General features: G+C 70.2%; 48 protein-coding genes and 2 tRNA genes (1 of these 50 running past the window's edge). 19 read left to right on the forward strand and 31 right to left on the reverse strand.

What is annotated here, in order from left to right:
* The first annotated feature begins 488 nt into the window (after positions 1-488).
* The gene (locus AAH979_RS21460) at positions 489-713 is read left to right on the forward strand and encodes a hypothetical protein (RefSeq protein WP_318403361.1); all 225 of its coding nucleotides are present in this window, start codon (positions 489-491) and stop codon (positions 711-713) included.
* 117 nt (positions 714-830) lie between these two features.
* On the opposite strand, the gene AAH979_RS21465 is transcribed toward AAH979_RS21460, so the two are convergent.
* From AAH979_RS21465 to AAH979_RS21490, 6 genes are all read right to left on the reverse strand, one after another.
* Positions 831-1628, reverse strand: coding sequence for a carbon-nitrogen hydrolase family protein (locus AAH979_RS21465; protein WP_346259904.1), 798 nt, complete (start codon positions 1626-1628; stop codon positions 831-833).
* 62 nt (positions 1629-1690) lie between these two features.
* The gene (clpX, locus tag AAH979_RS21470; RefSeq protein ID WP_130462450.1) at positions 1691-2983 is read right to left on the reverse strand and encodes an ATP-dependent Clp protease ATP-binding subunit ClpX; all 1293 of its coding nucleotides are present in this window, start codon (positions 2981-2983) and stop codon (positions 1691-1693) included.
* A 217-nt stretch (positions 2984-3200) separates the two neighbouring features.
* Entirely contained in the window at positions 3201-3869 is a 669-nt protein-coding gene (locus AAH979_RS21475) for an ATP-dependent Clp protease proteolytic subunit (protein WP_101367584.1), read from the reverse strand.
* 11 nt (positions 3870-3880) lie between these two features.
* Positions 3881-4525 carry an ATP-dependent Clp protease proteolytic subunit gene (locus AAH979_RS21480; protein WP_318403364.1) on the reverse strand — a complete coding sequence of 215 codons (645 nt, stop codon included), beginning with the start codon at positions 4523-4525 and terminating at the stop codon, positions 3881-3883.
* A gap of 197 nt (positions 4526-4722) precedes the next feature.
* Complete coding sequence (tig, locus tag AAH979_RS21485) at positions 4723-6087, reverse strand: trigger factor (RefSeq protein WP_346259905.1); 1365 nt, start codon at positions 6085-6087, stop codon at positions 4723-4725.
* 128 nt (positions 6088-6215) lie between these two features.
* Positions 6216-6289, reverse strand: a tRNA-Pro gene (locus AAH979_RS21490).
* A 251-nt stretch (positions 6290-6540) separates the two neighbouring features.
* Here AAH979_RS21490 and AAH979_RS21495 point away from each other — a divergent pair.
* Positions 6541-6614 (forward strand) — tRNA-Gly (locus tag AAH979_RS21495).
* 53 nt (positions 6615-6667) lie between these two features.
* Here the strand turns inward: AAH979_RS21495 and AAH979_RS21500 are convergent.
* The 9 genes from AAH979_RS21500 to AAH979_RS21540 all read right to left on the reverse strand — a co-directional run bounded on the left by AAH979_RS21500 (position 6668) and on the right by AAH979_RS21540 (position 14307).
* Positions 6668-7801, reverse strand: coding sequence for a site-specific integrase (locus AAH979_RS21500; protein WP_346259906.1), 1134 nt, complete (start codon positions 7799-7801; stop codon positions 6668-6670).
* A gap of 151 nt (positions 7802-7952) precedes the next feature.
* Positions 7953-8171, reverse strand: a complete 219-nt coding sequence (locus tag AAH979_RS21505) for a helix-turn-helix domain-containing protein (protein WP_318403369.1) — start codon at positions 8169-8171, stop codon at positions 7953-7955.
* Between the two features lie 19 nt (positions 8172-8190).
* Positions 8191-9930 (reverse strand): replication initiator, encoded by a 1740-nt coding sequence (locus AAH979_RS21510; RefSeq protein ID WP_346259907.1) that lies wholly within the window; start codon positions 9928-9930, stop codon positions 8191-8193.
* A gap of 74 nt (positions 9931-10004) precedes the next feature.
* The gene (locus AAH979_RS21515; RefSeq protein WP_346259908.1) at positions 10005-10646 is read right to left on the reverse strand and encodes a DUF2637 domain-containing protein; all 642 of its coding nucleotides are present in this window, start codon (positions 10644-10646) and stop codon (positions 10005-10007) included.
* Positions 10643-12073: an FtsK/SpoIIIE domain-containing protein gene (locus tag AAH979_RS21520; protein WP_346259909.1), complete on the reverse strand. Its 1431-nt coding sequence runs from the start codon at positions 12071-12073 to the stop codon at positions 10643-10645. The genes AAH979_RS21515 and AAH979_RS21520 overlap by 4 nt, the downstream gene beginning before the upstream one ends.
* A gap of 444 nt (positions 12074-12517) precedes the next feature.
* Positions 12518-12943, reverse strand: coding sequence for a hypothetical protein (locus AAH979_RS21525; RefSeq protein WP_346260028.1), 426 nt, complete (start codon positions 12941-12943; stop codon positions 12518-12520).
* A gap of 123 nt (positions 12944-13066) precedes the next feature.
* On the reverse strand, positions 13067-13792 hold the full coding sequence (locus AAH979_RS21530; RefSeq protein WP_346259910.1) for a GntR family transcriptional regulator: 726 nt from the start codon (positions 13790-13792) through the stop codon (positions 13067-13069).
* A gap of 81 nt (positions 13793-13873) precedes the next feature.
* Positions 13874-14146: a hypothetical protein gene (locus tag AAH979_RS21535; protein ID WP_346259911.1), complete on the reverse strand. Its 273-nt coding sequence runs from the start codon at positions 14144-14146 to the stop codon at positions 13874-13876.
* On the reverse strand, positions 14143-14307 hold the full coding sequence (locus AAH979_RS21540) for a hypothetical protein (protein WP_346259912.1): 165 nt from the start codon (positions 14305-14307) through the stop codon (positions 14143-14145). Before AAH979_RS21540 ends, AAH979_RS21535 begins: the two co-directional genes overlap by 4 nt.
* An 846-nt stretch (positions 14308-15153) precedes the next feature.
* Between AAH979_RS21540 and AAH979_RS21545 the strand changes: the two genes are divergently transcribed.
* Together AAH979_RS21545 and AAH979_RS21550 are read left to right on the forward strand one after the other, a co-directional pair.
* Positions 15154-15912, forward strand: a complete 759-nt coding sequence (locus AAH979_RS21545) for an XRE family transcriptional regulator (RefSeq protein ID WP_346259913.1) — start codon at positions 15154-15156, stop codon at positions 15910-15912.
* A gap of 2 nt (positions 15913-15914) precedes the next feature.
* Positions 15915-16382, forward strand: coding sequence for an NUDIX domain-containing protein (locus AAH979_RS21550; protein WP_346259914.1), 468 nt, complete (start codon positions 15915-15917; stop codon positions 16380-16382).
* On the opposite strand, the gene AAH979_RS21555 is transcribed toward AAH979_RS21550, so the two are convergent.
* Positions 16370-16939, reverse strand: a complete 570-nt coding sequence (locus AAH979_RS21555; protein WP_318403383.1) for an HD domain-containing protein — start codon at positions 16937-16939, stop codon at positions 16370-16372. The two genes, AAH979_RS21550 and AAH979_RS21555, sit on opposite strands and share 13 nt — an antisense overlap.
* An 84-nt stretch (positions 16940-17023) precedes the next feature.
* Here AAH979_RS21555 and AAH979_RS21560 point away from each other — a divergent pair, with 84 nt between their 5' ends.
* Positions 17024-17497 (forward strand): NUDIX hydrolase, encoded by a 474-nt coding sequence (locus AAH979_RS21560; RefSeq protein WP_346259915.1) that lies wholly within the window; start codon positions 17024-17026, stop codon positions 17495-17497.
* Between the two features lie 572 nt (positions 17498-18069).
* Here AAH979_RS21560 and AAH979_RS21565 read toward each other — a convergent pair.
* Complete coding sequence (locus AAH979_RS21565; protein WP_346259916.1) at positions 18070-18501, reverse strand: hypothetical protein; 432 nt, start codon at positions 18499-18501, stop codon at positions 18070-18072.
* Between the two features lie 654 nt (positions 18502-19155).
* Here AAH979_RS21565 and AAH979_RS21570 point away from each other — a divergent pair.
* Positions 19156-19683: an SMI1/KNR4 family protein gene (locus AAH979_RS21570; protein ID WP_346259917.1), complete on the forward strand. Its 528-nt coding sequence runs from the start codon at positions 19156-19158 to the stop codon at positions 19681-19683.
* Positions 19684-20751: 1068 nt separating this feature from the next.
* On the opposite strand, the gene AAH979_RS21575 is transcribed toward AAH979_RS21570, so the two are convergent.
* On the reverse strand, positions 20752-21186 hold the full coding sequence (locus tag AAH979_RS21575; RefSeq protein WP_346259918.1) for a hypothetical protein: 435 nt from the start codon (positions 21184-21186) through the stop codon (positions 20752-20754).
* A gap of 688 nt (positions 21187-21874) precedes the next feature.
* Between AAH979_RS21575 and AAH979_RS21580 the strand changes: the two genes are divergently transcribed.
* Positions 21875-22990 (forward strand): MerR family transcriptional regulator, encoded by a 1116-nt coding sequence (locus AAH979_RS21580; protein WP_346259919.1) that lies wholly within the window; start codon positions 21875-21877, stop codon positions 22988-22990.
* A 527-nt stretch (positions 22991-23517) separates the two neighbouring features.
* On the opposite strand, the gene AAH979_RS21585 is transcribed toward AAH979_RS21580, so the two are convergent.
* The 6 genes from AAH979_RS21585 to AAH979_RS21610 are packed head-to-tail and all read right to left on the reverse strand — an operon-like array spanning position 23518 to position 31154.
* Positions 23518-24456 carry an acetylxylan esterase gene (locus tag AAH979_RS21585; protein WP_346259920.1) on the reverse strand — a complete coding sequence of 313 codons (939 nt, stop codon included), beginning with the start codon at positions 24454-24456 and terminating at the stop codon, positions 23518-23520.
* Positions 24457-24461: 5 nt separating this feature from the next.
* Complete coding sequence (locus AAH979_RS21590; protein ID WP_346259921.1) at positions 24462-26609, reverse strand: alpha-N-acetylglucosaminidase TIM-barrel domain-containing protein; 2148 nt, start codon at positions 26607-26609, stop codon at positions 24462-24464.
* 3 nt (positions 26610-26612) lie between these two features.
* Positions 26613-27947: a Gfo/Idh/MocA family oxidoreductase gene (locus tag AAH979_RS21595; RefSeq protein ID WP_346259922.1), complete on the reverse strand. Its 1335-nt coding sequence runs from the start codon at positions 27945-27947 to the stop codon at positions 26613-26615.
* A 20-nt stretch (positions 27948-27967) separates the two neighbouring features.
* Positions 27968-28828, reverse strand: coding sequence for a carbohydrate ABC transporter permease (locus AAH979_RS21600; RefSeq protein ID WP_346259923.1), 861 nt, complete (start codon positions 28826-28828; stop codon positions 27968-27970).
* Positions 28825-29781: a sugar ABC transporter permease gene (locus tag AAH979_RS21605; protein ID WP_346259924.1), complete on the reverse strand. Its 957-nt coding sequence runs from the start codon at positions 29779-29781 to the stop codon at positions 28825-28827. Before AAH979_RS21605 ends, AAH979_RS21600 begins: the two co-directional genes overlap by 4 nt.
* A complete protein-coding gene (locus tag AAH979_RS21610; RefSeq protein ID WP_346259925.1) occupies positions 29778-31154 on the reverse strand; it encodes an extracellular solute-binding protein in 1377 nt (458 codons plus the stop codon). The genes AAH979_RS21605 and AAH979_RS21610 overlap by 4 nt, the downstream gene beginning before the upstream one ends.
* A 567-nt stretch (positions 31155-31721) precedes the next feature.
* Here AAH979_RS21610 and AAH979_RS21615 point away from each other — a divergent pair.
* The gene (locus tag AAH979_RS21615) at positions 31722-32699 is read left to right on the forward strand and encodes an Lrp/AsnC family transcriptional regulator (protein WP_346259926.1); all 978 of its coding nucleotides are present in this window, start codon (positions 31722-31724) and stop codon (positions 32697-32699) included.
* A 291-nt stretch (positions 32700-32990) separates the two neighbouring features.
* On the opposite strand, the gene AAH979_RS21620 is transcribed toward AAH979_RS21615, so the two are convergent.
* The 3 genes from AAH979_RS21620 to AAH979_RS21630 form a co-directional block, all read right to left on the reverse strand.
* Positions 32991-35210 (reverse strand): PQQ-binding-like beta-propeller repeat protein, encoded by a 2220-nt coding sequence (locus tag AAH979_RS21620; RefSeq protein ID WP_346259927.1) that lies wholly within the window; start codon positions 35208-35210, stop codon positions 32991-32993.
* Positions 35211-35558: 348 nt separating this feature from the next.
* Complete coding sequence (locus tag AAH979_RS21625) at positions 35559-36236, reverse strand: response regulator transcription factor (RefSeq protein ID WP_346259928.1); 678 nt, start codon at positions 36234-36236, stop codon at positions 35559-35561.
* Positions 36233-37984, reverse strand: a complete 1752-nt coding sequence (locus AAH979_RS21630) for a histidine kinase (RefSeq protein WP_346259929.1) — start codon at positions 37982-37984, stop codon at positions 36233-36235. The genes AAH979_RS21625 and AAH979_RS21630 overlap by 4 nt, the downstream gene beginning before the upstream one ends.
* Positions 37985-38174: 190 nt before the next feature.
* Here AAH979_RS21630 and AAH979_RS21635 point away from each other — a divergent pair, with 190 nt between their 5' ends.
* The 7 genes from AAH979_RS21635 to AAH979_RS21665 all read left to right on the forward strand — a co-directional run bounded on the left by AAH979_RS21635 (position 38175) and on the right by AAH979_RS21665 (position 48667).
* Positions 38175-40100 (forward strand): trypsin-like serine protease, encoded by a 1926-nt coding sequence (locus tag AAH979_RS21635; protein WP_346259930.1) that lies wholly within the window; start codon positions 38175-38177, stop codon positions 40098-40100.
* A 391-nt stretch (positions 40101-40491) separates the two neighbouring features.
* Positions 40492-41079, forward strand: a complete 588-nt coding sequence (locus AAH979_RS21640; RefSeq protein ID WP_346259931.1) for a DUF4360 domain-containing protein — start codon at positions 40492-40494, stop codon at positions 41077-41079.
* Between the two features lie 838 nt (positions 41080-41917).
* Positions 41918-42433: a putative immunity protein gene (locus AAH979_RS21645; protein WP_346259932.1), complete on the forward strand. Its 516-nt coding sequence runs from the start codon at positions 41918-41920 to the stop codon at positions 42431-42433.
* Between the two features lie 307 nt (positions 42434-42740).
* Positions 42741-43526, forward strand: coding sequence for a peptidoglycan-binding protein (locus AAH979_RS21650; protein ID WP_346259933.1), 786 nt, complete (start codon positions 42741-42743; stop codon positions 43524-43526).
* An 88-nt stretch (positions 43527-43614) separates the two neighbouring features.
* Complete coding sequence (locus AAH979_RS21655; RefSeq protein WP_346259934.1) at positions 43615-44532, forward strand: NlpC/P60 family protein; 918 nt, start codon at positions 43615-43617, stop codon at positions 44530-44532.
* Between the two features lie 171 nt (positions 44533-44703).
* Entirely contained in the window at positions 44704-47973 is a 3270-nt protein-coding gene (locus AAH979_RS21660) for a BTAD domain-containing putative transcriptional regulator (RefSeq protein ID WP_346259935.1), read from the forward strand.
* Positions 47974-48136: 163 nt separating this feature from the next.
* Positions 48137-48667, forward strand: coding sequence for an RDD family protein (locus AAH979_RS21665; RefSeq protein ID WP_346259936.1), 531 nt, complete (start codon positions 48137-48139; stop codon positions 48665-48667).
* A gap of 68 nt (positions 48668-48735) precedes the next feature.
* Here AAH979_RS21665 and AAH979_RS21670 read toward each other — a convergent pair whose 3' ends face one another.
* Positions 48736-49287, reverse strand: coding sequence for a GNAT family protein (locus AAH979_RS21670; RefSeq protein WP_346259937.1), 552 nt, complete (start codon positions 49285-49287; stop codon positions 48736-48738).
* 181 nt (positions 49288-49468) lie between these two features.
* Between AAH979_RS21670 and AAH979_RS21675 the strand changes: the two genes are divergently transcribed.
* Both AAH979_RS21675 and AAH979_RS21680 read left to right on the forward strand, forming a co-directional pair.
* A complete protein-coding gene (locus tag AAH979_RS21675) occupies positions 49469-49690 on the forward strand; it encodes an Lrp/AsnC ligand binding domain-containing protein (protein ID WP_346260029.1) in 222 nt (73 codons plus the stop codon).
* Between the two features lie 460 nt (positions 49691-50150).
* Positions 50151-50591: a hypothetical protein gene (locus tag AAH979_RS21680; RefSeq protein ID WP_346259938.1), complete on the forward strand. Its 441-nt coding sequence runs from the start codon at positions 50151-50153 to the stop codon at positions 50589-50591.
* A 47-nt stretch (positions 50592-50638) separates the two neighbouring features.
* On the opposite strand, the gene AAH979_RS21685 is transcribed toward AAH979_RS21680, so the two are convergent.
* Together AAH979_RS21685 and AAH979_RS21690 are read right to left on the reverse strand one after the other, a co-directional pair.
* Entirely contained in the window at positions 50639-51517 is an 879-nt protein-coding gene (locus AAH979_RS21685; RefSeq protein ID WP_346259939.1) for a hypothetical protein, read from the reverse strand.
* A gap of 264 nt (positions 51518-51781) precedes the next feature.
* The gene (locus tag AAH979_RS21690) at positions 51782-52963 is read right to left on the reverse strand and encodes an alanine racemase (RefSeq protein WP_346259940.1); all 1182 of its coding nucleotides are present in this window, start codon (positions 52961-52963) and stop codon (positions 51782-51784) included.
* A 657-nt stretch (positions 52964-53620) separates the two neighbouring features.
* Between AAH979_RS21690 and AAH979_RS21695 the strand changes: the two genes are divergently transcribed.
* The gene (locus AAH979_RS21695; protein WP_346259941.1) at positions 53621-56638 is read left to right on the forward strand and encodes a BTAD domain-containing putative transcriptional regulator; all 3018 of its coding nucleotides are present in this window, start codon (positions 53621-53623) and stop codon (positions 56636-56638) included.
* Between the two features lie 140 nt (positions 56639-56778).
* The gene (locus AAH979_RS21700) at positions 56779-57339 is read left to right on the forward strand and encodes a GNAT family N-acetyltransferase (protein ID WP_346259942.1); all 561 of its coding nucleotides are present in this window, start codon (positions 56779-56781) and stop codon (positions 57337-57339) included.
* A gap of 86 nt (positions 57340-57425) precedes the next feature.
* Here AAH979_RS21700 and AAH979_RS21705 read toward each other — a convergent pair whose 3' ends face one another.
* On the reverse strand, positions 57426-57671 hold the 3' portion of the coding sequence (locus AAH979_RS21705) for a VOC family protein (RefSeq protein ID WP_346259943.1). The gene runs 144 nt beyond the window's last position; 246 of the gene's 390 nt are visible here — the last part of the coding sequence; its start codon lies off the right edge, out of view; it ends in the stop codon at positions 57426-57428.

Consider the following 57671-nt stretch of genomic DNA (forward strand, 5'->3'; position numbering starts at 1 on the left):
GAACGCAAGTCCTCGACTGAGGGCCGCCCTCGGGGCAACTTGCCTAACCTACCCGCTCGGCCTCGCAGTGTCAAGCCCCAACTTCTGGCTTGGTTGCATCGCCCGAGGGTCCCCGTACTCACGCACACCAAGACTGGTGGTCGCTTCTGTCGGGGGAAGACCCGCAGACCGGCCGATGGCCGCTCGCGGCACATCTGCCCGGCTCCTGCCGGCCCCAAACACTTTACCCGGTCGGTCTCGCAATCTCAACCTGAATGTCATCTGGTCGAGCGCACCACCCGGCCCCTGTCCCCATCGGGCGGATGCCCTGCGGGAGATCAAGGTGCTCGCGGCCCGGCCTTCCGTCCGGGGCGCCGCGCGCAAAGAGAAAGTTACGCCGCTCGCCCGCTGGGCGCAAATCGACGTACTCCTCCCTCCCGTACCGCTGTGACCGGACCGTGCCGCAGTTGTCCGTGTCAGGCGCGGCCAGGCGTGCCAGAGTGGCAACCATGGCCGCGTTTGCGAGCTCCACACAGATCACCGTCGCGCAGGACAGCCTCACCGCGCTCCTGCTGCCGTTCTGGCAGCTCGTGATCGGTGGTCTCGTACTGGTGGCGGTGGTCGTCTCGGTGCACCGGCTGGCGCGCCGTGGCCGATCCAGAATGACCACCGGGCTGCTGGTGACGGCCTCCGCGATCATCGGCCTGGCCGTCGTCGGCATGCTGCTGCAGTGAAGCCGCCGCGCGGTTCGGGTTGAACAAGTTCAGTGACCGCACGGCGCCCGGCGCGCCGCCGTACGCCGGTCAGCCCCACGATCCTCGCGGTCGCGAGCCTCGGCGTGATGCGCGCGGTCAGAGGCGGCGGTTCGCCAGGCTGGGTAGCTCGGTGCGGATCTCGTGCAGCCGGTCGAGGTCGAGGTCGGTGACCACGATCCCGACCGTGTCGGGCGCCTGGCCGAGTACTGTCCCCCACGGATCGACCACCATGCTGCGACCGAAGCAGGTACGCCCCGGATCGTGGTCGCCGATCTGCCCGGCCGCCGCGACGTAGCACTGGTTCTCGATCGCCCGGGCACGCAGCAGTACCTCCCAGTGGTCCCGACCTGTGTGCAGCATGAAGGCGGCCGGCACCACCAGCAGTTGCGCTCCTCCGGCAACCGCCAGTTGCCGGTACAGCTCCGGGAAGCGCAGGTCGTAGCAGATCGACAGGCCGACGCGTACCCCGTCGACATCGACGGTGACCGGCTCGGAGCCGGCGGCGACGGTCTTGGATTCGAGGTAGGAGACCCGGCCGGGGATCTCCACGTCGTACAGGTGGATCTTGCGGTACGTCGCGGCGAGCGCACCGGAGCGGTCGAAGACCAGCGAGGTGTTGTAGGTGTGCTCCGGATCCGGACCCGTCTCGTGGAACGAGCCGGCGTGCAACCACATTCCGTGCTGCCGGGCCGCCTCGGCGAAGAATTCGGCGAACTCGCCGTCCACCGGTTCGGGAGCGGGCATTCCACGCGACGGGCCGAGGTAGTCGACGTACTCCGGAAGGATCGCCAAGTCCGCCCCGGCGGCCGCGGCCCGGCCGAGCAGCTCGCCGGCGGCGGTCAGGTTGGCCTTCCGGTCGTCGCGGGCGTTGAGCTGGCAGACGGCAACGCGCATGCGGAGAGCCTACGGGGGACCCTCCCCCGGTGACCAGGCTTACCCGGGTGGTCGGCGGACCGTCAGGCCGAGCGCTCCTCACGCTCGCGCCGGGCGCGGCGGCCGGTGAACTCGCGCGGCACGATCGTCGGGTTGACGTTCTCCAGCACGACACCCCGGGTGATCAGGACGCGGGCCGCGTTCGGGTTGCTGGGCACCTCGTACATCACGGAGAGCAGGACCTCTTCGAGGATGGCGCGCAGCCCCCGGGCACCGGTGCCACGGAGCATGGCCTGGTCGGCGATCGCCTCCAGCGCCGCCGGCTCGAACTCCAGCTCCACGCCGTCGAGCTCGAAGAGGCGTTGGTATTGCCGGACGAGCGCGTTGCGGGGCTCGGTGAGGATCCGGACCAGCGCCTCGCGGTTGAGGCTCCGGACATTGGTAATCACCGGAAGCCGGCCGATGAACTCGGGGATCAGGCCGAACTTGAGCATGTCCTCCGGCATGACCCGGCCGAAGATGTCGTCGGTCGAGCGCTCGGAGACCGACCGGAGATGGGCGCCGAAGCCGAGGCCGCCCTGGCCGGTGCGGGCCTCGATGATCTGGTCCAGGCCGGCGAAGGCGCCACCGCAGATGAACAGCACGTTGGTGGTGTCGATCTGGATGAACTCCTGGTGCGGGTGCTTCCGGCCGCCCTGCGGTGGCACGTTCGCCACCGTGCCTTCCAGGATCTTGAGCAGCGCCTGCTGCACGCCCTCGCCGGAGACGTCCCGGGTGATCGACGGGTTCTCCGACTTACGGGCGATCTTGTCGACCTCGTCGATGTAGATGATCCCGGTCTCGGCCCGCTTGATGTCGTAGTCGGCGGCCTGGATCAGCTTGAGCAGGATGTTCTCGACGTCCTCGCCGACGTAGCCCGCCTCGGTCAACGCGGTCGCGTCGGCGATGGCGAACGGCACGTTCAGCATCCGGGCGAGGGTCTGGGCCAGGTGTGTCTTGCCACACCCGGTCGGACCGATCAGCAGGATGTTGGACTTCGACAGCTCCACCCCGTCGGCGGAGCCGGGTCCGCCGGCGCCCTCCGCCTGGATCCGCTTGTAGTGGTTGTAGACCGCTACCGCGAGGGCCTTCTTGGCCTGGTCCTGACCCACGACGTACTGGTCGAGGAACTGGCAGATCTCCATCGGCTTGGGAAGCTCTTCCCACTTCACCTCGCCGGACTCGGCCAGCTCCTCCTCGATGATCTCGTTGCAGAGGTCTATGCACTCGTCACAGATGTAGACCCCAGGGCCTGCGATGAGCTTCTTGACCTGCTTCTGCGACTTGCCGCAGAAGGAGCACTTCAGTAGGTCGCCACCGTCACCGATCCGTGCCACCTACGTTCTCCCTGCGCTCATCGGCCAGCCTGTCTGAGCAGAGGCGCTGGCCTGCGGACGGTACGCCCCGTCGGTTGTGTTCGCCGGCCGGTCCGACCGGCCGTGGGCGGTGCAGAACCGACGTTACCCGCTGCACGGGGTTTCTCCGACCCCCAAAACGGGTGTGTCAGAGGCCGGCCACCGGGCAGCGGGTCGGCCGGCCTCTGACCCAGAATGATCAGCTCGAGGCGTTCGCCGCGAGCAGGCCCTTCTTTCGGCTGGTCAGGATGGTGTCGACCAGGCCGTATTCACGAGACTCCTCGGCAGTCATGAACTTGTCACGGTCGATATCACGACGGACTCGTTCAATCGGCTGGTTGGAGTGTCGGGAGAGCATCTCCTCGAGCTGGGTACGCATCCGGAGGATCTCCCGGGCCTGGATCTCGATGTCCGAGCCCTGCCCGTAGCCGCCCTCGGTGGCCGGCTGGTGGATGATGATCCGGGAGTTCGGCAGCGCCATGCGCTTCCCGGGCGTACCGGCGGCGAGCAGTACGGCCGCGGCGCTGGCCGCCTGCCCGAGGCAGACGGTCTGGATGTCCGGCCGGACGTACTGCATCGTGTCGTAGATCGCCGTCATGGCCGTGAACGAGCCACCGGGCGAGTTGATGTACATGATGATGTCGCGGTCCGGGTCGGTGCCCTCCAGCGTCAGCAGCTGGGCCATCACGTCGTTGGCCGACGCGTCGTCCACCTGGACGCCGAGGAAGATGATCCGGTCCTCGAAGAGCTTGTTGTAGGGGTTCGACTCCTTGACGCCGTACGAGGTGCGCTCGACGAAGGAGGGCAGGACGTACCGGTTGTGCACGGGCTGGAAGCCGCCACCGGCAAGCAGGGTCGGGTCAGTCATCTTTCCGCTCCTCAGCTCAGGGTCCCGGCGCCTTCCGGAACCTGTGCGGCTCCGGTGATCACCTTGTCGATGAAGCCGTAGTCCTTGGCCTCGGTGGCGGTGAACCAGCGGTCCCGGTCCGAGTCGGCCTCGATCTGGGCCTGCTCCTGGCCGGTGTGGAAGGCCACCCGCTCCTGGAACATCCGCTTGGTGTAGAGCATCTGCTCGGCCTGGATGGCGATGTCGGACGCCGTACCGCCCATGCCGCCGGACGGCTGGTGCATCATGATCCGCGCGTGCGGCAGGGCGTAGCGCTTACCCTTGGTGCCGGCGCAGAGCAGAAGCTGACCCATCGAGGCGGCCATGCCCATGGCGACCGTGGAGACGTCGTTGTCGATGAATTGCATGGTGTCGTAGATCGCCATGCCGGAGTAGACCGAGCCACCCGGCGAGTTGATCCACAGGTTGATGTCGCGGCTGGGGTCCTCCGCGGCAAGTAGCAGCAGCTGTGCGCAGATGCGGTTGGCGACCTGGTCGGTCACCTCGCTGCCAAGGAAGATGATCCGCTCCTTGAGCAGCCGGTTGTAGACCGAGTCGTCGAGGTTGCCACCAAGTGCGTCCGCACCGCGGGCTTCGGTCACCCGCAGGGGCATAGCTGAGAAGTCTGAACCAGTCATGGCAGCCCTTCGCTCTCCGTGCGTCTTACGCCCGACATTAACCGCTGACCGGGGTCGTAACGTCCCGGTCCGGGCACTGTTCGCTAACAGCGCAGTTGCCGACGGCGCGCTGACCGCCCGGGGCGTACCCGATGGGGTTCTGGCCGGTCGGGCCCGGAGCGTGGCGTCCGGGCCCGGCGGTCACGACCCCGCGCGGCTCAGTGCTCGTGGTCGTGGTCGTGCTGGTGGTCGTGCTCCTCGCCACTCGCGGCGCGCAGCTCTTCCATGCTGATCGGGTTGCCGGCCGAGTCGGTGATCTTGATCCGCTCCATCACCATGGCCAGGGCCTTGCCGCGCCGGACGTCGCCGTAGACCGCGCCGGCCGCGCCCGAGCGGACGAGCTGGTCGTAGTACTGCTGCGGGGCCATCCCGGCGCGCTGCGCCCGGTGCACAATCTCGTGCCCGAACTCGTCGTCGGAGACCTGCACCTGCTCGGCGTCGGCCAGGGTGTCCAGCAGAAGCTGGATCTTGACCCCCTCGGTGGCCGCGTCCTTCAGCTCGGCGTCGATCTGCTCCTCGGTCTTCTCCTCGGAGGTGAGATATTCCTCCAGGGAGGCGCCGATCCGCTCCAGCTGGTCGACCATGGCCTGCTTGCGGTGCTCGACCTCCTCGCGCACGACCCCCTCCGGGGCCGGTACGTCGGCGGCCGCCACCATCTGCTCCAGGGCGCGGTCCCGGGCAGCGTAGATCTGCTCGATCTTCTTCGACCGGCTGACCCGCTCGCGGATGTCGCCGCGCAGCTCGTCTAGGGTGTCAAACTCGCTGGCGAGCTGGGCAAAATCGTCGTCGAGCGGGGGGAGTTCCTTCTCCTTGACGGTGCGGACCGTCACGGAGACGTCGGCATCCCGGCCGGCGAAGTCGCCGCCGACGAGCTGGGTCTGGAAGGTGGCCGCGGCACCGGCCGAGAGGCCGACCAGCACCTCGTCCAGCCCCGGCAGGAGCTGCTTGCTGCCGACCTCGTGTGAGATGTTGGTGGCCGAGCCGCCCGGCACCTCCTCGCCGTCGACGGTCGCCGCCAGGTCGATCTGCACGTAGTCGCCCTCCTGGGCGACCCGCTCGACCGTCTTGAGCGTGGCGAACCGCTCCCGCAGGCTGGCGACCTGGGCGTCGATCTCGCTCTCGTCGATCTGGAGCTCGTCGACGGTCACCTCGACGGTGGCGAGGTCGGGCAGCGTGATCTCGGGGCGGACGTCGACCTCGGCGGTGAACTTCAGCGCGTCACCGTCGTTGAACTCGGTAATCTCGACCTCGGGCCGGCCCAGCGTCTTCACGTCGTGCTCGCGGACCGCAGCGAGAATGTTCTCCGGAATGGCGTCCTGGACGGCCTCGTTGAGCACCGTGCCGCGGCCGACCCGCTGGTCGATCACGGCCGCCGGCACCTTGCCGCGCCGGAAGCCCGGGACGTTGACCTGCGAGGCGATCTCCCGGTACGCCTTCTTGAGGCTCGGCTCGAGCTCGACGAACGGCACCTCGATGGCGAGCCGCACGCGCGTCGGGCTCAGAGTCTCGACGGTGCTCTTCACAGGCGTACTCCTTGACGGATCTCGATCTTTATTCTGGGCCGGTCTTCAGCCCATCGAGTGTAGGCGAGCCGGCGGAGGCGTCTGACGGCGCGGGGTGGCCAGGCTCACCCCGCAGCCGCGGGCGACAGTCGGGGTGGCGGGATTTGAACCCACGGCCCCTCGCTCCCAAAGCGAGTGCGCTACCAAGCTGCGCCACACCCCGTGGCGGTGAAGAGTGTATGCCGTCCGGTCAGGGCCGCGCCCGCCCGGTCTCCGCACCCGGGCGCCGTGTCGTCCCGAACCAGCTTGATCTTGGGTACGTGCGGGGCCGGTGCTTCCGGTTTTGCACCTGCTGGACTGGCGGATGGAGGGGTGGTGGGTCCATGGCTGGCGGCGCCCGACGGGATGCCGGTATCCAGCGGGCGGGGCGACCCGTTAGGCTATCCGTCGCGTCCTGAGACGATCGGGGCGAGCGCGGGCGTAGCTCAATGGCAGAGCTTCAGTCTTCCAAACTGACGGTGCGGGTTCGATTCCCGTCGCCCGCTCCAGCCCCTCCGGCCCAGGTCAGCGGCATGATCGCCTCGCCTGGGCCGTTTCGTTTCTAGCATTTGTCGATCTTGCGTGCCATTCGCGTGCCAGTAGCGTGGGGCGTGCCGTCCGGGGTGGCCGTTGGGGTCGTCTTCTTCGTTGCCTGCTTCTGGGTGGCCTTGGTGGGCTTGGCCGGCGGGGTCGGGTTGGTGGTCTTGGTCGACTTCTTGGGCTTGGGTTGCGCCTTGGCGATCCGGCGGTCCATGCCGGCGGCGATCTCCCGGTCACGTTCGCTGGTGGCGTGCTGGTAGATGAGCGCGGCCCGCATGCTGGCGTGGCCCATCCGGTGCATCAGCTCCCGGGTGCTGGCCCCGGTCGCCGCCGCCAGGTTGTTGCCGGTGTGCCGCAGGTCGTGGAAGTGGAACCGCTCTGGCATGCCAGCCGTGCGCAGCGCCGTTGCCCAGTCGACCGCCCGCCGCCAGTTGCCGGAACGCAGCACCGCGCCCTTATCCCCGGTGAACACCAGCGCGTCCGGCCTCTCCCCCACGTAGTCGCGCAGGTGAGCGGCGAGCGCGGATCGGGCCGCCGCTGGGAGCGACACGGTCCGGTTGCTGGCTCCAGACTTGGGTGCGCCGAACTCCATCCGGTTGCGCAGCGCGGCGAGCTTGCGCGGCACCCGGACCGTCCCGGTTGTCTCGTCGACATCGGAGCGGCGCAGCGCCGCCAGTTCGCCCCAGCGGAGGCCGGAGAACGCGGCGACGATCACCAGCGCGGAGAACCGGGCGGGCATCGCGTCGGCGAGCGCGAAGACCTGGGCGACGGTTGCCACCGGCCGCTCCGGCGTGTGATAGCGGTCATAGCCGGGGATGCGGCACGGGTTCTGCCGAATGATCTCGTCTTCCTTGACGGCAGTGTTGAGGATCGCTCGCAGCAGGGCGTATGCCTTCACCGCTTGTGGCTCGGAGGTGCCGCCGTCGAGGAGCTTGCTGCGCCAGCTCCGGATCGTCGCGGGCTTGACGGCGCCCAGGGCGAGGCCGCCGAGGTGCGGCCGGATGTGCAGCCGGAACAGGTCTTCGTAGTTCTCCCGGGTACGCGGCTGGAGCTTGCGCTCGGCGATCCACCGCTGTCCGTACGGGCCGAGTTCGACCTCACCGGCCTCCGGTGCGACCCAGTCGCCCTTGATGATCTCCGACTCGACGACGGTCAACCACTTGGTCGCCAGCCGTTCCGTCTCGAAGGTGTGCGGGCCTTCCGCTCCAGACCGTCCGGCCCGATGTACCGAGCCTGGTACCGGCCCGACGGAAGCCGGCGCACGTTGCCGAAACGGCGCCGGCCGCTCTTACCGTTCTTGCCTGCCATCAGGCGACCTCCCCCAGGTAGCGACGCAGTTCCGCCCGGGTCATCGGGACGACCCGGTTGCTCTCGATGTACGCAGTGACGGCCGACGCCTCGAAGCGGACCAGGCGGCCGACCTTGACGAACGCGATCCGTCGCTCGGCGACCAGCCGGCGTACGAAGCGCGGTGTTGCTCGGAGGCGAGCGGCGACCTCATCGGCGGTCAACAGCTCGTCATCCATCCGGTTCCTCCCTCTTCAGTCAGGCAGCAGGGGTGAGCGTCTGTGGGGTTGCCGAAAGACCGTGGGCCGCGCGTTGACGGGCCGCGTCGAGATCTGTTCGCCAACGGATCCGGGCGGACACGGCGCGCAGGATTCGGTGTTCGAGCGGCAGCACGTCGGGGTCTTCGGGTCGGGCCAGCTCGAACCGGTACCGCTGCGGGTTGTCGCCGGCCGCCTGGTCCTGGCCGTGCTCGTCGTCGCCCTGGCCTTGGTCGGCAGGATCGGTGTCGGCCATCCCGCCAGCGAGGATCGCGCGGATCCAGGCCCGGTTGTCCGCCCGGTGGTCGGCCAGGGTCTTGCCGGACCATTGTCGGGAGACGAGGACGCGACGGCCGGTGAAGCCGAGCGTGGAGCGCTGGTGAACCTTGCCGGTGCAGCGGCCGGGGGTCAAGCCTGCCTTGACCCCGTCGGGTTGGACGCCGTAGAGGAGCCAGTTGGCGCAGGTGGGTGAGCAGGGCAGGACGGAGAGTTCGGCGTGGAGTCGGTCGAAGTGCGCCTTCTGCGCGTCCGACCGTGGTCGGGCCTGGTCGGTCAGGTCCTTGGTGACGTACTTCGTCACGTACCGGATCGACCGTTCCGCGTCGCGGGTGCCCTGCTCGATGCCGCGTGCGTCGATGCGGCCGAGCCGGGCCACGTATGCCGGTCGGGAGTCGGGTTCCTCCAGCTCGTCCAGGGCGTGTGACCACGGGGTCAGCGGTTCGCGGTTTTTGGGGTCGACGTACGCCTGTTGCTCGACATCCCACACGGGCGGCTTGTCGACCGTGTAGCGCGGCTCGTCGAAGGCCGGCCACCACACCTGGTGGTAGGTCGCGGCGGCGATCTGCTTCAACAGGCGCCGGGGCAGAGTGCCCCGGATCGCGAAGTGCGCGTGTGGCGCCAACCGGCGCTGTAACTCGACGGCTCCGGCGTACTGGACGTTCCAGCCGGCCGCCCGGCGGACGTTCTGCCACCACCGGTCCAGGACCCGCGCAAAGTGAATCGAGTCCAGCGCCGCCCGCCGGTAGTCGTAGCCGGCCGGATCAACCGGGGTACCGAGTACGTCATCGTGCGGCCCGTGTCGCTGGCCGCACTCACAGGGTGCGACGTAGGCACCCCGCCGTAAGTGGGAGTGGACCGCGCCATGTGAGCCGAGGGTGAGCGTGACGAGCATCGACGGTCGGTAGGTCTTGCCGTCCCGTGCGGCGTAGGCGCGGCCGACGGTGCGCGGGTCGACGGGCAGCCGGGGCAGGTCGGGCGAGTCCTGCCGCCGTTTCGTGGACCGCTTCCGGCGGGGCCGGTCGGTCCGCTCCCGGGGTGTGAGGTGCCCGCGTAGGTCCGTCTGTCCAAGCGCCTCATCCAGCTCGGCGATACCTGCGTCCAGGTCGGCCAGTTGCGCGGCCCGTTCGTCGGGGTGCATCGGCTGGTACTGGAGCGCTTCCCGCTCGAACTCCATGTGTGCCCGCACCCGGATCAGGGCGAGAACGTCCTCGCTCGGGTGTTCGGGCCGGATGGCGGGTTCGTCGGCGAGGTGCCAGCCCTCCCGGATCTGCTGGATCCGCAACCGCCGCCCGCGTTCGGCGCAGGGCTTGCACTTGGCCGCCAGGGTGGCGCCGCACGGGACTTCTACGACCTCGGTCACGCCCGTCTCGGTGTCGGTGCGCCGCAACGCGAGGGGGCGGACGCAGACGCCGTGTTGCTCGGCGAGCTGCCGCAGCGCGTCCTTGGCCAGAGGCTTGCGCATCCGATCGGCCCGCGACCCCGGCCGCGGCTTCTCTGGAGCGGCCGGGCCGGCGGCGGGTTGCAGTGGTACGAGAGTCAACGAGTCACCTCGGCGGGGATCTGGGGTGGGGTGCCGTTGCGGGTGGGGAAGGCCGTCGCGGGGACGGGAACCAGCGCGGGCCGATGCTCGGCGGGGTGGCGCCGAGCGAGCGGGATGAGGTCGCCAGTCGGCGCCTGGTCGTCGCCCTGCTGCTCCTCGACGCTGGCGTCCGGGCCGCCCTCGGTCTCGTCCTGGTCGGGCCGGTGGTCCTGCTCGGTCGTCTCGCTGGCCGAGCCGGCCGGGGACGCTGGTTTGGTGGAGAGAACGAGCTTCGACAGGCCGAGGAAGGCCAGAGCAGGCACGGCGGACAACAGCCACCCTGACGGGCCCGGCTTGGCCACCGCGAGCTGCGCCGACAGTGAGAGCGCCACGGCGGCGACGAGTAGGAACATCGGATAGCCGATCGGCCCGCCCGTGCGCCGCCGACGCCGGATGGTCAGCAGCGCGGCGAGCGGGATGAGTTCGGAGATCGCGGCGTTCGCCCAGCCGAACCAGTCCCCCGTGCCGGCAGGTGAGTTGGCCATGGTCCAGTCGTGGACGTGGGTAAACGACGCCGCCCCAGCCAGCCCGCCAACCGTGAGCAGGATGAGGACCAGGACCGCGCCCTCGACCCGCTCAACCCAAGTCTTGCCCGTCATCGAGTCACCTCCCCGCGCTCCTGGTCCTCGCAAAGGCGGCGGTAGGTCCGGCCCAGGTCGCGTATGTCGGTGTCGGTGAGATACGAGAAGCGGACCCGCACCGGCTCCCGCACGCCGTCCAGAGCCACGTAGCCCACCCCGGCCGCCGACTCCGGGATCTGGTCACACAGCGCGCCCCGGTCGCGGGCGCCGTCGCCGAGAACGAGGTCGCATTGCTCCGGTTCGGTCAGCCGCAGCCCGATCCGGGTCGGGAACAGGTCCCGGAACGGCAGCACCTCCTTACGCGGGTCCTGCAACGCGGCCACGACGTGCACCCCGACGGCCCGCCCCTGCGACAGCAGGAGGGACAGCGCGTCCTTGATCCGTTCCTTGACCTTGCGGTCCGAGATGTACGCGGTCAGCGACGCCAGCTCGTCGACCACCAGCACGATCAGCGGGTCATCCGGCGTCGGAGTGTGCTGCCGAGCCACGCCACGCAACCGGGCCGCGCGCTGGCGCATGCGCTTCACGGCCTCTTCCAGGACGCCGGCCATGCCGTCCGGATCGTCGTAGGCGAACCGGGCGAACAACGGCAGCCCCGCCGCCAACTCCATGCCGCCCTTCGGGTCGAACACCCACAGCTCCACCAACCCCGATCGCACACCGCCAGCAAGGGCGGAGATCAGCGACCAGAGCACCGAGCCCTTACCGGAGTTCGTCGCTCCCGCCACCAGGACGTGCGTGCCGGCCAGCCGAAGCCGGTACGTCTGCCCGTCCTCGCGGACGCCGAGGGGCAGGGCTGTCAGGTCCGGGACCTCCGGCACTGGCAGGGGCGCCACCGTCGCGGCAAGGGGATCGCGCCGCAGAAACCGCAGCACGACGCGATCCGGCCGAGCGGTGGTGCGCGCCTGGCCGTCGCGCAGCCGGAACGCGTAGGCGAGACGCTGCGCCGCCTGTGCCCATTCGTCGGGGAGCTGGCCGGGCAGCATCCGCACCGTCACCTCATCGACGTGACGGTCGCAGCGCACCCGCAGCAGTTGCGGCACGTACCGGTCACCGGCGAAGGCCGTCGCCAGGCCGCAGGTGGCCATGGTCGACGCCCAGCCCCGCCGGTACACCCACAACCGCCGCCACCGCGCCACCGCCGGGTACCAGCCGAACCGGAACCACGACGCCGGATGCCACCGCCACCAGCCCACACAGCAACCGGCCACGGCAGCGACGACGCCGGCCAGGACCAGGCCGCCATGCCGGACGTACACGTACGACACGGCGGCGGCCGGGCCGGTCAGCCACCAGTACCGCACCGCAAGGACGGTCAGGCGGACCAGGCCGCGCGCCAGCCACCAGAACACCAGCAGCCAGCCCGGGACCCGCCACGCCGGCAGCCGCACGTTCATCGGCGCAACCGGCACCTTCTCACCGGGAATGACGTTGATCAGCGGCATCAGCGGTCACCGCCCGTGGAAGCCGCAGGGACCACAGAACGGGGAGTCACCACAGCAGCCCCCGGTCGCGTGACGGCCGGGCGAGCGTGGCCAGGCAGGTCCGGCATGCCATACGGCTGAGATCGAACCGACGCGGCTTCACCCACCGGCGGCAGTGCGGGCAGCGGATTTCTGACACCAGCGCGGGCGCGGACGGCAGACCGAGCGCGCGGCGTAGTGCCGTTTCTAGAGCAAGGGCGGCGTGCCGCCACCAGGCGAGGCGGGTCCGGCTCATCACGACCACCGCCCGGTGTCGGGACGAGTGGCGGGGGCGGGTGTGCGGGCAGCAGGAATTACGGTGGGCACAAGGCCCTCCTTCACGCGTGAGGGGTGGGTTGGGGCGCGGGGCGGGCCGGGAATCTTGGCGGACGAACAGCCCGCCCCGCGTGCGGTGCGACGTGCAGGTCAGGCGGCGGCCGGGGTCAGGTCGGCAGCCGGGACCATGGCGGTAGCGCGCAGCGAGTACGCCATCCGGGCCTTGCACTGCCCGGACGCCTTGCACCGCTGCGAATCCACGTACGGCGTCAGGGTTAGGCCCTCGAACTGGATCGCCGGCGGATAACCGGGCACCCGCGACACCGGCGGAACCGGCTGCTGAGCGGCGACCACCTTCACCTTGACCTCAGTGGACCGACCGAACTTCCCCGCCTCCGGATCCAGGTCCAGCACCCGCACCAGCCAGACCCGCTCCCCGGTTTCCTTGTCCCGCGCCTGGTCGTCACCCTGCCCACGCCGGTCGAAGTCGACCTGCGGCGCGACGCCCAGGCAGAGCGCCCCGGACGGGAAGACGTACTCGAACGGCACCGGCACCTTCAACGTCAGCGGAACCACGACGTAGCCTCCTCGCTTCACCAGATGACGCCATGACATCCGGTTGAGCTTCCAAGTTACGTCAGCCTGTAAATACAAGCAAGAGATTGACGGTAGGAAGATCCGCGAAGGTGGGCGGGCTGATCAGGACAGCGGGTAGGTGTCCTCGATCTCGTGCCGGCTACCCGGCATAACCAGCACGGAGGTCAGGATTGGATCTCCCGACGCCTGGTGGACGGTCAGCACGACACTGAGAACCGGCTCGTCCGCCGGTACGTCCAGGGCCTTCGCTTCGTCGGCGCTAACCCGGCGGGCGGTCATCCGCTCGGTGGCATAGTCCGCCCGCAGGCCCTTGACCCGGGTGATGTGCTCCAACAGTCCACCCGGGATCGGGTCGGCCTTGATGACTCCGGTGCCGACGGCGATGTCAACGGGCACGAACGTCGCCACCAGATCCACCGGCCCCGACGGCGACAGGGTGCGGCGACGCCGCTCGTAGACCGGCGTCCCCTCCGGGATGTTCAGCTCGGCAGCGATGCGGGCCGAGGCGAGGACCGGACCGACGTGCAGGATCTCCACCTCGCCGGTCTCGTCCAGCTCCACCGCGTCCCGGGCGTACTCCGGCGACGTGCGACCCGACGGCGGGCGGCCCCGCACGAAGCTGCCCTTGCCCTGCTGGGACTCGATCCACCCGTCCTGCTTCAGGATCCCGAGCGCCTTGAGCACGGTCGGGCGGGACACTCCGAACTCGCTACAGAGCTGGCTCTCCGACGGCAGCGCCGCACCCGGCGCGTACGTGTCGTTCTCGATGCGCTCCCGCAGCGTGTTCAACACGCGCAGGTACTTCGGCGTCGGAATCTCGTACGCCATCGCGGGCCACCCCACCGTCAAAGATCACAGCATGTCAAGACAGGAGCGTAAAGCCTGCCAGCATGACGACACAAGCCAGGGTCAAACGCCCGACACACCATCACGGCCGGACGACAACCAGCCCGACCACGACGACGCATCATTGATCAGCTCCGGGCGGGACGCACCGGGCCACCGCCGAGGCAGACAGCCGTACCGGCCAAAGACACGCAGCGCCGCCCGGCGCAACGCGCACGGCCCCGGCTCGCCGCAGGCCGGACAGATGCCCTCGGCGCTCGACGGGGTGTGCTGGTCAAGCTGCATCTGCGCGGCCCGCAGCTCCTTCCGGGCACCGGCCGACAGGTAGAGGCTCACTGCGTGGACCGGTCGGTGGCCAGCCGGGAGGCACGGACGAGAATCTGCGCCTGGTCGGCGGAACGGCCGTCATAGCCGATCTTCACGCCCTCCAGCCACACCCACTCGTCCTGCTCCGGTCGATTTGCCACCAGCCGTACGCCGGTCACCCACAACACCACCGGACCCTCCGTCGGACGGAGCCGGTCAGCGGCGGACAGCCGGATCACCTCACCTAGCCGCACCCGTAGGTCAAACACGACGCCCCCTCGCTACCGGCGAGCGTCGCGGCGGAACCGGGCGCCGAGCCGGAGCGGCCAGACACAGGCCGGCGAGGCGGACGAAGACATCGCGCCGGTCGAGCGCCTGCCCGTGCTGGTCGAGGACGTAGCCGGTCAGCCAACACCAGCCGTGGTATGTCGGACGGCCACAGACCACGGTCACCCGCAGCAGGATCGAACGGCCCCCGGCGAACTGCACCGACGCTCGACCATCCACCAACAACACGTCACCCGGCTTTGGAACCACCCGCCACCCCTCCCACGCGTTGGACAGGCGTCGAGGCGGGCGGGCATTCAGACGGCCGTACGTCGACCGTGCGGCCTGGCGCCGGCACCCACCCCGACGCCCAGCTCACGAAACAGCCACCCGACCCGAGCCCGCACAGTCCAGACACGACCGCCGCGCCAACGACCGAGACGGTCCACACGTCACCGCCGCCGAGCGCAGTCCGGTACGACGAGTCACGTACTTCCAGCCAGCGCCGGCACAGTAGGAGCAGGTCGAGGCGACGGTGACGGCCAGCTCTTGCGTACTCGCCAGACCACCAGTAGCGCCCTGCCGACCGCTGATGGCTCCTGCGCCTTGTGACATCGACTCTCTCCCAGGTGACAACCGCTCGAAGGTCGGAAGACCGATACCAACAGGGTTGATCAGAAACGGAGACGGTCCGACCCCACGGCTGGACAACTTGGGACGTCTTAACTAACTTGAAGTCGTCCCCACTTGTCCAACGGGAGGCTCAGGGCATGCCGAACGACCGGCTACGTGACGCACTTCTGCGCAACGGGCTGACCCCCGCCGCCGTCGCCGAGAAGCTGGGCGTTGACCCGAAGAGCGTCGAACGGTGGATGACGCAGGACCGTACGCCGTATCCCCGTCACCGGCATGCGATCGCGGCCCTGGCCCGCGAGAGTGAGTCGTACCTGTGGCCGAACGCGGTTTCGTCGGAGAAGGCGACCCGGATAGCTCAGTCGGAGGTTGTGCAGGTCTACCCCCGGCGTGCCGCAGTACCGTCCGACCTGTGGGGCAGGCTCCTCCGCAACGCCGGCAGCCAGATCGGCATCCTGGTCTACGCCGGCCTGTTCCTCGTGGAGCAAGAGCCCAGGCTGATTCCGCTCCTGAAAGCCAAGGCGGCCGAGGGAGTGAAGGTCCGTGTCCTGCTCGGCGATCCTGACGCGGAGGCGATCGCGTTGAAGAGCGTCGAGGAGGGCACTGCCGGAGTTATGAAAGCGAAGATCGAGCAGGTCATGCAGTACTACCGACACCTACGAGACGTCGACAACGCGCAGGTACACCTGCACCACACCACGCTCTACAACTCGATCTACCGTTTCGATGACGAGATGCTGGTCAACACCCACGTCTACGGCTTCCCCGCTCCGCACGCCCCGGTCATGCACATCCGCAAGCTCTCCGGTGGTGACCTCTTCGACACGTACGCTGACAGCTTCGACCGGGTCGTGGCCGCAGCACGCCCCGCCTGGCCCGCAGAGGTGGCAGCCTAGTCATGGCCAGGATCGACCACTACCACGAGCCAGACGCGCCGAAGGCCAACAGCATCGTTGTCGCTGTCACCGTGTTCATCCAGGATCACCAGGACCGCGTGCTGCTCATCCAGCGGACCGACAACGGACGGTGGTCCATCCCAGGCGGCGGCCAGGAGATCGGCGAGTACATCGCCGACACGGCGGTCCGGGAGACGCGCGAGGAGACCGGCATCGACGTCGAGGTGACCGGGATCGTCGGCGTCTACTCCGACCCCAACCATGTCGTCGAGTACTCCGACGGCGAGGTACGCCAGCAGTTCTCCATCTGTTTCCGTGCCGAATACAGAGGCGGCAGCCCGACAACCAGCGACGAGTCAACCTCCGTTTGCTGGGTGGCACGCGACGAGCTGGACGATCTGGACATCCACCCATCGATTCGGCTACGGATCGCGCACGGCTACGACCGCCGCGACCCTTACATCGGTTGAGCTACCGACCTCGTAGCCAACCGCTGCTCCGTACGCCGCACCGCGGCTACGATCTCAGGCTCGGCACGCCGAATGAACCGGGTCACCAGGTGATCAGGCCCGTACCGAGACCGGATCTCCGCCAGCCGCTCCAGAACCTCGAAGCTCTGCCCGTCCGGCCCGGTCGTCATGTCGGCGTAGCAGAGAGCATCGGTCACCGGGCCTTCTTCTCGGTCAAACTCCTCGCGCAACGCCTGGCCGAGCCCGCGCTCCTCTGCCTCCAGCCAGGCACAGGAGTGATGGGCGACCAGTGCGGTGACGCGCTCGTCAACCTGTTGCCGCCGGAGCCACCGAGCACCGTCCAGCGAGTGGAAGCCGGTATCCACCAGTCCCGGGCTGTAGCCCACGTCGTGAAGCCACGCGGCAGCGATCAAGGTTTCCCGATCCGAGGGCGGTACCGCACCAGCAGCTTCCTCTGCTTTGGCTGCGACGGCTTGGACGTGTTGCCACCGGCGAGGCAGCGTCTCCTCTAGCCGCTGCCGGGCGAGGGAGCGAGCGGCATCGACAGCGGCGGTCATGTGAAGGAGCCTACGGAGCCGCTCCATGCCTCGCTACCCGCGCGGCGCGCGCTCGCAGCGGGAAGCACATCTACGCTGCCGGGAGTGACCGCCTCCCAGCAGCCACCCATGGCGACGCCACGCGTTGCCGCAGGCGCCCTCTTCTTCGACGCCGCAGGCCGCGTGCTCCTCGTGCGCCCCAGCTACAAGCAGGGCTGGGAGATCCCTGGTGGCTACGTCCAGCTCGGCGAGTCACCCCGCGCCGCTTGCATGCGGGAGGTTCAGGAGGAGCTTGGTCTCACAGTTGACGTGGGCGCTCTCCTCGTCATCGACTGGGCGCCCGCTGCCAATGAGGGTGACAAGCTCCTTTTCGTCTTCGACGCGGGCCCTCTCGATGGTGACCGCCAACGCCGCATCGCCTTCACCGATGGCGAAATCACCGAGTGGCGGTTTGTCGCCGTCGAGGACTTGGGCGACTACGGGCCAGACCGCCTGATCCGTCGCATCCGTACGGCGATCGCAGCCAGGACCCGAGGGCGCACGATCTATGCCGAACACGGAATGATGGCGGGTCCGTAGCCTGCGACCCTGCCCTGCCGGCTGCCGGCAAAGGTGGTTCAAACCTTCTGTACGTCTTCAAGGCGGCCCGCAACGGGCCGCACGCGCCGCCGCCTGGGCGCGCGTCCGTCGCTCCGCTGACGCTCCGACTCCGGCCACGCAACACGCCCGGCGGCTGGCGCGAAAGCGAGAAGCCCAAGGGGCCGCCGCGATCGACAGGCCATTGACGGGGTGGGAGGTGGCCGGCAGCCGGCCGAGTCGCGCGGCCCGAGCCCGCGCGGCGTAGGTAAGCGCATGCCGGCCACGTCGGCGAGCTGACGGTGGTCGCGGGTTGCGGTTACTGAGCCTCCGGCGGGGGCGCTCCGGCTCCAGGATGGCCGGGGCTCCGTCGGCGGGTCACGGTCCGTGGGTGGTTGCGGTAGGCGGTCCCGTCTGCCATCGACCCGGGCAAGTCGAGCAGACCAGCGCCCGACCCGCCAGCGTCCGAACGTGCGTCAAGGCGGTCTTGACGTGGCGGGCCGGGCGCTGGCCCGCTCCCCAGGCGGCGGGTCGACGGCAGACGGGATGGCGATAGTTACTTAGTGGCCTCCGCCTTAACTCTTCTCCGTCTTCTTGCTTGGACTGAATGTTGCGCCTATTGTGCCGATTATAATCAAAAGGACAACCAGGCCCGTTACGATTCCCGCGATTTTGAGTCCGATATTATCTTGAGACCATAACCACCAAGCAAGAATGCCAAGTGGTATAGAGAAAAAGACCCCAACAATTAGGGTCGACCAGTCGTATTTGCGCTCCACCTTCTTGCTCTGCATTTCGCCGAGTTTCAATAGCTGTCGGCTCGCTAGCGACTCTAGTGCAAGCGCTTCGTCTTTCATATGTGGAAAGTCGGATTCAAGTTGCTTTGCAAGCTCGATATTCTCCTTGATGTCGGCGCGGAGCCTTGATGCCCCTGATGCCCGAACCGCGAGGGTTGTTACGCCGCCGATGGCGGTCAGGCCTGCGGTGATGACTGCTCCCCAATCCACGTCGAACATTATGGGTGGTGAGGTCAAGGGTCAGTTTCTCGACCTGAGGTTGTCTGCGTTCATAGAGCGTGTGAGAAGGCGGGCAAGTGCGGCAACCGGGCGCGCACCGTACCGGGCCGGCGTGGTTGCGTGGCTGCCTGACATCGCGTCGAACCCGCAGTCGATCACTCTGCCGAATCTGGAGGCCAAGGAGCTGACCAGTTGCCGGGTGACGAACTGGGTGACGATGGGAGTGTGCGCCGACGGACGACTGTGGACGCCGGTGGACCCTTCTGGCAGCTCAGATGCCACTATCAAGCGCTGGGTCACCTCCGATCCTTCCTTCACACCGAAGCGGTCGCGTGCCCGTTCGGTCGGTCAGCACGGGTCAACAGCGGAGCGTCGACCGGACGGCCCGATACAGAGAGCTACGGCTCCCCCTGGTCAACCGCCGCAGGCGGGCCCCAAGGTGCGGATCAAGGCACCTTCTAAGCAGCTTGTCCACCGGATTAGCCGGTAGAACGGTGCCGCCTGCACTGCCGAGACGCTCTCTTTAGGATCAAGGGCGCCGCGCGAGCGCGGCGCCTGCCCGCCCGCGCTCGGCCTGCTGGCGGCCTCCGGCCGGCATCGGCCGGCTCGGGCGGGCCAAACCGGAGGTCGGCCTATCGTGCTTGCGTGACCGACTCCGCAAGTCCCGCCATCATCGTGCGGGAGCTGCTCCAGCGCATCAGACGCACGCCTGACTGTGTGGTCATGTCTTCGACCGGCAGCGCCAAGGTCGATCCCGGCCACCACATCCCGGCCGACCTCCGGGTGCTCTACCAGCAATGCGGTGGAGCCCATCTGTTTCGTGACGCCCCGTTCCCCTGGCGCCTCTGCGGACCGGCGGACTTGGTGCCAGCGAGCCCGCGACTGCTGACCGAAGACATCGCACGCGAGGTCTGCATGGAGATGCCGGACGACCTGACAAACTCTTGTTACGTCATCGCCGATGGCGGCGGCGCCTCCACCGACCCCCACGTCGTGATCGACCTCCACCCGGCCCGAAAAGGACGCTGCTACCTGGTCAGCTGGGAGACCTACGGTGTCATTGGGGAAATGCCAGTGGTCGCCACATCGGTTCCGGAGCTGCTCCGCTGGCTGCTTGACACTGGCGGCGAGGATCTCACATCCGCACCTTGGAAGGGCGACGCGTACGGCTGACGGTCAGCGGCGCTGAACCTCACCAGGTAGCGACCCGACCAAGACGGTCCGATCGCCATCGGGGTCGGCCACCGTCGAGGGTGGGGCGATCGCTGCCGCGCCGCTTCGCGGCTTGCCACCGCAGTACGTGGTCCAGGCGCGGTGACCCGGCGCCACGGCAAGCCGCCCCGGCCTTCGGGCCGGGGCGGGAAGCCGTACGACGCCGACCGGCCGCGCCCGAGGTCCGAGCGCGTGCCAGCCACGTGCCAGAAGCCCATGCCGTAGACGGTCACCAGCGGGCAAGATCGGACGCCACGACGCCGCCGCTGACCAGGCACTCCGGACAGAACCGGGCAGCCGGAAACGATCTTCCAAACTGACGGTGCGGGTTCGATTCCCGTCGCCCGCTCCACATGTTCCGGCCCAGGTCAACGGCATGATCGCCGAGCCTGGGCCGTTCTGTTTCCCGCTCCTTACGATCTTGCGGTGCCTCCGAGGGGCGCTGGTCGCGGAATAGACCGGCGCGAGCAAGGTCAGTCGTTCGGTCGAGCGTTCCGCGCGGGCGTGAACCAGCCCGACCACGAGGACGGGACGCTGATCAGATCCGGCTCGACGTTTAGGCAGTCGGTGGTACCGGCCGAAGAGCCACAGGGCCGCCCGCCGCCGAGCGCATGGGCCTGGCTCGTGGTAGCCGGTGCAGCGGCCGTCTCCACTCAGCAGGGGTGTGCTGGTCAAACTGCTTCTGCGCCGCCCACAGGTCCGCCTGCTCGGCAGGGGTCGGGTAGTCGGTCACGGCGTAGCCCGAGGCGGAGCAGGCGGGACGGCCGACAGTAGGGAGGCGCGGACGAGGATCTGCGCCCGGTCGCCGGACCGGCCGTCCTGACAGATCTTCACGCCCTGCCGCCACACCCACTCGTGCTGCTCGGGCCGGTTCGTCACCAGGCGTACACCGGTCACCGACAAGGCAACGGACCATCGGTTGGACGGAACCGATCCGGGTTCGGCTGGTGAGGCACTCCACCTTGTCCCCGTCCGGGAGGGGGTGGACGGTCTGGCGACTGCCCGACGAGGAGATCCTCCCAGCACCCGCTACAGCTCTCCCGCTGCGGCTACCAGAACCACCGGGCCATGGGTGTCCCACACACCGGCGCCGACACAGATGCTCCGATCTGCAAAGCGCCACACAGACACCTCCGACAGGATGCCAATAAGGAATCCGGGAAGTTCCGGAACCGTCTCGCCCCGCACCATGCGATCCATATACGGCCCTAGGTCAACGCTCTCGGCTGGTCCCCACAGCCGACTCAACGCCTCCTCGAGACCAGCGCAGTCCTGCTCGAAGCGCTCCAGGACCTCAAAGGCCCGCGCGTTGTCGTCGAACTCTTCGGTGGCACTCAAGTACAGGGCTAGGAAGTTGTATCCCACCACGCGTGAAGTAGCGGCGTCAGGACTGGGCAGAGGTTGCGCTGCAAGATCGAGCATTCGAAGTTCGAGCACACGCTCTAAGCAGTCAGCGAGATCCACAGCTCGGTACTGTAGGCGAGAAACCCCAGGGGCGGTTTCGTGCCATCCACGTGCCAGTAGCCGGTACCCCAGGCGGTCGCCAGAGGGCACGAGCGGTCACGCACTCGCTCCCTTGTCCTGGCCCGCCAGGGCCTTGTCGGTGATGATCTCCGTCCTTCCAAACTGACGGTGCGGGTTCGATTCCCGTCGCCCGCTCCACACCTTCCGGCCCAGGTCAGCGGCATGATCGCCGAGCCTGGGTCGTTCTGGTTCCGGCTCAAATTGATCTTGCGGCCATTCGCGGGGCATTGGCCGACGCGAGCCGGTACGCCGGTCGGCCCGTCGTCCGGGTCGGTGCCCTTCCGGCGCTTGCGAGTCGTCTTCTTCGGCTTCGGTTGCACCTTGGCGATCCGGCGGTCCACGCCGGCCCCAATCGGGATGCAGCACGAGGCCACGGACGTCGCCAGGGTTGGTCAGATCACATCCACTGCTCTCCATACAGCGGCGGGCGCACGGATCTGCCGCCGCCCGGGTGCGCTGCCCCGGCCGGAGCCACCACGCTCCGTCGCCGGTCTCGGTGTCAGGCGGCTTCCGGACCTGCCGATAGCGGAAACTCGATCCAGAGGGTCGTGATGCCGATGACCGCCGAGGGCATGCCAGGAACGAAGCGCTTGACCCTCACGTGGCGTCATGCCGCATTGTCGGTGGCGTGGAAGAGCACCTGACCGTGGGACGCGTGGCCGAGTTGGCAGACGTGAGCGTCCGCACCCTGCATCACTATGACGAGATTGGCCTCGTGCAGCCGTCCGCGCGGACCGCAGCCGGGTACCGGGCCTACTCCGCAGGTGACGTTGAGCGACTGCGGGAGGTGCTCGCCTACCGGCGGCTGGGTTTCGGATTGCGCGAGATTGCGGATCTGGTTGACGACCGGACCACCGACGCGGTCGCGCATCTGCACCGGCTGCGCGGCCTGCTGCTCGAACAGCGCGACCGCGCTGCTGCCATGGTGACGGCCATAGACAGGGAACTGGAGGCACGGGCAATGGGGATCAGGACGACGCCAGAGGAACAACTGAAGGTGTTCGGCGCGCAGTTGTACGAGGCCATCGGGTCCGCTTACCCAGCGACGCGGCGCACCGAGCCGCGGATCGCCGCGCGTATCTGGGATGCGCTAGGCGACGCACGGACGGTACTGAACGTCGGTGCTGGCACCGGCTCCTACGAGCCTCCCGACCGCGATGTCACGGCGGTGGAACCCTCGGCGGTCATGCGGGCACAGCGTCCCGCGAGCGCGGCGCCGTGCGTGGCCGCCGCTGCGGAGAGCCTCCCGTTCGAGGACCAGTCCTTCGACGCCGCGATGGCCTTCAGTACCGTTCATCACTGGCACGACCCGATCGCCGGGCTGCGCGAGATGCGGCGCGTGGCCCGGCGCGTGGTGGTGTTCACCCACGATGCCAGTGACACCGGTTGGCGTCACCGGTTCTGGCTCACCCGCGACTACCTACCCGAGGTCGCCGACCTGGTCGCCGGCCGGCCCTCGGTGGACCAACTGGCCCGCGCGATCGGGGCCCGCATGCAACCGGTGCTCATCCCGTGGGACTGCGCTGACGGCTTCTTCGAGGCCTACTGGCGCCGGCCCGAGGCGTACCTCGAGGAACATGTGCGCCGCGCGGTATCGGTATGGACCAGAGTCGGGCCGGATGCCGAGCAACGGGCAATAGGCACACTCCACGAAGACCTTTCCTCAGGCCGGTGGGCCGAGCGCAACCGCGAGCTCGCCGCCCTCGACGCGGCAGAGCTTGGCCTCCGTCTCCTCGTAGCCTGAACCACCGTGCGCGAGAACGCCGCCAAGGAGCTGACCCGCCGCGATCAGTAGACACCTCCCCGTGACGCTTGGCCTCCATGGCGCGCTCGACCTGGAGATCCTCGCCGTGCAGGCCGAACGTGGACCGGCCGGTCCGGCCCATCGGCCTCATTCGGATGCGGCGCGAAAATCCGGTGCACGCCCATGCCGCATTCCGCTCGCACCGCCGGTGCCGCGGTAACCGAGCGTGGCCAGCAACCTGGCCGTCCTCGCCGTCGACAACCCCGGGGTGTGGACCGACAAGGAAGCAGCCCGGCTGCTGCACCCTGACGACGCCGCCCGGATCCGCCGGGCGCCGGATGACCGCCTACACCCTCATTCCCGAAGAGCCGCTCTGGCGGCACTACGACGGCACCTGGGGCCATGCCCGGCCGCGGCTCGGCACGCACGACGGCACGCTGCTTCGCGGCCTGGCACCGGAGTACGTGCTTTGGGGCCGCCAGTTCCGGGTGAGTGAGACGTATCAGGGCCGTCCCGACCGGGAAGGGCTATCTGTCGTGTTCGGACGTCAGGAAGTCGTGCTGCGCGGCCAGCAGGGCTCGTGCCTCGTCGGCCTTGCCGGCGTACTCGGTGTGGCCGGCGGTCAGCAGAAACCGCTCGCGCGGACCGGCGAGTGCGTTGTAGACCGCGAACTGCCCCGGAGGCGGCACCGCCGGATCGGCGAGCGCCAGCCCCACGTGGGTGGGTACGCGCAGGAACGTCGCGGCGGTGGCCGCGTCGAAGTAGCTCAGCACACCCCGGACCTCCGGATGGTCGCGGGCGTACCTCCGGACCGCCTCGCCGCTTCCGGTGCAGGGCAGGGTCAGCCGCAACGGGTGGTTGCCGAAGCTCGGCACCACCAGGCACGCGCTGCGGATCCGTTCGTCCCAGGGCACGGCGAGCGCGCCGATCCCGCCGCCGAAGCTGCCAGCGAGGTAGTCGACCCGGGCCGCCGCCTGCGGTACGAGTCGGCACAGCGCGCTGACCGCGCACCAGACGTCGGCCGCGCAGCCGCCGTGCACGTAGGTGTCCCGCGCGGCGATGCCGTGCAGGACGTGTTCCCGGGCGGTGTCGGGGATGCCCGGTACGCGGCCGCGGGCCGGCATGCCGCGTGAGCACAGGTACAGCACCGCGGCCCGCTCGACCGGTATCGCGGCGTCGGGTGCCGCCCGGCCGCCGTACCCGTGTCCGACGACGAGTCCGCGTTCGACCCGCCCGTCGGCCGGCAGGCTGAGCCAGCCGCCGACCCGGATCCCGTCCAGCGAGGTGAACTCGACGTCGCGCAACGCACCGTCCGGCCCGCTCGGTCGTGCCACCGGTGCGGGATCGACGAGGCGTGCCCGCTCGTACAGTCCGGTCCAGAACTCCGCGAAGTCGTCGGGCGGCGGTGGAGCGCCGACCTGGCGCAACATCGGCAGCGTGTACCCGTACGTCGGATCCAGGGCCACGGCGGTCAGTATCCGAGCCGGTCGAGGATCCGCGCCGCCACGTCGAGGGTCCGGCCCTCCGGCACGGTGGAGTAGCCACCGGTGCAGCCCCGCCAGGACTCCTCGTGCGCGACGACGCGGGCACGCAGGACGCCGACGTCCGGCTCCCGCCCCGCCCGCGCCGCCTCGGCCAGCCAGCTGCCCCACAGCTCCCAGCGGGGCAGGTAGAAGTCCCGGACGAGGCCCGCCCAGTGCCGCCCGGAGTAGTCGTGCAGCCCGCTCGACTGATGTCCCCAGACGGAGACGAGGCTGCGGGCGTCCCGTTCCATGACATCGGCCTCGGACGGCGAGCCGCCCCAGGCGCGGGCGGCGGCGATCCAATGGCCGACCCGCGACTCCGTCCGCGTACCGGCGAGCTCGTCGAGGTCGAGCAGGTCCGTCCGGAACCGGGCGAGGTGATCCAGGATCCCGTCCGGGTCGCCGGCGGCGAAGGCGGCCACCATGCCGCGGATGTGCACCCGGCTGCCCTGCGCCACCACGTGGCCGACCAGATCGGCGACGTCCCGCTCGATCGGGTCCCGAACGGTGAGGCCCGCCGCCGCGCCCAGGAGCAGCCGTGCGGCGCGGGCCACCTGCGGCAGGGCGCCAAGCACCATCGGGTCGTTCTCGGCGTCGATGTTCGCCGACGGCCGTTGCGGCTCCTCGTCCGCCGCGACGAACTCGCCGGCGAGGCGCTGCGTCGCGAAGGGGGTGCCGGTGGACCACGGCCGGGCGATGACGGGTGACGGGATGGAGCGCGTACGTCCCGGCGCGTAGAGCGTGTCGGCCAGGATTCGCCACGCCTCGGCGACATCATCGTCCGGGCTCCCGTAGCGTTGCCAGGCGAACGAGCACAGCCAGTCGGATACCTGCGGCACACCCCAGGTGAGGTCTGTGGCGAGTTCGTAGAAGACGGTGTTGTTCTCGATTGCCTCGGGTGCCAGCCCGATCCCCAGCAGCCCGGACGGCCGCGCCTGCCGCAGCTCCTCGACGTCACGGCGCAGACCGCGCAGGTCGCCGAAGAGCGCGAACCGGCCGCCGAAGTTGTGGACCGCGCACCAGACCCAGCGCCGCCCGAACATCCCGTCACGGCGCCACATCGGTGCGTGCTCGCCCCACAGGTCGAGCAGGACGAGCCGCTCGGCGGGAACGTCGGAGAGGAAGGCGCGTACCCGGTCCGGCGTCCAGAACTCGCGGTGGTAGTGGAACGGCCACCCGGCGAGTACCCAGGTCGCCTCCGGATCGCTGCGTGCCATCGCCTGGTAGACCGCCCGGCCCATGGACGCCAGGTAGTCGGGCTCGCCGCTCGGGGGTACGGATTCGGTGAACGGATCGACGGCGTAGTGGTGGTCGGTGCCGAACAGCTCACGCTGGATGCTCATGAAGTCCGCGGTCAGCCGCGCGAACCGCTCGCTCTCCGGATCGAGAATCCGGGTACGCCAGCCCTGCCACTCGATCTCGCCGGCCGACGGGTCGGCGAGCTCCGGCGGTACGTGCCCGCCGAACATCGGGAAGACCGGCGTCATGCCCAGCGACCGCAGCCGCGCCAGGATCCGCTGGGCCAGCTCGACGTGCCGGCTGACCCACGCCGATGGCAGCGGCCCACCGAACGAGTTGGTGTTTCCCATCCACGTCCATGGAAAGTGCGCCGCGCTACCGATCCATTCGTCGATCCGCGCCTGGTCGAGGCCGGCGCGGCGGAACATCTCCGCCAACACCGCCTCGTGGCCGACCTGCATGAGCGGGTGGGTGACGCCGTGCAACGCCATCCAGTCGATTTCCTGCTCCCACCGATCCCAGTCCCAGTACGCCGCCGAGTACCCGTAGGTCACCGCGTTGAGGTAGTACCGGATCGGGAACGGGGTGGTCAGCCGGGTCGGCGGCGCCTCCGGCCAGGAGGCCGGCGGTGGCTCGAGCCGCGGCTGGTCCCACGTCACCTGACGGCCGGCATACGCCTTCAGGTACTGCGCGAAGGCGGACGCCGCGGCGACGGGGTCCGAGCCGCGCAGGGTCAGCACGCCGCTTCGACACTCGTACCCGCCGACCGCGGCGTCGTCGCCCGCGGGGACCTGCTCCACCCGTACCTCGCCGACGGTGCCGGCCAGCCGGGCCAGGAGGGCCAGGACTGCATCCACCGCTCACAGCTCCTCTACGGTACGGCTCAGCCGCGATCGCTCGGCGGCGAAGGCGACGAGGTGGCTCTCCAGGCTCTCCTCCAGGGAGCTCGGCGCCGCCCCCACGTCCTCACCGGCCATCCAGCGGCGGACCCGCTCGGTGAAGTCGCTCATCAGTCCGGAATCCCCGCCACCGTGTCCGGTGAAGGCCTCGGTGACCTCTTCCTCCACCGATGGCGAGCCGGTGCCGAGCCGCAGGGCCAGGTTGGTCCGGTGGGCGTCCAACTGAGGCGGCGCCTCGAGGAACGGCGTGACCGTGATCCGCCCCGCGCGCATGTCGGCGGTGATCTGCCCGTGGCTGCCCATCATCACGAGCGTCCGGGTGTTCTCGGCGGTGAACGCGGAGACCACCAGTGACGCCGTGACGCCGTTGCCGAACCGGAGTGCCGCCGTCTGATGGTCGACGACATCGTTGTCCATCCGGTAGACGCACCGCCCGTAGTCGGTCAGCCGCAGCGCACGCCGGCGGCCGGCCACGCTCGTGTCGTTCGTGACGACGGTGACCGGGGGCCCGTGCACGGTGGCGAGCTGGTCGACGTAGAGGCGTTCGGCGTTGTAGGGGCAGGTGTCGGCGACGGCGCAGCCGTCCACGCAGCGCTCCGTCGACCCCTTCGGCGCGTTCTCCTCGCGGAAGTGGCGGCGTTCGCCGAACGAGGCGACGGCCACGCACGGCGCCCCGACGAGCCAGCGCAGGATGTCGATGTCGTGGCACGCCTTCGCCAGCAGCATCGGGCTGGACTGGTCGGCGCGATGCCAGTTGCCGCGTACGTAGCTGTGCGCGAAGTGCCAGTACGCGACGTTCTCGATGTGGGAGATGCCCTGTAGCTGCCCGATGCGGCCCTCGTCGAGGAGGCGGCGCAGGGTACGGAAGAACGGGGTGTAGCGGAGCACATGGGCGACGGTGACCGTGCCCGGGCCCCTGCGGGCCGCAGCCGTCAGCCGGTGCAGCTCGTCCAGGGTCGGCGCGATGGGCTTTTCGAGCAGGACGTGGTGCCCCAGTTCGAGGGCGCGGAGGGTGGGATCGACATGCTCCCGGTCCGGGGTCGCGACGATGACCGCGTCCCACGGCCCGCGCGCCGACAGCGCCTCCCGCCAGTCGGTGAACCGCTGGGTGGCCGGGATGCCGTGGGCGTCACCAAGGTGGTCCCGCCGCTCCAGGTCGGGGTCGGCGACCGCGACGACCCGAGCCGCCTCGGGGTGCTCCAGACACCATTGGGCGTACGCGTGCGCGCCGCGCCCTCCCGCACCGAGTACGAGCAGTCGCAATGGACCCGTTCCCGGTGGCACAGGGCCTGTCACGTCGATCATCCTTTCCGGGTTCACCGGTCTGCTCCCGAGGTCAGGCCGGCGACGATGTAGCGCTGGGCGATGAAGAAGATGACGATGACCGGTACGGTCACCGCGATGGAGCCGGCCAGGAGCACGGTCACCGGCACCTGGAAGTCGGTGAGTTGGGAGAGGCCGAGCGGCGCGGTCCACAATGAACGGTCCTGGACGAGGAAGAGCAGCGCGTAGAAGTACTCGTTCCACGCGATCATGAAGACGTAGATGGCGGTCGCCACGACGCCGGGCAGCGCGATCGGCAGCACGACCTTCCGCAGCATCATCGGCAGCGAGCACCCGTCGAGCAGTGCCGCCTCCTCGACGCTCTCCGGCAGGGCGACGAAGTAGTTGCGCATCATGTACAGCGCGACCGGGACGGTGGCGGCGACGTAGATGATGAGCAGCCCGACGAGCGACCTGGTCAACCCCAACCGGCTCAGGATGACGAACTTCGGCACCGCGAGCACGATGCCCGGGAACAGGTAGACGGCGAGGATGATCGCGCTGGTGAGGCGGCGGCCCCGGTACCGCAGCCGCGCCACGGCGTACGCCCCGAAGACACACGCGATGACCGACAGTACGACGGTGGCGAGGGCGACCAGCAGCGAGTTGACCGCGAACCGGCCGAGCCCGAATCCCCCGGCCGACTCGTCCTTCATCGCCGTGACATAACTCGACAGGTCGATCTCGGTCAGACCGGGAACGACGTCCAGCGGGTCCAGCAGCGCCGCGGAGTACGGGCGGAGCGAGAGCAGCACGCCGTAGAGCACCGGTCCCACGCTGCAGACGAGCGCGACGGTGATGACCGTCCAGCGCAGGATGTTGGCCGGGCGCGAGGGCCGCATCGGTGAACTCACAACGTCTCCTTCCGCCGGGAGAGCAGTAGGTAGCCGGCGAGCAGGAGGCAGAGGATCAGTGACATCAGCAGCCCGTAGGCCGCGGCGCTGCCGATGTCGGCCCGGGTGATCAGCTCGGTGTATACCTTGATCGCCATGACCTGGGTGCCACCGGCACCTTCGGTCAGCAGGTAGACGTCGTTGAAGCTCTGGAACGACCAGATGAATCGCATCAACAACAACAGCAGGACCACCCCTCGCAACTGGGGAAGGATGATGTGGCGCAGGTTCTGCCAGCCGGAGGCCCCGTCCAGCGCCGCGGCCTCCTCGATCTCGCCCGGCACGTTCTGCAGTCGCGCGGTGATGAAGAGGAAGGCGAGCGGGGCCGACTTCCAGATCTCGAAGCAGACGACCACGAGCAACGACACCGGCACCGGCAGTCCCGCCAGCTCCGCCGACGTGGTGCTGAGGAAGCCGATGGGATTCTGCCAGCCGAGGTACTCCTGACCGAACGCGTTGACGATGCCGTACTGCGGATTGAGCATCGTGCGCCAGATCATCGCCGCCGCGATCACCGGCAGCACGTACGGGATCAGCAGCAGCGCGCGGACCAACCCCCGGCCACGGAAGGGGCGCCGCAGGGCGAGGGCGAGGACCAGGCCGACGCCGATCGACCCGATCGTGGTCAGGCCCGCGTAGGCCACCGTGGTCCAGAGCGCGCCCCAGAACGCGTCCGACCGCGCCGCGTCGACGAAGTTGTCGAGAGTCCATTCGATGGTGGACGGCGACAGTCGTGGGATGTCGATCAGCCTGGTGTCCGAGAACCCGAAGATGACGACCAGGACAAATGGGAGCAGGACGACCAGGGTGATCAGCACCAGCGACGGGCCGGTGAGGAGCTGGCCGTTCAGATTCTCCCGCTGGGAGCGGCTGAGCCGCTCCCAGCGGGAAATCCGCGTGGTCGGTGTGCTCACAGGTCGGCTTGGACTTTCTTGACCTGCTCAGCCATCGCCTTCGTCACCTGTGCGGGCGACTCCCCGCCGTAGAGGCGCTCAAGGAACTGCGCGAGCACTCCCTCCGAGGTGACCGCACCCGACAGCGGCGAGTCCTTCGTACCCATGCCCCAGAGCCGCACGGCGTTCACACCGTCGCGGATCGAGGTGACCATCTCCGGGCCGTACAGCTCGGCGACCGAGCCCTTCCGCTCCGGCCCGATCCCCAGCTTGCTCCACGCGTCGAGGTAGGCGTTCGGGTCGGCCGTGGTCCCGTTGCGCAGCGGGATCCGTCCCTCGGTCGCCGAGGCGAGCGTGTCCGCGTAGCCCTCTTCCAGCATGTACTTGATGTACATCTTCGCCTCGGCCGTGTGCGCGCCCCGGGGGATGCCGTAGCCGAGCGTCGCGCCGTACTGTGCCGGGTGGTTCCGGTCGAGCACCGTGATGAACCCCGAGTTCTTCGCGAGGAACGCCGGGTCGGTCTTGCACTGCGGGCAGGTCACCGGGTTCGCCTTGTCCAGGCCGGCCAGCTCGTCGAGGATGTGCGTCGAGAAGAGCAGCATCGCGGCCTTTCCGGCGAGGTAGGCCGCCCGCGCGCTGGTCACGTCGAAGTCTCCTTGCACGCTCGAGTCGCGCAGGACCTTGAAGAGTTCGGCCGCCCGGGTGCACTCCGCCGAGTCGATGGTGACCGCGCCGTCCTTCACGAGCTCGCAGCCCGCGCTCTGGAATATCGAGTAGACGCCTTCGGTCCCCGACGCGGTGCCGGCCTGGGTACCGAGGGCGATGCCGGTCACCCCGGTCGCCTTCATCGCGGTGGCGGCCTGCGCCAACTCCGCCAGGTTGGTGGGGACCTTGACCCCGGCGGCCTGGAAGAGGTCCTTGCGGAAGACGAGCAGGTGCACCCACCCGTCGCTCGGCACGGCACCGACCTCGCCGTCCAGGCTGAATGCGGTCACGGCGTTCTTGTTGAACGTGCCGGCGCCGAGGTCGTCGACGACCTCCTGGGCGGCCTCCGTGTCCAGCAGCCCCTGGGACCGCCAGGCGGCCGTCGTCGTGGCGCCGTGCAGCATGACATCGGGTACGTCCCCGGACGCGGCACCGGTCACCAGGGACTGCCGCTGATCGGCCTCGGCGAGCGGCACCACCTTCACCCCAATGCCGGTCTTCTCGGTGAACCTGGCCGCGACCTTCTCCTGCGCCGCGACCCGTTCCGGGGTCGTCTGCGGCGTCCAGAAGGTGATTTCCTTGGTCCCTTTCGACGCCGAATCGTCGGCCCCGCCGCAGGCGGCGAGCAGCGTGAGCGCGGCCACGGCGGCAACCGCCGCCGCATACCGGCGCTTGATCAGGTGGGCCATGTCTTCTCTCCTCGATATGCGTTGTGGCGATCAGGACCGCTCGACGGCCCCACTCATGACGTGCCCTTCTCCAGCCGGACGGCGGCCGCACCCCGACGAGGTCGCCGAGCTTGTCGCTGGCGTTCATCCGGGCGCTGGTCCCGCTCGTCGTAGGCCGCGGCGATTCGGGGAATACTCCGGATGATCCCGGCGACGCGGCGAACGTTCTCCGGCGTCTCGGCCCTGCCGTACGGGGTGATGTCGGTGGTACGCGATGCGGCCACGATTACGATCTCGCTGGCCGGGTCGGTACGCCTGCCCAGGATGCCGGCCTCGCGGGCGGCGTCGCGGACCCGGACACCGGCGCCGGGTTCGCCGACAGTGTCGCGGCGAGCGGCGCCACCATCCTCGCCGCAGCCAGCCTGCCGGCGTACCGCCGTCTGATCGGATGCGCCATTCTCGGTCTCCTCACCCCCTCAAGATCGTGTGCGAGAGTCTGCGGAGACGCGAGGTAGAGTGTCAACAATCCGGCCCGGGATGCAAGACTTCAGCAACCAAAGTCCCCCTGGTGATGGAAATGGGATCCCGTTGGATGAACTCGACCGCCGAATCATCGGTGCCCTGCTAGCTCATCCGCGAGCCACCCACGCGCAGATCGGCGAGGCGGTGTTCACCTCGGAGGCGACTGTCTCGCGCCGGGTCCCGCGACTTCTGCGCAGCGGCACGGTACGGGTCATCGGGGTCATAGACAGCGAGGCAACCCGCCGGGCCCGATCGCTCTTCGTCCGGCTACGCTGCCGGCCCGGTACGGCGCGGCGGTCGGCCGAGCACCTGGCCCGGTGGCAGGAAAGCGGTTCGGTCAAGCTGCTCACCGGCAGTGTCGAGTGCGTCGCCGAGGTCGCCTACACCTCCAACGAGCACCTGCTCCAGCTGATGCTCGACCAGCTCCCCGGCCTGGACGGCGTCCTCGCCGTCTGGAGCAACCAGGTGATCCGCCGGTTCTCCACCCCGCACGGCTGGAGCCCGAGCCTGCTGCCGGCGGACGTGGTCGACCGGCTACGGGCACAGCGGATGGACCAGTGGAGCGAGCAGCCGCCCGTCGGGTCGCCTCCCCCGCTGAGCCGGCTGGACGAGAGCATCGTCGCCAGCCTTGCCGTGGACGGCCGCCAGGGTTGGCAGCAACTGGCCGAGCGATGCGGCGCGAGCCCGGTCACCGTACGCCGGCGGACCGAGGCGATGATGACGGCCGGGTTCCTGCGCATGCGCACGGTCATCGAGCCCAGCGTGGTCGGGCTCCCGGTGAACGCGTTCATCGCGCTCAGCGTCAACCCGACCCACCTCGGGCAGGCCGGTGAGCTGCTCGCCGCGCACCACGCCGTCCTCATGATCGCCGCGACGACCGGAGACCGGAACCTGTGCGGCGAGGTTGCCCTGGAGAGCGACAGCGCGCTCTACGCGTTCCTGTCCGGCACCGTCGGCCAGCTACCCGGGCTCCAGCACGCCGATGTCGCCGTCGTGCTGCAGTCCGTCAAGCGGGCGGGCGTAACACCGACCGCGCCCTCGTGACGCGCCGCACCGACCCTGTGCGGCTCGCAGCTCCGGCTGTGGCGGTGACCCGCGGGTTTGTCCGATCCCACGGTAGGTCGCCACGATCCAGCCGTCCGGCCCGTCAGGAACGGCCACCGCACTCACCGGGAGCCGCGTAGTGCCGGGAGGCGGCCACGTCCGGACCCCGCGTCGCCGGTGCGGGCGTGCCGCCGTACCCGCCGTGCGGCAGCACGGCCCCGGGATGCCCTGCTCCGCGCCATCCTCGCCGACCGGCTGCGTCGGGGGTGGTGGTGGGAGGCAACCCTGCCGTCAGCCCACGTCGATGCCGTGCAGCCGGCCGTCCTGGTCGCCGACGATGAGCATGTCGCCGATGACGACCGGCGGGCTGTAGCAGTACGCGGCGGTGGTCAACTGCAGCCGGGTCCGGACCGACCCGGTGGTGAGGTCGAGCGCGATCAGCAGCCCGGTGGTGGTCGGGGTCCACGCGACGTCGCGATGGATCGCCGCCCCGGTGCTGACCGGGCGGGCGCCGAGGCTGGCGGTCCACCGCGCCTGGCCGGTGGCCGGGTCCACCCGGGCGGCGGTGCGCTTCCCGTCGTCGAACATCACCACATCACCGTCGTCGAGCAGCAGCTTGGGGGCGTAGATGTAGGAGCCGGTCACCGACCAGCGCGGCTGGCCGGTGGCCGGGTCCAGAGCGAATGCGTCGGCCACAGTGGACACCAGGACCAGACCGTTCGGGAGTATCTCCAGGGTGTCTGCCCAGGGGCCGTAGATGAGGCGGCTGTAGGCGGTGGTGCGGGCGTTGGTGGAGAACGACCACAGCACGGTGCCGGTGTGGGCGTCGTGGGCGTAGACGTTGCCGTCCCCAGCGCCGGCGTAGACGCGGGTGCCCTCGCTGGCCGCGCGCCCGGCGAACATGCCCTGCCCGGTCACGGCCCACACCACGGCGCCCGTGTGCGCGTCGATGGCCTGCCGGGTCGCACCAGCGGCGAAGACCACCAGGGTACGGCCGGCCACCGTGGTCACCAGCGGGCTGCCGAGCACCGGGGCACCGGCGTCGTAGCTGAACCGGGGCCGGCCGGTGGCCGGGTCGAGGGCGTAGAGCCGGTGGTCGTCGGAGGGCAGGTAGACGGTTTCGCCGTCGGGGGAAAACGCCGGCCGGCCATGCACCGGACCGATCCGGGTCCGCCAGCATTCGTTCAGTCCGCGTCCTGCGGGCCGGGCACCGATGACCGTGCCGTCGGTGGTCGCGGCGACCAGCAGATTGTCCCGGGCGGCCAGGCCGGCCTGTACCGGCGCGCCGAGTTGTTTCCGCCAGCGCAGCCGCCGGCCGGTATCGGGCAGGGCGAAGGTGCGGGTCTGCTCGTACCAGGCGCCGTCGGGGTCGGTGACCCGCACGGTCATCCGGTGCTCGCCGGGCGGCAGCGTGGCGATGTCCAGGGCGCCGGTGAAGCGGCGGCCGACGGCGTCGGCCGACATCTCTTGCCACTGGCCGGCGTCCTTGAGCCCGTACGTGTGCTGCGGGTAGAGCTGGGCCTGCACGCTGGCCGGCTGGGCGTGCCGGGACAGCCGTACCGACACTCCCAGCGCGGCGCCCGCCGGGGCGAGCGAGATCGCTCGCGGCCGCTGCTCGGCTGCCATCCGCGGGCCCGCGAGCGGGATGTCCAGCACCGGCCGGGACTGGGCGTTGCCGTCGGCACCCCGCTGCACAGCGCTGACCCGAAGCACCGGGCCGTCGGGCTCGGCGGTGCGCTCCACCCAGTAGTAGATGGGCGTGCCGCGGGTGTCATCGACCGCGAGCTGCGTCACCCCGTTGAACCGCTGTACCTGCTCGGCGTGCACGTGCCCGGCGAACACCGCCCGCACGTTGTAGCGGTCGAATTCCGCCAGCAGGCGTTCCTGGTCGCTGACGTAGTAGTTGTCGCCGCCGAACGGGAAGTGGCAGAACAGCACGATCGGCACCCCGGGCGCGACCCGATCCAGATCCCGCTTGAGCCATCGGATGCCGGGCTCGCCGAACCCGCCCGGCTCCTGCAGCAGGTGGCTGGGGTCCAGCGCGACGAAGTGCATTCCGGCGAAGTCGAACGAGTACCGGCTCGGCCCGAACAGCGACCCGTACCGTTCACCGGCGGTGCTGTCCCACCGCCAGTCGTGGTTGCCGGGCACATGCCGGATCCGGGACCGCAACGTCGCCGGGATGGTGCTCAGATAGGCGTCGTACTCCGCCACCGAACCATGCTCGACGATGTCCCCGACGTGGCAGACGACCGGCGGGTTCGCGGCCGCGATCTGCTCGTACACCCACCTCACCCGCTCGGTCCGATCGGGGATGTCCACATCGATCTGGGTGTCACCGAGCAGCGCGAACCCGGACGATTCAAACCGGCCCCGTCCGGGCGAGCCGGCCGCGGGCGAGCCGGCCGCAGCGCCGGTGGCCGCCGCGGCGACCGCACCGACACCCAGGCCGAGCAACCGGCGTCGGGCCACCGGGAAGTGGGCATGGTTGCGGGCGGGCAGCGATGGCATGGGCTCGTTCCTTCCGGCCGACTCCGTCTGAAGTGCCGGTGAGCCTGGCACGGGCCAAGCTTCGGCTCAACGGTTCTCCGGTGAATCGCCGGTTACCTCGCAGGAAATCGTCAAACCTGGCCGTACGGATGTCGACTCCTTGCATCCGCCCTGGTCACCGGCGTCACGCACCGTCTTCTTCCATGATCGGGGCGTGCATGAGCCAGCCGATCAGAGACGCCGCTGCCACGCGCAGGACCGACTCGCCCGGCGGTCCGGTAGCGGGTCAGGGTTGCGGCTTCCCCGCGGTGTCCGGCTCTCGGATCGCCACGGGATGAAGGGATTGCCACCGTGCACCAGAGCGCCGGCTTATCGCTGAGCGGTCCCGCGCAGGTATGTCAGGGTGGCCAGGACCCGTAGGTTGACGCTGCTCCGGTCGAGGTCGGTGGCGTCGGTCAGTCCGAGCTTTGCGGCGATGACGGTGAACTGCCGTTCTACCGTGCTGATTTTGGTGTTGAGTTCCTGGGCGATCCGGCGGTTGGATCGGCCCTCGGCGACCAGGCTGAGGATGCGCCGTTCGTGCGGGGTCAGGGTGTCCAGTGGGTCCGCGGTCCGGGGCCGGGCCATCAGCCGGCCGATGATGGACGGGTCGAGGACGACCTCGCCGCGGTCGACGGCCGTGAAGGCACGGACCAGTTCGTCCAGGTTGCCGAGCCGTTCCTTGCCGAGGTAGCCGATGGCACGGGGGATCGGTTCGATGGTCAGCAGCCGCTGGGCGTAGGCGGGTTCGAGGTATGCCGACAGCACCAGGAGGGCGATCTCGGGGTACCGCCGGCGGACGTGCTCGGCGACGCGCAGACCGTCGTCGTCGCGGGTCGGCGACAGCCGGATGTCCACCACGGCGATGTCGGGTGCGGTCTCGTCGATGACGGCGAGCGCCTCCGCCTCGGTGCGGGCCCGTCCGACGACGTCGATCCCGCGACCGTGCAGCGCGTCGGCGAGCAGGTCGAGGTAGAACCCCTGGTCCTCGACGATGACAGCCCTCATGCCGGTCCACCCCCGGTTTGCGTGAAGACGACCCGGACGGTGGTACCGCGCCCGGGTGGACTGTCGACAGTGAGAGTGCCGCCGACGCCCACGACCCGATGATGCAGGCCGACGAGGCCGCTGCCGTTGCCGACGATGGCGCCGCCCCGCCCGTCGTCGGCGACCTCGACCACGAGCGCGCCGGCATCGTCGCGGATCGCCACCCGCGCCGTGCTCGCGTCGGCGTGCCGGTACACGTTGGTGAGTGACTCACTGACGACGAAGTATGCGGTGATCTCCACGTGCTTGGCCCACCGCTGCGGGTCAACGACGACGGTGACCGGCAGCGGAATCCGGTCGACCAGGTGCTCGATGGCCGCAGCCAACCCGTGGTCGGTGAGAACTGCCGGGTAGATGCCCTGGACGAGGTCGCGCAGCGCGCCCAACGCGTCGGTGAGTTCGCGGTGAGCGTCGATCACCGCATCGACGGCCGCCGTCGTGTCGGGCCCGCCAACGAGCCGGCGGGCGGCGTCCAGCCGCATGAGGACGCCGAAGAAGCGCTGCTGCGCGCCGTCGTGCAGGTCGCGCTGGATCCGCTGGCGCTCGTCGAACGCGGTCTGGGCGAGTTGCAGTCTGGAGTGCACGGTTTGGTCGAGGTGGGCCTGGGTCATCGCGTACAGCCGGGCGTTGTCGATCGCGAGCCCGGCGGCGACGACGGCGGCGGAGACTACGTCCCGCTGTTCGTCGAGCACCGCGTCGTGTTCGATGAGGGCGACGAGTCGGCCCCGGCGGTGCACCTCGGTGACGGCGCGGTCGGGTCCTGGCGTGGGCCGGTCGACGTGGTGTCCGGTGGTGTCGATGATGGTGTCGTCGTCGCGGACGTAGGCGACCGTCAGCGTCGGGTCGCCGAGGGTACGGCGCAGGGCGGATTCCATGGTGGCCGGGCCGAGCGGGGTGCCCGGATCGGCGTCGAGTTCCTGCATCATGCCGACGACGCGTAGCCGGCCGATGCGCAGCCGGAGCCATCGGATCAGAGACATCGCGGGTACCAGGGCCAGGACGGTGGCCGGGAATACCAGGGCCAGGCCGATCTTCAACCGGTCGGGGCCGGGCAGGACGGTGGCGACGGCCTCGGCGATCTTGAGGGAGCTGACCGCTCCGATCCCGAGCCATACCCGCCCGGACGGCAGTCGCTGGGCCGCGCTGGCCTGTGACCAGCGGTACAGCACCAGCGAGACCGCGGCCACGCCCATCACGACGCCGGAGGCGCTGCCGATGGCCCCCCACGCCGTGGTGTGCTGCGGCAGATGCGGCGCCCACGGCGGCGCGGGGTCGTCCACGACGAATCGGATGGTCTGCGTGCCGATGGAAATCAGGTAGGCCGCGATCACGTAGACCCGGTCGACCAGACCGGGCAGTCGTCCGTTCGGCCAGCCGAGCAGGACGTGCCCGGCGATCGCCATCCAGGCGTACGCCAGGCAGAACCCGACCGCGAAGCGCCATCCGTCGACCGCCCGCAGGTACTGCAGGTAGTACACGGCACCGCCGAGCGTGATCAGGATCCCGATGCGGGGGCTCGGCAGCCGAATCCAGAGCACCACACCCGCGGCGATGATCACCGCCCCGACCCCGCGCGGCGAGACCTCCTCCCACCAGCGCGGGCTGCGTACCGACCACGACACGGCCATCGTCCAGGTGGCGACCCCGTAGGCGGCGGCCCCGCCGAGACCGGCGCCGATCCACCGGTGCCGCCACGGCGTGGTCTGCATTGATGTCCTCCGGATCATGGCCCTGCGGCCAACCTCACCGCCACCGCCCGCCGGGTGCAACCAAGGTTCCTGAGCTGGCTCGCCGGATGTTTCCGCACCGGGTACCGCAGATCGCCCGGACGACGCACCCACCACTGTCCACACACACTCGGTTATACGTCGAACACCCTAAGTCGAGGAGGGACCTATCATGCGTACACCCTTACGACGGGCGGCGCTGGCGGCGGCCGCGGCGGCGGCCGTCCTGCTGCCGGCCACGCCCGCCCAAGCGATCTTCAACGGACTACCGGCCGCCGAAGGCGAGTTTCCGTTCATGGCCGCCCTGCTGCGCGCGGACCAACCGGGAAACGCCTATGACACCAGATTCTGCGGCGGATCGCTGATCGAACGCGGCTGGATCCTCACCGCCGCGCACTGCCTCGAAGGCCTGACACCCCAGCAGATCACCGTGGTCATCGGGCGGACCCGCCTCACCAGCTCCGCCGGGGAGGTCCGCGCGGTCAGCAGCATCGTCCGCCACCCCCAGTACACCCAGACCTGGGACAACACCCCCGACCACGACGTCGCGCTACTCAAGCTGTCGACGCCGTCGACCATCACCCCGATCCGCATGGCGTTCACGAACAACCGCAACACCTGGCTCCCCGGCAGCGGCGTCACGACCCTCGGCTGGGGTGCGACCACCTGGATCGGCGGCCCGGTGTCCGGCTCACCCGGCGGCTACCCCGACGTCCTACAGGCCCGCGGACTACTGATCGCCGACGACGCGGCGGCCCGGAACACCTTCCCGACCTACCGCGCCGAGACGATGCTCACCGCCGGCGTCGCCGGGGCAGGGATCAGCGGCATCTGCTCCGGCGACTCCGGCGGGCCGCTGATCGCGTTCGGGCAGGGAACCTCCCGGCTGGTCGGGGTCACGAGCTTCAGCAGGCGTCATCAGTGCGGGCTGGCGATCACCGGCAGCGGGTTCGCCCGCGTCGGGGAGGGACCCCTGTCCCGCTGGATCATCGAGCAGGTCCCCACGCTGGCCAGCGACGGCTGGATGAGCCGCAGCGGCGACTTCAACGGCGACGGCAAGGACGACATCGTCGCCTTCGTCCGCGGCATGGTCAAACCCGGCGACACCGGCAACTACTCGGTCTGGGTGGCGCTGAGCAACCCGTCCGGGACCGGGCCGTTCGGCACGCCGACGAGATGGGCGTCGTCGTTCGCCGACACCGACCAGTTCCCGCTGGTCGGGGACTTCAACGGCGATCGACGCGACGACATCGTCGTATTCACCCGCAGCACCACGCACGCCGCCAGGGTCGCGCTGAGCACCGGAACCGAGTTCGCACCCTCGCAGGTCTGGCACACCTGGTTCACCCCGAACGACGAGATCCCGACCGTAGGCGACGTCAACGGCGACGGCAAGGACGACGTCGTCGCCTTCCCCCGCGGCTCTGCGGGCGACGCCTGGGTGGCGCTGAGCAACGGCTCGGCATTCGGCGCGGCCACGTTCTGGGGCAACGGCTACGCCAGGTACAACGAGATCCCGGCCCTCGCCGACGTCAACGGCGACGGCCGCGCCGACGCGATCACCTTCACCCGCGGCAACCAGGGTGACGTGTTCGTGGCGCTGAGCAACGCCACCCGCTTCGGGGCGCCGCAGCGCTGGCACGCCGATTTCTGCTTCGGGTCCGAGATCCCGGCCGTCGGCGACTTCAACGGCGACCGCAAGGCCGACATCGCCACCTTCACCCGCGGCGACCAGGCTGACGTGTTCGTGGCGTTGAGCAACGGCTCATCATTGAACCTTTTTCAACCTGAACCGCGCGGCGCTCGCGCACCGCGTCCGACCTTGCGGTCCACCGCACCGCAAGGGGAGGTTGAAACAGGTTCATTCATCGGCACCGCGGCGGTGTGGAACACCGACTTCGCCGCCTACAACGAAATCCCCGGCGTCGGCGACGTCAACGGCGACGGCATGGACGACATCACCACCTTCACCCGCGGCGACACTGCCGACGTGTACGTCTCCCGCAGCAACGGCCAGCGCTTCACCGACATCCACCTCAAGTGGCACGACTGGATGGTCGCCGGCGGCGAGGTGCCCGCGGGCGGCAGCACCTGGTAGACGCCCAGGCGAAGGTTACGTCTACTAGAGACGATCAAGAGTAAGGATGCCGAGAGTCCTCCCGGCCTGGGTACGACCCCGGCCGGGAGGACTACCCATGCGATCTTCTCCATTGAACCTATTTCAGCCTGAACCGCGCGGCGCTCACGCACCGCGTCCGACCTGGCGGTTCGTCCGACCGCAAGGGGAGGTTGGAAAAGGCTCATTGTCACCCCGCGGAGCCGAGCCGCCTGATCGTCACGCACGCGCAACCGCCCGCCACTGACGCTGTCGACTGCGCTACGCTCGCCATATCGACTAGCACCTATGGGCTGCGTGCTGTCGGACAGGGGGCGCCATGCGTACGAGAACCGCTGTCGCGACCTCATTGGCGCTTGTGATGGCGTCCGCGGTGCCCGCCCGAGCCGCCGCTCCCACTCCGTCGCCACCGCCGGCCGCCCCGATGGTCATCGACATCGACACCGTGAGCGGGTCAGGCTGTCCACCAGGAACGGTGCTGGTCACCGTGGCCCCGGACAACACCCGGTTCTCGCTGATCTACAACTCGTACTTCGTCCAGGTGGGCGTGGGTGCCGGACCCATCGATTTCCGGAAGAACTGCCAGGCCGTCCTCGCCGTGCGGCCGCCCGCCGGATTCACTCTGGCGATCTCCAGGGTCGACCACATGGGATACGCCTTCCTGGCCGACGGCGCGACCGGCATCCATCAGGCAAGCCACCATCTGAAGGGAGAACCACGGCCGGCGCTGATCTCCCACCCGCTCACCGGGCCGATGGACGACCTGTGGCAGGCGACCGACGAGGTGCTCATCGAACCGGTCTATTTCCCGTGCGGCACCACACCCAGCATCGTCCTCGACACCACGCTACGGGTCAGTGCCGGCACCTCAGACCCGCAGACCACCACGAGCTTCGTCTCCTTGGACGCGGTCGACATCAGCTATAGCAGCAGCTACCTCCTCGACTGGGCAACCTGCTGATCCGGCATCGACCGTGAAAGGCGACGTCGTCGTAGGCGGGCCGGTGAAGCCGATGTGCTGGCCGGTCGGCTGCGTGGAGGGGATCGCATGTGCCGTTCGCCGGACGGCGCGGCGGTGGACCAGTGAACCTTTTCAACCTGGACCGCGCGGCGCTTACGCACCGCGTCCGGCCTTGCGGTCCGTCGGACCGCAAGGGGAGGTTGAAAAACGCCACGAGGACGCCCCGCTCCGAGCGGGGGTCGGGGCCGGGGTCGAGATCGGCACCTACCGGTACGGTCAACCAGTAGGCTGGCCCGTGATCCTGCCGCCCCTATCCCGCCGCGGCAGGGCTCCGGCCGCTCACGCTAACCCGGTCGCACCGTCCGTCGAGGGTGACGTCGTCCGGATCCCCCCGACGCGCCGGTGATCCTGTCCGGCGGCATCGACGAGGCACTGGCGCCTATCGGACCACCATCGTCTGGGGCGGGGGGGCACCTTCGCGAGCGGCTGATCCGGCTGCTGGCGACACACGGGCGCCGGCAGGAGGCGGCTCAGGTCGCCCGGGAGATGCCCGCCGAGGCTGCGACACCTGCCAGGACACTGAGACGACCCGGTCGTACGCGGCGGCGGTCGTCGGGACCACTTGATCAGGTGCACGGCCATTGCCGTCGATCGTGCGCTCGGCCTCGGCGCGCCGGTCACCCGGTGTCGAGGTCAGCCTCGGCGTAGTTCCCTACGGACATGCCGGGTACAGGATGTGTGGGGTCCCGGGCTAGGGCGCACGACGCCCGGGGCCGCTTTGGTGCGCGACGAGCTAGGGTTTAAATGCGGCCATTCCCCTCAGAAGGAGCGCCCGACCATGATCCTCCCGAAGATTCGGGACCCTCGCTTCATCACCCTTCGCCGCGGTGGGAGCCTCACTGATTCGGATCATCATCTTCTCGCTCTTTGGGCGGCGTCGTGCGCGGAACACGTCCTACACCTGTTCGAGTCGGTTCAGCCTGCGGACCCACGGCCGCGTGAAGCGATCGAGCACGCCCGCGCCTGGGTGCGTGGTGAGGTCAAGATGATGCAGGCTCGCGCGGCGGGCGGCCATGCAATGGCCGCGGCCAGAGACCTGCGTGGGGCGGCTCGGCATGCTGCGTACGCTGCCGGCCAGGCGGGGGTCGTCGCCCACGTCGCCGCGCACGAACTCGGTGCGGCCGCCTACGCGATCAAGGCCGCACGCGCTGCCGCCCCGCCGGGCGAGAGCGATGCCGCAGGACGGCTTGAGTGCCGATGGCAGCGTGACCAACTCCCGGACGCGATTCGCGAGCTCGTGCTCGATGACCAGCGGTTGCGGAACGACATCTGCTGGTCGGTGTTCGACTGCTGAGCGGGCGTGGGGGCCGCCAGCCCACGATGCTGCGGCGTGGACGTCGCTCGGCGGCGAGCCCAGCAACCGCGCCGCGACTCGCAGGGCAGCGCCAACCTCACCGGGACCGCCACCGAACCGCAGAAGGAACACGTCGAAGCTCACGCACCGCATGACGCGTCCGTCAGTGCCAGCAACACCGGCCTGACGAGAACGGCCGCACACCAGGTTGCCGGTCTGCTCCGGCGGCGGCAGACGCAGCGTCCGGACGAGGTCGAACAGCCCGCCACTGTCAGGACGCCCCGGCGGTACGGGCGGAGTACGGACAGTGCCGTGCCAGCGATCATTCTTACCGTTCCCACCAAGCCGCCCGGAAACCGGGCTTGCGCTGCCGGAACGACAGGAGAACCTGATGAGAGCGGGGTTTGCGGAGCGATTGCCGCGTTCGACAGCCAACCGGCTTCGCGTGGGAGTGGCGACGGTGATGGGCGCGGTGCTGGTGTCGCTCGGTTCGATCGTGCTGTGGCCGATGTCGCCCGCTTCCGCCGACGTCGGGACGAGCGCGGTGACACTGTGCGATGTGGATCTGGAGTACGGCGAATCGGGAAGCTGTGTCGAGCGGTTGCAGCGGCGACTCAACGAGTTGGGCCTCAACTGCGGCAACCAACTCGCGGTCGACGGGGCGTTCGGTGCGGCGACGCGGATGCGGGTGTTCGCGTTTCAGGGACGCAACCGGCTGACCATGACCGGGGAGGTCGGGTCGGCAACCCGCTCGAAGCTCGCCAACCCGGACGAGGGGCTCGCCGTAGCCTGCGACTCGACGGTGGAAAGCCAGATCCGCGCCGTCTTCCCGGAATCGATCGCGAACAAGGCGGTCCGGGTCGCCCGGTGCGAGTCGGGGCTCAACCCGATCGCCGTCGGCCTCAACACCAACGGGACCAAGGATGTCGGGGTGTTTCAGTTCAACACCGGCGGAACTCTGCAGGAGTACCTGCCGGGAAGCACCGTGGCGGTGCAGATCGACAGGGCGCTGAGTTCGGCGGACAACATCCATGCCGCCTACGACCTGTACCGGGCTCGGGGCTGGCAGCCGTGGACCTGCGGCGACGCCTGACTTCACCTTCCCGATCTTCTGTCGAAAGTGACAGGACGCCAGGGGCCGCGAGTCTCGCCGACCCCGCGATGAAAAGGAGATCCCCACCGTGCAGAGAAAACATCTGAAACCCAGAATCACGACGTCGATCGTGGCCTTCCTCGTCGCGGCCTCCAGTGCCGTCTTCGTGGCCGCGCCTCCGGCGTCCGCCGACGGTCTGAGCAACCCGAGCGGCACGCTCACCGTCTCCTGCCCGGGCGCCGAAGCCTTCATCCAGGTCGACTGGAAAGGCGCGAACATGGTGACCATCCGGTGGCGTGTCGACGACACCGGCACGGCGGCCAACTTCTCTCCGGTGCTGCGGATCCAGGCCCACGACTCCGACCACACCGCGGCGCCCTTCGTCTTCCCCGGCGACAACGCCTACTACATCCTCAAGTCCGGTAACGGCACCCACGAGGTCGGCCTCAAGTCCGACTGGAACCCCAGCAACCTCGCCGACATCAATCACCTTGCGGTGAGGGTCCAGAACGGGACGACCGAGCAGGGGACCGCCTGCTTCCAGGAGAGGAACATCTTCAACTGGACCAGGATTGCCTATCGGAAAGCCGTCGACAAGCAGGGTGCCGACTACCTCTTGGGTGGTACGGGTCCGGACTATGACTGCTCGGGGCTCGTACTCACCTCTTACAACCAGGTCGGGAACTTCCCCGACTTCGACATGAGCAGTGTCCGTACCGCAGAGCAGATCTACAACTGGGCTCGGACACACACCTCTCCCGCGAAGAAGTACGCCAAGCAGGTTCCGGCCGCGGACCTGAAGATCGGTGATCTGCTCTTCTACACGAACACCGCCGACAACGGCCGCTTCATCACACACGTCGCCTTCTGGGCCGGGGACAACACCCTCTACGACGCCCACAGCCCCGGGGTTCCCGTCGGTTTCCACGCCAACACCTCGTGGTGGAGCAGCCGCTTGGTCGCCGCCTACCGCATCCTCGGCGTTTCGGACGTCGCCAGCGGGTGACGTAGTTCCTCCGCCAGATCGGCGGAGCACCGGGACACCGATCCCGGCGTCCTGTTCCAGCCAGGACGCCGGGATCGGCGCACGTCTTCCTGTGCTGGTCAGCGGCACATAGGATGGGCCGGTGCCGCGAAGATCGCAGTGCAACGATCTGACCACCCAGTGTGGGTACGAGTGACGGCGACAAGCTTCGGCGGGCTGCTTCGCGCTCATCGCCGCCGTACCGGAGTGACGCAACGGCAACTCGCCGACCGGGCGGGCATGAGCGCGGGCGCGATCCGCGATCTGGAACAGGGCAGGACGAGAAGCCCGAAGCGGGACTCGGTCCAGGCCATCGCCACCGCACTCGGGTTGAGCGGACCCGACGTCGAGCAACTGCACGCCGCTGCCGAGGCCCATCGCGTACGGCGCGCCGGAGCCGGTCCGGTCCGTGCCGGCCCGCTGCGCATCCGTGTGCTCGGTCCGATCGAGGTCTGGCACGGGGATGTCCAGGCATCCCTCGGCTCCGACCTACAGCGCACGCTGCTCGCGCGGCTCGCACTCGGCGCCGGCGCGGCGGTCGCCCAGGACGAACTGATCGAACTTCTGTGGCAGCACGGTGAAGTCCAGAACCCCGTGAACCTGCTGCACACGCACGTCGCCAGGTTGCGGCGGCTGCTTGACTCCGACGCGCGGACCGACAGCGTACTCGTCGGCGGTCAGACCGGGTACCGGCTCGCGGTCACCGCCGATCAGCTAGACCTGCTGGCGTTCCGCGATCTCACCGCGCGGGCGGCGTACGACGCGCCGGAGGCGGCGTTGACCCGGCTCGCCGAGGCCGTCGCGCTGTGGCGCGGCGAGATCGACGCGGAGCGGGTGGCGTCGAGCCCGCTCTACACCGCCATAGCCACCGAGTACGCCGGCACCGTCCAGGCGTTCGCCACTCTGGCGCGTGATCTCGGCAAGCCGGAACGGGCGCTGAGACCGGTGCTGAAGCTTGCGAATCGGCGCGAGCTGGACGAGCCGCTGCACGTCGAGCTGATCCTGACCCTGGCCGCGAGCGGGCGGCAGGCAGAGGCGCTCGCGGCGTACGACCGGATCCGGTCCGCACTCGCCGACCAGCTCGGCATCGATCCTGGCGAGCGGCTGCGCTCCGCCCAGCTCGCGGTGCTCCGGCAGCGGGAGCGGCACGCCCGACGGACAACGGGGCGGATCGCGGTCCAGCAGGCGCCCGCCCCGCCGCCGGACTTCGTCGGCAGGGCGGACGAAATGGCCGTGATCGAGGCTGCGCTCGCCAGAACGGGCCAGCAGGCCGGACCGCCCTCGTCCCGGATCGTCCTGATCGACGGCATCGCCGGAGTCGGTAAGACAGCGCTCGCGCTCGCCGCCGCGCACCGGTTGCGCACGAGGTATCCCGACGGTCAGCTCTACGCCGATCTGCGCGGCACCTCCGCGACCGCGCCGGACCCGATGCGGGTGCTCGGCCGGTTTCTCCGCGCGCTCGGCGTGCCGAGCAGGCGGATCGGGACCGACGAGACCGAGGCGGCCGCGTTGTTCCGCAGCGAGCTCGCCGACCGGCGGATGCTGGTACTGCTGGACAACGCACATGACGCCGACCAGGTCCGGCCGCTGCTGCCGGGTGCGGGCGGCAGCGACTTGATCGTGACCAGCCGGCGCAGGATGCTCGACCTCGCCGGGGCGAGCGTCGTCCACCTCGAACCGCTCAACCCGGCGGAGTCGATCACCCTGATCGCCGCGACCGCGGGGTCCCACCGGATCGACGCCGATCCCGACGCGGCCGGTGCGCTCGCCGAGGCCTGCGCGCGGCTGCCGCTCGCGCTGCGCATCGCGAGCGCGCGACTGGGCACCCGGCAGGCGTGGACCATCGGCGACCTGACTCGCCGGCTGCACGACGACAACCGCAGACTCACCGAGTTGTCCACTGGTGAGTCGAGCGTGCTCACCAGTTTCCAGCTCAGCTACGCCGACCTGAGCGCTGCGGCCCGGCGCGCGTTCCGGCTGTGCGGCCTGCACCCCGGCGACGACTTCGGCGCCGACAGCGCCGCGGTCCTGCTGGCGATGCCGGCGGCCGAGGCCGACCGCGTACTGGAGGACCTGCTCGAGGCGAACATGCTGATGCAGTACGCGACGGACCGCTACCGGTTCCACGACCTGCTGGGCCTGTACGCCCGCCGGCTGCTCACCGAGGACGCCGAGGGCGAAACCGCGCGCTCCCGGCTGTACACCTGGTACGCCGACGCGGTGACGGCCGCGATGGAGTGGGTGTACCCGCAGCTCGTCCGGCTCGACACGCATCCGGAGCGGGACACGTTCTTCGCCACCGAGGCCGACGCGCTCGCCTGGCTGGACGTCGAGCTGCCCGCGTTGGTCGCCGTCGTCAGGCACACGGCGGGATCCGCCGACCGTGCGCTGTCCTGGCGGATCACCGACCAGCTCCGTGGGTACTTCCTGATCCGCCGGCACATCGACGGCTGGCTGCCCGCGGCGGAGGCAGGTCTGGACGCGGCCGCCCGCGCCGGCGACGACGTCGCGCGGACCGCGATGTTGATCAGCCGTGGCCAGGCGCTGTGGTCGGTCGGCCGGGACGAGGAGGCGCTGTCCGACTGCCTCGCCGGCGAGCAGCTCGCGATGACCACCGGCTGGACGACGGCCGCAGCGTACCTCTCCCATCAGATCGGGTGGCTCTATCTGGAGCAGGGCAAGCTCGCCGGCGCGGAGCAGTGGTTGCACCGCGCGCTTGAGTTGACCGAGGACGACCACCTCGGCCACGTGCGGGCGGTCGCGCTCAACGGACTCGGGGTGATGCGGATGTGCCAGGGCGAGCTGTGGGACGCCGCCGAACTGCTCAACGCGGCACTGAAGATCAACGAGGTGACCGGCCGGGAGACGTCCGCGCTGGCCAATCGGGGCAACCTGGCGAGCGCGCTCCGTCAGCTCGGTGCGGAGGCGCGCGCCTCCGAACTGCTCACCGACGTGCTCGCGGCGTACCGGGAGGGATCGAACCAGCGCGGCGAGCTGTCCACTTTAGATGAGTTGAGCCAGCTGTACCGGGAGCGCGGAGACGCCGCCACCGCGCTGGAGGTGGCCAGCCGGGCGCACGACATGGCGATCGCGGTCCACGACAGGAAGGCCACTGCGCAGACCTCGGCCACTGTGGCGGAGGCATACCTCGCGCTCGGCAACACCAGAGCGGCCGCCCAGTGGTTCGAGCACTGCGTGACGATCGCGCACCACGCCTACCCGTTCGTGGAGGCACGGGCACTGGTCGGCCTCGCCACCGCCCGGCTCTCGGCAGCTGACCCTACCTCGGCGAGCTACGCTGCCCAGCAGGCCGTGGCGATCGCCGGCTCCTGCGGTTTCCGGCTGCTCGAAAGGCGGGCGTTGGCGGCACTGCACGCGTCGACCCGGTCAACGCACCAGGCGGCGGCCGGCGTGCAGTGGTGAACCCCGCGGGGTGGAGTTCCTTTGTGGCGGGTGCCCTGCTAATAGTGTCAACGTGACCGACCAACCTCCATATCCGTCGCAGCAGCCCCAGTACCCGTCGCAGCAGCCCGAGCCGTCATACCAGCAGATTCGGCAATATCCCCCGCCGTCCGCGGAGTACGAGATGGCACAGCCGGCCTACCCGGTGCCGGTCGCCCCGGATGGACGACCGCTGGCCGGTCTGGGTCAGCGGCTCGGCGCCCGAATCATCGATTCGATCATCGTCATGGTGGCCCTGCTGGTGGTGGCCGGGATCATCATCGGCGGCGGCGTCGCGCTTCTCTCCGCCGCCATCGGCGAGGACTCGCCGATCCTGCCGATCACGGCGATTGTCGGCATCATCGCGATTGTCGTCGGCCTCCAGTACGTATACGAGATCGAGATCCCGCTGCGCTGGAACGGACAGACCCTGGGCAAGCGAATGCTGAAGGTCGCGGTCACGCCGCTGGAGGCGGGTACTCCACTCCGCCGCGGACAACTGACCTACCGGTACCTGGTGATGCTGGGTTTCAACCTGCTGTCGAACTGCTACATCGGGCTCTTGGACCCGCTGTGGTGCCTGTGGGACAAGCCTTACCGGCAGTGCCTGCACGACAAGCCAGCGAAGACGGTGGTCGTCAAGGTCGATCCGGCCGCGCAACCCCCGCGGTACTGAGCCCGATTCCCCCGCCGTCCCATCCGGAGGCGCGGCCAAGCCGACAGGTCCACTGCCGCGCAATCCGGCTACCGGCCTCGCCACTCCTCCGCGAGCAGTCCGTAGATCACGTTGTCCGCCCAGACGCCCTTCGTCCAGTAGTCCCGGCGCAGATGTGCCTCCTTCACCATGCCGACCCGCTCGCACAGCCGGGCCGACGCCTCGTTCAACGCGTTGAGTTGGGCGATCACCCGGTGCATCCCGCAGTGCTCGAAGGCGACACCGAGGAACGCGCGTACCGCCTCGGTGGCGAAGCCACGGCCGGAGGCCGACGGGTGGAAGGCCCAGCCCAGCTCGCCCCGGGACAGCGTCTCGTCCGCCGGCCACAGGATCAGGTCGCCGACGACCTCGCCCTGGTGCTCCACCACCACCGCCAGGCGGGAGTCGATTCCCGTGAGGCTCAGGTAGTGGATCCGCTTGCCGACCATCTCGGCGGTGAACTCCCGCGTCCACGGCTCCCAGGGGATGTAGCGGGCGACCATCGGGTCGCTGTAGTACGTGTAGAGCGCGTCGACGTCGTCGGCTCGGTACTGGCGGAGCAGCAGTCGCTCGGTACGGATCGGCAGTGCCAGGTCAGACATGTCCCCCAGTATCAAACCGACGGCTGCCGACAGCAGCATCGCCGGGCACGACGAAGCCACTGACCCGCTCGTCGGGAGCGGCGGGCGGCGCCGCCGGGCGACCGGGCCCGGCTCGGGCTGGACCTGACGGTCTTCATCGAACTGAAGGTCGGGCAGCACCCCCGGGAGACCGCCGCCCCGGATCGAGTCGGTGTTGACCGGCATCCCCGAGGTCGTCGCCTGTCACGTCATCTCCGGCTCCGCCGACTTCCTGGTCGAGGTGGCGGTGGCCAACCTCGCCGCGTACGAGCGGCTGCTCATCGACCAGATCCTGGCCATCCCGGCGGTCGTGGACACCCGCAGCACTTTCGCCATCCGCACGGTGAAGACCCGTGGACCTCTGCCGCTGACCCAGTTGCGCTGACCCGTCCGGCTGCTTTCCGGCCGGCCCGGCCGGCGGGGTTTCGGCAACTCTTCGATGACGATGAAATAGCAGGTCACCGGCCTGCTTCGGAGCTGAGCCGGCGGACCGGGGGCCAACCCGATCGTCCCGGGGCAGCGTGAAGCCGATCTGAAGCCGCCAACCGCCAGACTCAGCGGGCGGAGGTAGCGGGTCGGCCGCGAAACCGGGCACGGGCGGAGCCGGTCGGCGGCGAACCCGGCACGGGCGGAGCCGGCCGGCGGCGCAACCGGAGCGCTCCCCGGCCGGAGGGGCGAACCGGAGAACGTCCGGCGGCAAGGAGGCCAGGGCATGAATATCTCGTCGGTAGGTACCGCCCCGGACCGAGGCGCCGCGCTGGCAGGCCGTCCGGCACCGCTGGCCGAGCCTGCTCGGACTGGCGGTCGCCGTACCGCAACTGGTGCTCGGCGCGGATCACGAGTCGGTGGCCATCGTGGTCGGTGTGGCCACGCTCTGCTACCTCGGCGCCGCCGCGTTCGACCGGCCGTGGGTGGCCTGGGCGGGAATTCCGGGCGGGAGCCTGGTGATCGCGGTCAGCAAGATCACCGGACTGGCCTGGTGGGCCGGTCTCGGCGTCGCGGCGGTCGCGCTGGTCCTCGTCGGCCTGCTCGGCCGGGCACCCCGTCCCGCGTTCACCGCGCAGGTCGGGGCCCTGATCGGGTACGGCGGCCTCGCCGTGGCCACGCTCGCCGTCGCGCCCCGCGCCGGACTGGTACTGGCCGGCCTGCTACTGGCGAGCCACGGAGTGTGGGACCTCGTCCACTACCGGCGCAACCAGGTCGTGCCCCGGTCGCTGGCGGAGTTCTGCATGCTGCTGGACGTGCCGTTGGGACTCGGAGTTGTCGTCCTCGCCTTCCTCGACTGATCGGGCCCCGGGCGGCGGTCGGGCCCGGCAACTCCCCGGCAGCAGAGTCAGGAATCCTGGTCAGCCGCTGCCACGGCGGCCATCCGGTAGCGGATCCGGGGATGCTTCAGCACGATGTCGACGGCCTCGGCCACCGTCTGCCACTGCGGCCGGCCGTCCACCGGCAGCACGTGCCAGCCCCACTCCCGCGCCGCCGCCCGGTACTCGTCGGCCATCGCCGCCTGGAACCGCAGGTACGACTCCGGCCCGGTCCGGCCGGTCACCGAGAGGTCGGCGCCGGGCTCGATTCGTCCGGTCTGCGACACCCGCCACCGGTACGCCAGCTCCGGATCGGCGTCGAGCAGGATGCCGATCTCCGGTTGCAGGTACGCGTCCCCGTAGGACGCCCGGACCGCGTCGACCAGGGTGTCCAGCGCGCCGGGTGGCATCGGCGGGTCGGGCATCCGCTGGGCGAGCCGCAGGGTACGGACGACGTTCTTCAGCGGAAACCCGTCCGACACGCAGACGGCGCCGCGCAGCAGGGCCGGCTGGATCAGCTCGGCCCGCAGCAGGTAGTGCCCGGCGAACTCGATGAGCGCGGAGACGACGATGCCGGGCTGCCGCACCCCGGGCGGGCCGCCGGGCAGGCCCTCGCCCAGCTTCGCGATGCCGGACGAGGCGAAGGCGGCCGCGACCGCCTCCTCGGCGGGGCGGCCGTGCACGGTGCTGCCCGCGTAGAACAGCCGCCACGCCTCCAGCGCCAGCAGTTCCAGGCTGGACCGGGGATAGCCGGCCGGCAGGCCGGTGCGGGACAGCGCGGCGTTCAGCCCGGGATCCACCACCTCCAGGCCGGCGTCGGCGAGTGTGCGGCGGAGTTGGCCGGCCAGGGTGGTTTTTCCGCAGCCGTCGATGCCCATCAGCGCGATGGAGACCCCGTCGGACGTCACGGCCGCTTGCACCCCCGTGGCTCGGGCCGGCACCGGTGGCGCACCGGCCGGTCGCGCGGAGCCGTCGGGGCCGGGGCGGGTCGACACAGACCACCGTGCCGTCCACCGGCCCGAGCGGCCGCCGCCTGTCCGGCAGCCTACCGCGAGTGGGGTCAGGGTCAGCGAGACCAGCGTCGCCACCAGGTCACATCGATATTCCACTACCCGGCCGGCGGCAGGAAGCCGGCGTACCACGTCGGGCTGACGCGGTGACGACCGCCTCGGCTACCAGCCGCGCAGCCGGGGCCAGATCTCCGTGACGGCTCCGGTGGCCGGGTCGAGCACCAGGTACTCGTCGTGCTGGGCGGCGGTCGCGCAGGCGTGGATCGGCAGGATCCGCACCCGGGTACCGACCGGAAGGTCGGGCAGCGCGGCGGGGCTGCCCGGGCGGACGGTCAGGATGCCGTGTTCCTGGCTGGCGTCGGTCATCAGCAGGTCCGGATAGAGCGGCCCGTCGAGCCGGGCGACCAGGCCGTAACCCTGGTCGACGGGCTGTGCCGAGGTGCCCCGGTCGCGCGAGGTGGCCATCCAGCCGCCGTCGGTGACGATCCAGCCCTTCTCCGGCTGGTGGCCGATGACCGTGACCACCACGGACATCGCGAGGTCGTCGACGGTGCAGACGCCGATCCCGGCCATCACCAGGTCGAAGAAGACGAAGTTGCCGGCCCGGACCTCGGTGACCCCGGTGAGGTCCGCCGCGAAGTGCGCCGTCGGGGTCGAGCCGACGCTCACCACCGGCGCGGCGAAGCCGGCGGCCCGGAGCCCGGCGGCGGCCCGGACGGCGGCGGCCCGTTCGTTCTCCGCCGCCGCGACCAGTTCCGCCCGGGACCGGCTGTGGTAGGACCCGCCCGCGTGCAGCAGCACGCCCCGGGCCTCGGCTCCGCCCCGCTCCAGCGTCTCGGCGATCCGCACCGCCGTCGGGTCGTCCGGGCGTAGCCCGGCCCGGTGCCCGTCGCAGTCGATCTCGATCAGCGCCGGAACGCGTACCCCGGTCCGGGTCGAGACGGCGGCCACCGCCTCGGCCTGGGCGACGCTGTCCAGCAGCACCTGGAGGTACACCCCGGCGCGGTGCAGCGCCACCACCCGGTCCAGCTTCTGCGGGGCGAGCCCGACGGCGTACAGGATGTCGGTGTAGCCCTGCGCGGCGAAGACCTCCGCCTCGCGCAGTGTCGACACGGTGATCGGCCCCGGCTCGCCGTCGAAGAGCAGCCGGGCGACCGCCAGCGACTTCGCCGTCTTGACGTGCGGGCGCAGCGGGGTGCCCAACCCGGCCAGCCGGGAGCGGAGCCGCGCGATGTTCCGGCCCACCCGCTCCGGGTCGACCACCAGGAACGGGGTCTCGGGCTGGCCCTCGGCGGGCCGGGCCTCGCCGGCCGGCGCCGGACGGGTGTCACTGGTCAGGGGCACGACGACTCTCCTCCGCGTTGCGCGGCCAAGTCTAGGCGGACCGCCCTGGTCCGGGCCGGACCCGCCCGCGTCCGGGTGCCCGCCCGCACCCGTCCGCGGGCAACCTCGGGTCAGCGGGTCGCCGCCAACCCGTCCGTCCGGAGCGTTCCCGGCCTGAATCGGCTGATCGCCCCGACCCACGAGCGGCGCCCGGTCACCCGCCGGCCTGTTCCGGCTGTCATCGCCGCTCCTCCATTCGTCGGATCGGTCCGCCGTCCGGTCGTCGGTCCGCCGTGCGGTCGTCGGTCCGGTGGCGCCCGGTGCCCGGCACGTAACGGGCACGGGCTCCGGTCGGCGCTCCTGCCGCCGGCCACGCCCGGGAACGGAGTCGGATGCGTGACAGGGCGGCTGGTCCGGACCAACGACCGGGCGGTGAACCGGCCGGCGCCACCCCCCGTTGAGCGAGCCGACCACCAGTCGTTCCGTCCGCTCCGGACGCCCCCGCCGCCCGGTCGTGGCCCGAACCAATGTGGACACGGAAAAGGTATCGAGGCGTTATGGAGCGGATCAGGAGCAGAACCGGCAGTGCCGCGCGTCGATGACCAGGCAGAATGGAGCGTATCCGGCATCGGCGACGCAGCCGGCGTTATCGGTGCCGGTCGGTGGGGGGCAGGGTCAGTGCGGGACGTGGCCTGGGGACAGTACGTGCGGCGCCGGCGCAAGGAACTGGGCTGGACCCAGGAGGAGCTGGCCCGGCGTGCCGGGCTGAGCGTGCGGACGGTACGCAACGTCGAGGGCGAGCGCCCCGGCGCCGATCGGGGCGCCTCGGTCCACCAGCTCGCCAGGGCCCTGGGGCTGCGCGGAGACGACCTCGACCAGCCGGAGCCGAGTGAGCCGGCCGGTGCGGTGCGGCTCGCCGTGCTCGGTCCGCTGCGGTTGAGCCGGGGCGGCCGGCCGGTACCGCTGACCGCGGCGAAACCGCGCTGCATGCTCGCCCTGCTCGCCATCCAGCCCGGTACCGACGTCGGCCGCGACGAGATCGCCGACGTGCTGTGGCCGGACACCCCACCGGCGACCTGGCAGAACCTGCTGCACACGTACGCGGCCCGGCTGCGCCGGCTGCTGCCGGCCGGGCCGGGGGCGCCGCGGATCGACAGCACCGCCGTCGGCTACCGGCTCTCCGCCGACGCCCGACAGCTGGACGTACTCCGGTTCCGGCAGCTCACCGAGGACACCGGCACGGGCCGGCCGGACGCCGAGCGGCTGGCCGAGGCGCTGGACTGCTGGCGGGGCCCGGTCGGCGCCGACCTGCCGGACCAGCTCGGACAGCACCCGGCCGCGGTCGCCCTGCACCAGCGCCGGATCACCGCCGCGCTGGACTACGCCGACCTGGCCCTGGCCGAGGGGGAGGCGGCGGCGGTGGTGCGCCGGCTCGGCGTACTCGTGGACGTGGAACCGGTGCACGAGCCGCTGCACGCACGACTGGTCCGCGCACTCGCCGGATCCGGCCAGCGGGCCGCAGCGGTCGACGCGTTCCACCGGATCCGTGCCCGGCTCGACGACGAGCTGGGGCTCTATCCGGGTGCCGAGCTGGCGGCGGCCCTCGACCACGCGCTCCGGGACGACCAGCGGGACGCCCCGCCCCCGGCACCCCCGCCCGCGCAACTGCCGACCCGGGTGGCGGCGTTCGTCGGGCGCACCGGCGAGCTGGCCGAGCTGGACAAACTGCTCTCCGCCGAGGAGCCGGGCGCGACGGTCGCGCTGATCCACGGTACGGCCGGGGTGGGCAAGACCACCCTCGCCGTGCACTGGGCGCACCGGGTGGCGTCGCACTTTCCGGACGGGCAGCTCCACCTCAACCTCCGGGGATACGACCGGGCCGGTGCCGTGCTCGAACCGGCGGCGGCGACCCGGGCCTTCCTGGAGGCCCTCGGGGTACGCCCCGAGCGGATCCCGGAGAGCTACCTCGGGCAGCAGGGGCTCTATCGCAGCCTGATCGCCGACCGCCGGCTGCTGGTGCTGCTGGACAACGCCCGGGACGCCGAGCAGGTCCGGCCGCTGCTGCCCACCGCCGCCGGCAGCATGGCCCTGGTCACCAGCCGGGACAGCCTGCTCGGGCTGGTCGCCACCGACCGCGCGCACCCCGTCCCGCTCGGCCTGTTCACCCTCGACGAGGCCCGGGACTTCCTCGCCGACCGGATCAGCGACGACCGGGTCGGCACCGAGCCGGAGGCGGTCGAGCAGCTCATCGGCTGGTGCGCCCGGCTGCCACTCGCGCTCGCCATCACCGCCGCGCTGGCGGTGTCGCACCCGGGACAGTCGCTGGCCTCGCTCGCCGCCGAGCTGGCGGAGGCCGGCGACCTCGACACCCTCAGCGCCGGTGACCCGGCCACCGACCTGCGCGCGGTCTTCTTCTGCTCGTACCGGACGCTGAGCGTCGAGGGGGCGCGACTCTTCCGGCACCTCGGGCTGCACCCGGGGCCGACGATCACCGTGCCGGCCGCGGCCAGCCTGCTCGGTGCCACCCGCCGGACCGTCCGGCGCCTGCTCGACGAACTGCACCGGGCGCACCTCGTCGCCACCGACGAGCCCGGCCGGTACGCCCTGCACGACCTGCTGCGGGCCTACGCCGGAGAACTCGCCGAGGCCGGCGTCCCGCCGGCCGAGCGTGCCGAGGCGCTGGACCGCATCCTCGACCACTACCTGCACACCGCGTACGAGGCCGACCGGCGGCTCTACGTCCGCAGCGATTCCATCACCCTGGCGGAGCCGGCACCCGGGGCCGAGCCGGAGCGGTTCGCCGACGGGACGTCGGCGCTCGCCTGGTTCGACGCCGAACGGCTGGTCCTGCTCCGGGTGATCGACCTGGCCGCCGACGCCGGCCGGGCCACCCACACCTGGCAGCTCGCCTGGTCGGTCAGCATGTTCCTCAACCGGCGGGTGCACTGGCAGGACTGGGTGCACGCGCAGCAGCGGGCCCTGGAGTCGAACGCGGACCGCGACGACCTCGGGCAGGCGCAGGCACACCGCTTCCTGGGCCTGGTCTACCTGCGGATGTCCCGGGCCGACGAGGCGCACGAGCAGCTCCGGCAGGCCCTCGCCCTGTTCCGTCAGCTCGGTGACCCGGCCGGCGAGGCGAGCACCGAGCGCGGCATCGGCCGCGCGTACGCCCGGCAGGGCCGGCACGACCGGGCGTTGGCGCACACCGAGCGGGCCCTCGAACTGTTCCGGGCCGCCGGTAACCGGGTGGGCGCGGCGAGCGCGCTGAACGCCACCGGGTGGTACCACGCGCAGCTCGGCGATTATCACGTCGCGCTCCAGCGGTGCCGGGAGGCGGTCCGGCTGCACGAGGAACAGAAGGACGTCAGTGGGCTGGCCAACGCCTGGGACAGCCTCGGGTACGCGTACCACGGGCTCGGCAACCACGCGGACGCCATCGCCTGCTATCAGCGTGCGGTCGAGTTCTTCCGGGCCGCCGACGACCGGTACGGCGAGACCGACGCGCTGACCAGTCTCGGCGACACCCAGCTCGACGCCGGCAACCCGGGAGCGGCGCTGACCGCGTGGCGGGCGGCGCTGGCCATCCTCACCGACATCGGCCACCCCGACGCGGCGCGGGTACGCACCCGGATCGCCGGCCTGGGCCGTCCCGGCGGGCCGGGCGTCCCTGCCGGACAGCCGTCCCACCGGACCTGACGAAGGTTCCGGGTGGGCACCCGGCCGGCCTGTCCCAGCCGGAGCGGAAATGCGCGGGAGCCGCGCGAGGCCGGCTGGTAGCGTCCGGTGGTCGACGGGGCCGGGCGTGCGGGCGGCCGGCGCGACGGCGGGAGTGGCGGATGAACGTGGCGGCGGTGTCGTTCCGGGATGCGAACGTCGGTGACGCCGAGCGGGTCGCCGGGCTGCACGCCGACAGTTGGCGCCGGCACTACCGGGGTGCGTACACGGACTCCTATCTGGACGGTGACGTGTTCGCCGACCGGCTGGCGGTCTGGTCGGCCCGGCTGGCGGACCCGGCACCGCAGGGGGTCACGGTGCTCGCCGAGATCGCCGGGGAGTTCGCCGGCTTCGTCCACGTCATCCTCGACGACGACGCCCGGTGGGGCTCCCTGGTGGACAACCTGCACGTGGCCCGGGCCCACCACCGGCACGGCATCGGCGCCGCGCTGATGCGCCGGGCGGCCGGCACGGTGCTGGAGCGCGGCGCCACGGACGCGATGTACCTGTGGGTGCTGGAGCAGAACACCGCCGCCCGGGCCTTCTACTCGGCGCTCGGCGGCCGCGTCGCCGAGCGGTCGTACACCCGGCCGCCGGGCGACGTACCGGGCCGGCTCAACGGCCGCCCGGCCAAGCTGCGCTGCGTCTGGCCGGACGCGGGCGCCCTGCTCCCGCCGGGATAGCCCGGGCGGTACGGCGGAGGCGGCACCGGACGTAGGCCCTCGCCGTAGGCGCCGTCCGGGGCCCGGACGGCGCCGGACGTCACCGGTCAGCGTGGCGGGCCGGCGACCCCGATCAGGTTGCCCTCGGGATCGGTGAAGTGCCCGACCGCGAGCGGCCCGCCGCTGGCCGGTGCCGGCCCCAGCACCCGGGTCCCGCCGAGGCTCTCGGCCTTGCGCAGAGCCGCCTCGACGTCGGGGACACCCACGTAGAACAGGACCCGGCGCTGGTATCCGGCACCGCCGCCGACACCGCCGTTGATCCCGGTGCCGTCGCCGGTCGCGCTCCCGTCGAC

The sequence above is a fragment of the Plantactinospora sp. ZYX-F-223 genome, assembly GCF_039649625.1.
In the GTDB taxonomy this organism is placed as follows: domain Bacteria; phylum Actinomycetota; class Actinomycetes; order Mycobacteriales; family Micromonosporaceae; genus Plantactinospora.

Bases quoted from the DNA above. Each gene is read 5' to 3' on its own strand.
- AAH979_RS21460 (WP_318403361.1), top strand. From the start codon at position 489: ATGGCCGCGTTTGCGAGCTCCACACAGATCACCGTCGCGCAGGACAGC.
- AAH979_RS21465 (WP_346259904.1), bottom strand. From the start codon at position 1,628: ATGCGCGTTGCCGTCTGCCAGCTCAACGCCCGCGACGACCGGAAGGCC.
- AAH979_RS21475 (WP_101367584.1), bottom strand. From the start codon at position 3,869: ATGACTGACCCGACCCTGCTTGCCGGTGGCGGCTTCCAGCCCGTGCAC.
- AAH979_RS21480 (WP_318403364.1), bottom strand. From the start codon at position 4,525: ATGACTGGTTCAGACTTCTCAGCTATGCCCCTGCGGGTGACCGAAGCC.
- AAH979_RS21505 (WP_318403369.1), bottom strand. From the start codon at position 8,171: ATGGATGACGAGCTGTTGACCGCCGATGAGGTCGCCGCTCGCCTCCGA.
- AAH979_RS21510 (WP_346259907.1), bottom strand. From the start codon at position 9,930: ATGCGCAAGCCTCTGGCCAAGGACGCGCTGCGGCAGCTCGCCGAGCAA.
- AAH979_RS21515 (WP_346259908.1), bottom strand. From the start codon at position 10,646: ATGACGGGCAAGACTTGGGTTGAGCGGGTCGAGGGCGCGGTCCTGGTC.
- AAH979_RS21520 (WP_346259909.1), bottom strand. From the start codon at position 12,073: ATGCCGCTGATCAACGTCATTCCCGGTGAGAAGGTGCCGGTTGCGCCG.
- AAH979_RS21530 (WP_346259910.1), bottom strand. From the start codon at position 13,792: ATGGCGTACGAGATTCCGACGCCGAAGTACCTGCGCGTGTTGAACACG.
- AAH979_RS21545 (WP_346259913.1), top strand. From the start codon at position 15,154: ATGCCGAACGACCGGCTACGTGACGCACTTCTGCGCAACGGGCTGACC.
- AAH979_RS21550 (WP_346259914.1), top strand. From the start codon at position 15,915: ATGGCCAGGATCGACCACTACCACGAGCCAGACGCGCCGAAGGCCAAC.
- AAH979_RS21555 (WP_318403383.1), bottom strand. From the start codon at position 16,939: ATGACCGCCGCTGTCGATGCCGCTCGCTCCCTCGCCCGGCAGCGGCTA.
- AAH979_RS21610 (WP_346259925.1), bottom strand. From the start codon at position 31,154: ATGGCCCACCTGATCAAGCGCCGGTATGCGGCGGCGGTTGCCGCCGTG.
- AAH979_RS21620 (WP_346259927.1), bottom strand. From the start codon at position 35,210: ATGCCATCGCTGCCCGCCCGCAACCATGCCCACTTCCCGGTGGCCCGA.
- AAH979_RS21625 (WP_346259928.1), bottom strand. From the start codon at position 36,236: ATGAGGGCTGTCATCGTCGAGGACCAGGGGTTCTACCTCGACCTGCTC.
- AAH979_RS21630 (WP_346259929.1), bottom strand. From the start codon at position 37,984: ATGCAGACCACGCCGTGGCGGCACCGGTGGATCGGCGCCGGTCTCGGC.
- AAH979_RS21635 (WP_346259930.1), top strand. From the start codon at position 38,175: ATGCGTACACCCTTACGACGGGCGGCGCTGGCGGCGGCCGCGGCGGCG.
- AAH979_RS21645 (WP_346259932.1), top strand. From the start codon at position 41,918: ATGATCCTCCCGAAGATTCGGGACCCTCGCTTCATCACCCTTCGCCGC.
- AAH979_RS21665 (WP_346259936.1), top strand. From the start codon at position 48,137: ATGGCACAGCCGGCCTACCCGGTGCCGGTCGCCCCGGATGGACGACCG.
- AAH979_RS21670 (WP_346259937.1), bottom strand. From the start codon at position 49,287: ATGTCTGACCTGGCACTGCCGATCCGTACCGAGCGACTGCTGCTCCGC.
- AAH979_RS21700 (WP_346259942.1), top strand. From the start codon at position 56,779: ATGAACGTGGCGGCGGTGTCGTTCCGGGATGCGAACGTCGGTGACGCC.